The sequence below is a fragment of the Micromonospora sp. NPDC005161 genome (assembly GCF_053599855.1).
Genome location: NZ_JBSFYQ010000005.1, coordinates 229032 through 277564 on the forward strand (window position 1 = coordinate 229032; position 48533 = coordinate 277564).

Here is a 48533-nt window from a genome sequence, read left to right on the forward strand (position 1 = left end):
TGGTGTCGCTGGCGCACGCACTGGATTTGACGGTGACCGCCGAGGGCGTGGAGACCGCCGGGCAGGCCGAGCGGCTGCGGGCGATCGGCTGCGACGCCGCGCAGGGCTGGCACTTCGGCCGGCCGGCCCCCGCCGACCGGATCCTGGCCCGCATCCGCTGACCCACCCCGCCCGCCGGGCCGCTCCGTGCCGCTGCCTCTGCCTCCTGGCGTCGACGCGTCGCTGCGGTCGGGGGCCAGAGCAGGGGTAGACAGCGTCTACGCGCCCTGGTAGACAGTGTCTATGAGTGCGGAGGCGAGTGTCCGGGCCCGACTGGTGGCCGCCGGGGTGGACCTGGTGCTGCGCGAGGGCCAGTCGGCGGTGTCACTGCGGGAGATCGCCCGCCGGGCCGGGGTCTCGCACGGCGCACCGCGCCGCTACTTCGCCACCCACGTCGACCTGCTCTCCGCCATCGCCCGGGAGGGCTTCGCCGACCTCACCGCCCGCGTCGAGCAGACGATGCGCGCCGCCGGCCCCGACCCGCGCGCCCAACTGACCGCACTCGGCCGGATGTACCTGGACTTCGCGGCGGCGCACCGCGGGATGTTCGAGCTGATGTTCCGGCACGACCTGCTGGACAGCGGCCGGCTACAGCTGCGCGAGACGAGCCTGCCGCTGTTCGCCGTCCTGGCCGACCTGGTGGCTCAGGTACGCCGGCCGACCGACGCGCCGGCCCCGGTGCTGGCCGGCGCGCTCTGGGCCAACCTGCACGGCACAGCCCAGCTCTGGGCGTGGGGCAGCCTGGCGCTGGCCACGGACGCCACCGACGACGACGCCCTGCTGCGAGCCGTGCTGGACGCCCACCTCGGCCCGACCTTCGCCTGAACCCATCCACCCCCACCGCGGAGGACACGTGCCCCTGCTGTACGACCTCACCAAGCTGACCGTCGGCACCATGCTGCGGCTGGGCTGGCGGCCACGCGTGGAGGGGCTCGAACACCTGCCCCGGCACGGCGGCGCGATCCTCGCCGGCAACCACCTCTCCGTCGCTGACGAACTCTTCCTCGTCAGCGTGACGCCCCGGCACGTCACCTTCTGGGCCAAGTCCGAGTACTTCAGTGGTCGCGGCCCGGGCGGCTGGCTCAACCGGCGGATCGTCGCCGGCATGGGCGCGATCCGCGTCGAGCGGGCCGGCGGCCGAGCCGCCCTCAGCGCCCTCGACGCCGCCGTGCCGGTGCTCCGCGCCGGCGGCCTGGTCGCCGTCTACCCGGAGGGCACCCGCTCCCCGGACGGGCGGCTCTACCGAGGCCGCGTCGGCATGACCCGGCTGGCCCGCGACGCCGGGGTGCCGATCATCCCGGTCGGCGTGCTCGGCACCGCCGAGGTGCTGCCCGTCGACGCGCGGCTGCCGCGCCGGCACCCGGTCAGCCTGCGATTCGGCCCGCCGATCCCGGTCGCCGGCCGGATCAACGGGCCACGCGACATCCGGACGGTCACCGACGAGGTGATGGCGGCGATCCAGCGGCTCACCGGCCAGGAGTACGTGCCCCGCTACGCCCCGCCCCGATCGACCCCCACCTGAGGCGCGGGCGGCGGTCAGCCGGCGAGCAGGGCGGCCATCCGCTCCGCCTGCGCCTCCCAGCGCCACTCCCGCTCCACCCACGCCCGACCTGCCGCGCCCAGTTGGCGGGCCAGGTCCCGATCGACGAGCAGCCGGGCCACCCGGTCGGCGAGCTGGGCGACGTCCCGGCCGCGGACCACGTAGCCGGTCTCCCCCTCGCGCACCGCGTCCGGCGCGCCGCCGGAGTCACCGGCCACCACCGGCAGGCCCGTCGCCGACGCCTCCAGGTAGACGATGCCCAGCCCCTCCACGTCCAGACCGCGGTTGCGGGTGCGGCAGGGCATCGCGTAGACGTCGCCGGCCGCGTAGTGCGCCGGCAGCTCGGCCGTAGGCACCGAGCCGGTGAAGACCACGTCCCGTTCCACCCCCGCATGCCGGGCCAGCTTTTCCAGGGTCGCCCGGTACGGCCCGCCGCCGACGATCAGCAGCGCCGCGTCGGGCACCCGGCGGCGGATCTCCGGCAGTGCCCGGATCAGCATGTCCTGCCCCTTGCGCGGCACCAGGCGGGACACACAGACCACCACCGGGCGGTCGGTCAGCCCCAACCGGGCCCGGACGGGCTCGCCGTCCACGGTCGGGTGGTAGGTGTCCACATCGACCCCGGGCGCCAGCCGGCGCAGCTCGGTCAGCCCGTCCAGCACACGGGCCAGCCGGCTGCGCGTGTACTCGCCGAGGTAGGTGGTGACGTCGACGCCCCGACCGATCCGGCGCAGCGCCGGCCGGGCGGCGGGCAGCGCCGCCCAACCGACCTCGTGGCCGTGGGTCTGCGCCACCACCCGGCGCACCCCGGCCCGCCGCCGCAGGCCGGCGGCGAGCAGCCCGAGCGGGGCCGCCGCGCCGAACCACACCGTGTCGCAGTCGTACGCGCGGGCCAGCCGCGCCGCCCGGCGGGCGATCAGCGGGGTGGGCAGCAGCACCCTGGTGCGTTCCCGGATCACCTCGAACGGCTGGTCGGCGTCGAACTTCGCCGCCCCGCGCCAGCTCGACGCGTACACCACCACCGAGCCGGCCGGCTGACGCACCGCGAGGTTGTGCACGAAGGACTGGATCCCGCCCGGGCGGGGCGGGAAGTCGTTGGTGATCAGCAGCGTGCGGTTCATCGGCCGGCCTCCCGGGCGTACGCGCGGGCGGCGGCCATCCGCTCCACGGTGGACGGGTGTGAGGCCGAGTAGAGATATTCCCAGCGCGGCGGGTCAGGGTCGCCGAGGTTGACCGTGCCGAGTCGGCGCTGCATCGACTCGAAGGCGACCGGGTCACGGGTGAGCGCGAGCGCGTGCGCGTCGGCCCGTGCCTCCACTCGCCGGGACATCAGCGCCTGCACCGGCGCGGCGACCAGCCCGGCCACCGTGACCAGGGCGACCAGCAACGGAAACGCGCGTGGGTGGGCGACCGAATCGACACCGGCCATCCGCAGCAGCGGCCCCCACGAGCCAAGCAGGTAGAGCGCCACCACCGCGGCCGCGGCGCCGAGCGCCCCGGTCAGCGTGCCGGCCGCGACGTCCCGGTCCTTCGCGTGCCCCAGCTCGTGCGCCACCACGGCGGTCACCTCGGCCGGGGTGGCCTCGCGCAGCAGCGTGTCGTAGACCACCACCCGTCGGGTCGGCCCGAGACCGGAGACGTACGCGTTGACCGCCCTGGTGCGCCGGGAGGCGTCGGCGACCAGCACGTCGCGCACCGGCACGCCGTCGCGGGCGGCCATGCTCATCAGCTCGGTGCGCAGCGGGCCCTGCTCCATCGGCGTGAAGCGGTTGAACACCGGCTCCACCAGCACCGGCAACACGAACGACAGCAGCACCACCAGCACCGCCGCGCCGGCCGCGCCGAACGCCCACCACCAGCGCGGCGCGAGGCGGACGACCGCGTAGAACCCGAACAGCGCCACCGCGCCGATCACCGCGCTGACCGCGTACGACTTGAGCAGGTCGGCCGTCCAGCCGCTCCAGCCGTTGGTGCTCAGCCCGTAGCGGGTGAGCACGCTCTGCCGCCAGGCGGCGAACGGGAGGGTGAGCAGGTCGGCGACGAGCACCACGGCCAGCCCGCCGAGCACGGCCTGTGCGGCCCAGTGCCCACCGAACGGCCGGCCCACCAGCTCGATCAGGCGGCTGCCCAGCGGGGTCAGCCCCAGCGCGAGGGCGACCAGCAGCCCGACGGCGAGCGCGGCGTAACCGCCGGGGCGCAGTGCGGCGCGGAACTCCCGCCCCCGGGCCACCTGCTCGGCGGGCAGGTCACGCAGCGCGGCGAGCTGGTCGGCCCGGGGCGCCGGCGGCCGGTGCCACGGGATCAGCAGCGCGGCGATCACCAACAGCGCGACGGTCAACCCGGCCAGGGTCAGCAGCGCCCAGCCGCGCGGGGTCACCGGGACACCGCCGTGCTCGCCACGCGACGGGCCTTCCCGCCGCCGACGGCGGGCCCGCCGTCGTCGCGTCGTACCCCGCTCATCCCGCCGCTCCTCCCGCCGTGACCGCCCATCCTATGGCCCGCGAAAAGCCCGCTTCGGGCGCGGTGTCGCGCTCAGGCGACCCGGCGGGCGGCGTGGCGACGGGCGGCGCCGGGACGCGCGGGCGCGGCCAGCACCTCCACGTCGAAACCGGCCCGGGCGAACAACTCGATCGCCTGGACCTCGGCGCCGTCCAGGCCGGCCGCCGGGGACGCCTCGTCGAACAGGGCGGCCACCAGGCAGCCGGAACAGCCGTCACCCCGCTGCCTCGCGCACCCGTCGCAGTCGATGAGCATCACGCCTGCTTCCTAGTTATTGCTCATTGCTGAGCAGGTTGGATGATTCGCTCTCCGCCCGGCGGGCCGGGCTGGAGTCCAGGAGCGGCAGTCTGCTCCGGTGGCGATCGGCCCGCGCCTGCACGATCTGCCTCACCACACGATGCGGGGTATGCAGGGTGATGTCGGGGTCACCATGTCGTCGCAGCACGTTGATCGCGGCGTTCACGTCGGCCTGCCACACCACCCCGCACGACGTGCAGTGAAGCCGGTCCCCGGCGCGGCGGCCGAAGCAGCCGCAGCGGTGACAGACTTGTGAGGTGTAGGCGGCATTGACGTGCACGAGCGCAGAACCTCTGCGCTCCGACACATCCTTCAGCGCCTGCGCGGTGACCCCCTTGGTCCACGCAGCGAGACGCCGGTTGGTGTTCCTGCCCAGCGGTTTACGCCCGGCGAACGCCTTGGGTCAGGTCTTCAGCCACCACGACGGCGGCCTTGTCCACCACCCGATGCACGGCGGTGAAGATCTCCGTGCGCACCCGCGCCTGATTACGGGCGGCCTGCCGGTCACGCTTGAGCGTGCCGAGATTGTTCCTGGCGATCCGCTCGGCCTTCGCCCGGTCGCCGCGCCGGGCGGCATTGTTGGCGACCGAACGCACCTTCGCCCGGCGGCGGTTCCGCTCCTTGATCCGATCAGACTCGGCAGTCAACAGGTCACCCAGGTGACCGCCGTGGTGGTTGCCGTCAGAGTCGGTCAGCACCTCGGTGTAACCCTTGTCCACCCCCAGCGTCGCCGCGCCGCACGGACGCTGTGAGGTTTTCATGCTGGCGGCGTCGATCTGATAGTGGATCTCCACCCGGCCGCCGCGCAGGATCAGCCGCAGCGTGCCCGTCGGGACGACGATGGTGTTCAGCGGGATGCGGACCATCTGGCGCCGAACGAGACCGGGTACGGCCAGCCACAATCGCCCGCCCTTGTCAGCCCGGGTGTGGTGCTGGTCCGCGCGCACCACTATCTGGTTGTGGGTGCGGTTGTGCCCGCGCCGCCAGTGTGAGCGCATCTGCCGCGACAGGTACGGGTCGTCGGCCCACCGGTCAGCCTTCAGCAGCCCAAACAATCGTTTCTGCTCTGCCTGATCGCCGGTGCGGCGCCGGATGGCCCGGCGCACCTGCACCTTCGCCGACTCGCGGGTCGCGGCGATGTCGGCCATCGCGTCGCGGACGGTTTCCTTCCAGGCGTTGGCCAACACCCCGAACTGGTGGTGGGTGCCGTCGGCCAGCCACCGGTCGCGGACCTGGCGGTCGGTGAGTCCAACTCCGCTGACCGACCCGTAGCGCTGCCATACCTCGGAGCGCACCCGCCCCAGCCGCCGGGCCTGCTCCATGAGCGCACGGTGCTTACCGGCGTTGGGGCGGTTCGAGTAGGCGATCCGGGTCGTCGTCACGCCGACCCCTCAGTCAAGTCCGCCGCCTTGAGCTGCTTCTCGTAGCGGCGCAGCCCATACAGGCGGCCGGAGAAGGTGTCCACGACAGCCAGCAGGTCCTGCACCATCTCCTCTCGCGGCGGCAGGGACTCCTGACTGGCGACAATAATGGCGCAGCCAGCGACCCGCGCCTCGTGGGCGAGGTAGTCGAAGCCGAAACGAGCCAGCCGGTCCTGGTGGGCGATCACACATCGACGCTAGACACCGGGTACGACAGAAACCCAGACAACCGCCCCGACCGGCCGAGATCGACTCCAGGTCAGCGATATCGGGGTATCCCGACCGGCCGGACACAGCGACATCGCCGACCTCGTGTCGATCACACGAAGGAGAGCGCTGCTCACCTGGCTACCGGCCAGACCCGCGCTTTGGCGCGGCCGAGCCAGCGATCAACCGCGTCTCAGCGGGCCACACCCGCGCCGACCAGCCGAGCCGTTCAAGTGTCCGAGTCAGCTGATCTGGATCGGGGAACGTCTTCACGATCCAATGCGGCGGGCCCCACCCCTGATCGACACCGTTTCGGCGATGTCGCGGTGTCCCGGGGCCGAGGATGGCCCGGTGTCAGCGATCTGGAGTCGATCATGCTTTAGCGCCCGGCGCGGGACGGCCAGACACGGTCAGGAGCGGGCGAGTCGGCGCAGCAGCGAGTCGGCGCCCAGCGGGTAGGCGCCGTGCCGACGGACCCCGTCGGCGACCTCACGGTCGGAGGAGACCACCACCACCGGGCGGCCCGCCGGCTCGGCCCGGACCAGCCGCCGGATCAGCTCGTCCGCGGTCTCGCCCTTGCGGGAGAAGAGCACCCGTACGCCCCGCGGCGCCGGCGGCAGCCCGTGCATCCGCTCGGCGCCGTCGAAGACCACGGTGACCTCGTCGCCGGTCTGCGCGGCGATCCCGCCCAGGCCGGTGACCAGGCGCTTGCGCTGCTGCTCCAGCGACATCTCACCGAAGCCGCGCTTGGTGACGTTGTAGCCGTCCACCACGAGGTGCGCCCGGGGCAGCGCGAGCAGCTGGTCCAGCCGGGCCGGGTCGTCGGTGTCCCGGGCGCGCGCGGACGGGCCGGTCGGGGCGGTGCCCGTCTGGTCGGCGAACGCGTCGGCGACGAAGTCGGCGGGGAGCTTGTCCACCGGGTCGAGTGCCAGCTCCCGGCGCAGCCCGACGGCGGCCTGGCCGATGGTCTCCAACAGCAGCCAGAGCCGGGCGTCGTCGACCGAGCGGGCCTCCTTGGCGCTGGCCCGGGCCACACCGGCGGCCGCCTCCGCCTCGGCCAGCCGGGCGCGGGCCCGGCGCAGCTCGGCGTCCACGTCGGCGCTGGCGCGCGCGGCCCGGCCGCGTTCGGTGGCCAGCAGTTCGGTGGCCTTGCGCTCGCGGGCCTGGGTCTCCCGCAGGGTGCGGGCCAGTTGGCGGGACTCCTCGCGGAGCTGGCCCAGCTCCTCCCGGACCCGGGCCAGCTCGTCGCGGAGCTTCTCCGCCTCCACCCGGGCCACCGCGCGGTCGTGCTCGGCCCGGGTGGCCCGCTGCTCAGCCTCGCGGACCAGCTCGGCGACGACCGCGCTGTCCGCCTCGGCGCGGACCGCCGCGCCGCTGGCGTCGATCAGCTCCCGCCAACCGCGCGGCCGGGCCAGGTAGGCCAGCGCGGCCACCTCGACCGGGTCGGCGGCGGCCGGCGCGGTGCCCTCGACCACGGCCGCGCCGAGGTCACCGGCGTCGGCCAGCACCCGGGCGGTGACCCGCTGCCGGAACAGCGGGTCGCCGGTGAGCTGGGCGGCGATGGCTGGCGCGCCGAGCCGGGCCCGCCGGTTCGGGGCGAACTTGGCCACCCGGCGCAACGGCACCGGGACCTCGTCGGCCGGGAGGGTGGGCAGCACCGCGGCGGTCAGCGCCACGATCCGCTGCCGGACCGGCTCGGGCAGGACGGGCTCCGGCTCGATCGTCGGCTCGCCGCCCGGGCCCACCGGGCCGGATGACTCGTCGACGGCGGTCTCGTCGCCGCTGTCCGGGTCGCCCACGGCACCGTCGCGCGCGACCGGATCCTCCTGCTGGAGGTGGTCGTCGTGCGGCTCGGTGAGGGGCATGTGGCAAGTCTCCCACCGCGACCGGGCCCACCGCCCGGTGAGTGAGCCGATCTCTCATCCTAGCCCCATGCCGACCGGTGGGGCCGCTGTGACGGGAGTGTCGGACCGGCGCGCTAGCGTGCCGCCGATGGCACAGGCGGAGTACGTCCAGGAGTCGCTGGCCGGTCTCGACCCGGCGGTGGGCGGGGTGGACCCGGCGCTGCCGCTCTACGCGACCACCTTCGTGGTGGTCGACCTGGAGACCACCGGCGGCGCGCCGGACGGCGGCGGCATCACCGAGATCGGCGCCGTCAAGGTGCGCGGTGGTGAGCAGCTGGGCGTGCTGGCCACCCTGGTCAACCCGGGGCAGCCGATCCCGCCGTTCATCACCGTGCTGACCGGGATCACCCAGGCCATGCTGATGCCGGCGCCGCCGATCGAGCAGGTGCTGCCGAGCTTCCTGGAGTTCATCGCCGACGCGGTCCTGGTCGCCCACAACGCGCCCTACGACGTGGGCTTCCTCAAGGCCGCCTGCGCGAAGCACGGCTACCGCTGGCCCAACCCCCGAGTGTTGGACACGGCGGCGCTGGCCCGCCGGGTGCTGACCCGCGACGAGGTGCCCAACCGCAAGCTGGGCACCCTGGCGGCCTACTTCCGCACCGCCACCCAGCCCACCCACCGGGCGCTGGACGACGCGAAGGCCACCGTCGACGTGCTGCACGGGTTGATCGCCCGACTGGGCGGGCACCGGGTCGACACGGTCGGCGACGCCATCGAGTTCGCCCGGGCGGTCACCCCGACCCAGCGCCGCAAGCGACACCTGGCCGAGGGCCTGCCCAAGGTGCCGGGGGTCTACATCTTCCGGGCCGCTGACGACCGTCCGCTCTACGTCGGCACCTCCGGCGACATCGCCACCCGGGTGCGCAGCTACTTCACCGCTGGCGAGAAGCGGGCCCGGATCTCCGAGATGCTGGCCGCGGCCGAGCGGGTCGAGGCGGTGGAGTGCGCGCACTCGCTGGAGGCGGAGGTCCGCGAGCTGCGGTTGATCGCCGCGCACGCCCCGCCGTACAACCGGCGGTCGAAATACCCTGAGCGGATGGTCTGGCTCAAGCTGACCGACGGGCCGTATCCCCGGCTGTCGGTGGTCCGCGACCTCTCCCCCACCGACACCGCCTACCTCGGCCCGTTCACCTCCCGGCGGTCCGCGGAGCTGGCCGCCGCGGGCTTCCACGACGCCGTGCCGCTGCGCCAGTGCACGCACCGGCTCTCGCTGCGGACCATCACGCCGGCCTGCGCGCTGGCCGAGCTGGGTCGCTGCCCGGCTCCCTGCGAGCACAAGATCACCCCCGAGGAGTACGACCACCGCGCCGTGGCGCCGTTCCGCACCGCCACCGTGAGCGACCCACAGCCGGTGGTGGACGCGCTGCTGGCCCGGATCGACGTGCTCTCCCGCGACCAGCGCTACGAGGAGGCCGCGGTGGTGCGGTCCCGGCTGGCGGCGGTGCTGCGCGCCACCGTGCGGATGCAGCGGCTGGCCGCGCTGACCGGGATCGTCGAGCTGGCCGCGGCCCGGCCGGCCGCCCGGGGCGGCTGGGAGCTGGCCCTGGTCCGGCACGGGCGGCTGGCGGGCGCGGGGGTGTCCCCGCCCGGCGTCCACCCGCGACCCACGCTGAACGCCATCCGGGCCACCGCCGAGACGGTGTCGGGTGGGCACGGCCCGGTGCCGGCGGCCACGGCGGAGGAGTCCGAGCGCATCTTGTCCTGGTTGGAGCGACCGGAGACCCGGCTGGTGGAGATGTCCTCCGGTTGGTCCTCCCCGGTGGGTGGCGCGGGGCGTTTCCGGGACCTGCTGGCGAAGGCCGAGAGCGGGGCGTCCCACCAACTCTCGACCGAACGCTCATGACCAAGTGACCGATCGGACTACGTCGACTCGCTTAGGCTGTTAGAGAAGTGCAGTCCTGCCCGATTCGTGGGCCTGCTCCCGGTCGCCGGGTTTCGGCGGACGCGGGGCCGGGGTGAGGAGGTGTCCCTCGTGGACGTCGACGCCGGGCACGGCGCCGCCCTGGGGGGCGCCCTGCCGACCCAGTCGGGTGAGCTGCCGCTGGCCCGCCGGCTGCGGTCGTTGCTCACCTGGCCGACCGCCGACTCCGACCCGGTCACCCAGCTGGTCCGGACCCACCGGGGCATCCACGCCGGCACCGACCCGGCGGTGCTGCGCCGGGCCTACACCATCGCGGAGAACATGCACCGCGGGCAGTTCCGCAAGAGCGGGGAGCCGTACATCACCCACCCCCTCGCGGTGGCGCAGATCTGCGCCGAGCTCGGGATGGACACCACCACCCTGGTGGCGGCGCTGCTGCACGACACGGTGGAGGACACCCGATACACGCTCCAGGCGCTCTCGGAGGACTTCGGCGGCGAGGTGGCCCACCTGGTTGACGGGGTGACCAAGTTCGACAAGGCGTTCTACGGCAAGGCCGCCGAGGCGGAGACGATCCGCAAGATGATCGTCGCGGCCGCCAAGGACGTCCGGGTCCTGATCATCAAGCTGGCCGACCGGCTGCACAACATGCGCACCCTCGGTGTGCGCTCCGCCGCCTCGCGGGAGCGGATCGCCCGCAAGACCCAGGAGGTGCTGGTCCCGCTCTGCGACCGGCTCGGCATCCAGACCCTCAAGCGCGAGCTGGACGACGTGGTGCTGCTGCACCTGGAGCCCGACGAGCACGCCCGGCTGGCCCGGCACGTGCACGACCGGCCGGGCTGGGACGCGTACCTCGACGCGGTGGTCAGCCGGGCCCGGGTGGCGCTGCGCCGCAGCCGGGTGGACGCCGAGGTGAGCCCCCGCCCGCGGCATCTCTACTCGATCTGGAAGGACACCACCGCCGGCGACCACGCCGCGCCGTACGACCTGCCGCGTATCGCGGTGGTGGTCGATGGTCCGGCCACCGACTGCTACGCCGCACTGGGTGCGATCCACGGCACCTGGCGCCCAATTCCCGGCCGGTTCAAGGACTTCATCGCATCGCCGAAGAACAACCTCTACCGCTCGCTGCACACCAGCGTCTGCGGCCCGCAGGACCGCACCGTCGAGGTGCTGATCCGCACCGAGGAGATGCACCGCTCGGCCGAGTACGGCATCGCCGCCGACTTCCGCTTCCCGCGTTCGGGAGGCAGCAGCGCGGCGGCGCGCGCCGAGCAACTGGACTGGCTGCGCCGGGTCCTCGACTGGGAGCCGGACGCCGCCGACCCGGCGCAGTTCCTCGAGTCGCTGCGCTGCGACCTCGCCGAGGGGCAGATCCAGGTCTTCTCCGACGGACGGCAGGTCGTGCTACCGGCCGGCGCCACGCCGGTCGACCTCGCCTACGAGCTGGGCGGCGAGCGGGGCGACCACTGCCTCGCCGCCCGGATCAACGGCCGGCTGGCGCCGCTGAGCTCGGAGCTGGACGAGGGCGACGTGGTGGAGATCTTCACCGAAGACGACGGGGACAACGGCTTCGAGGCCGGTGAGGCGCCGCGCGGCCCGCGCCGGGAGTGGCTGGACTTCGTCAAGTCGCCGCACGCGCAGATGCAGATCAACCGGTGGTTCGCCGGGCACACCGAGCCGGGCATCACGATCAGCGACAAGGTCCGCCTCGGCCGGGCCACCATCGGGCTCGCCCTGCGCCAGCACAACCGCGGCCTCGCCAGTGACCTGCCACTGCTGCGTCTCTCCGAGGAGCTGGGCTATCCCGACCTGGAGACCCTGCTGGTCGCCGTTTTCGACCGGGTGATCGAACCGGACACGGTGGTACGCCAGCTGATCGACCTGGTCGACCATCGACAGTGACCGTCCAGGCCCCAGCACGTCCGAAGGACTTTCGTGACCACTAGCCTGGGGTCATGATCCCCCGCTCCCGCGCCACCGGTCGGGCCATTTTCTACCAGGCCTTCTACCGGTTGCCGCTGCCGGTGCGCCGTCGACTGGTCCGGTTGGCCGTGCCCAAGTACATCGTCGGCGCGGTAACCCTGGTCCGCGACGCCGAGGCGACGGGTGCGGGCCGGTTGCTGCTGCTGCGCCAGCCGCCCGGCAAGGGGTGGTCGCTCCCCGCCGGTCTGCTGGATCGGGGCGAGGCCCCGGTGGTGGGCGCGGCTCGCGAGCTGTTCGAGGAGTCCGGCATCCGGCTCCCCCCGTCCCGGCTGCGTCCCGCGGTGCCGAACGCGATCGTGCACGCCAAGGGTTGGGTGGACATGGTCTTCGAGGCGGAGGTGCCGGCCTCCGACACCGAACTGGCGGTCGACGGCGCGGAGGTCTTCGAGGCCGCCTGGCACCCCCTGGACGACCTGCCGAAGCTGACCTGGCCGACCGCCCGGCTGCTCGCCTACTACGGCATTGGGCCGCTGGCCGGGCAGTTTCCGCCACCGGTGCCCGACATCACGCCGTGACCGGGGCGGCGGGTGTGCCGGCGACCGGGGGGCGGGCGGGCGACCGGCGCGCGGAGGTCTGTGCGGTGGTGCTCGCCGCGGGCGAGGGCACCCGACTGCGTCCGCTCACCGAACGGGTGCCCAAAGCGCTCTGCCCGGTGGGCAACGTGCCGCTGCTCGACCGGGCGCTGGCCCGGCTGGCCGGGCTCGGCCTGACCGGTCCCGGACGGGTCGCGGTGAACGCCTGCTACCTCGCCGACCAGGTGGTCACGCACGTCGGTGACCGCGCCCACCTGTCGGTGGAGCCGGGCGACCCGCTCGGCACCGCGGGCGGCGTGGCCAACCTGCGGGACTGGATCGACGGCCGGCCGGTGCTGGTCGGCAACGCCGACGCGTACCTCGCCGACGCGGCGACTCCGCCGGGCCCGGACGTGGCCGCGCTGCTGGACGGCTGGGACGGGCACTCCGTACGCCTGCTCGGTCAGCCCGCCGCGGACCCGGCGGCGCCGGGCACCTTCGCCGGGCACTGCTTCACCGGCTTCTCACTGCTGCCCTGGCGGCTGGTCCGCGACCTGCCGTTGGTCTTCTCCGACCTGGTGCGCGCGGTCTGGCGACCGGCCGAGGCGGCCGGGGCCCTGGAGGTGATCGCCTACCCGGGCACCTTCTACGACACCGGCACCCCGGCCGACTACCTGGCAGCCAACCTGCACGCCGCCGCCGGCGGCACCCTGATCGACCCGTCCGCCACGGTGGCCGGTCGCTGCGTCGAGTCGGTGGTCGGCGCCGGCGCGCGGGTGTACGGCGACGTGCGGCGCACCGTGGTCTGGCCGGGCGCGACGGTCCGCGACGGCGAACGGCTGCGCGACACGATCCGCGCCGGGGACGGCTGCACCGTGCCGGCCAGCGCGCACGGTTGAGCCCTGACGCCTCCCGCCTCCGGGCCCGACGGAAACATCTAGCATGGGCGACGACGCCGACGAACGGAGAAATGTCCCGTGATCACCGCGATCGTGCTGATCGACTGCGCCACCGATGCGATCCCCGAGGTGGCGGAGAACCTGGCCAACCTTCCCGGCGTCAGCGAGGTCTACTCGGTGGCCGGGCACGTCGACCTCATCGCCATCGTCCGGGTCCGCGAGTTCGACCAGATCGCCCAGGTCATCGCGGGCGGCATCTCCAAGGTGCCGGGTGTGCTGAACACCGAGTCGCACATCGCGTTCCGGGCGTACTCGCAGCACGACCTGGAGGAGGCGTTCGCGATCGGCCTGGCGAGCGCGGACTGACACACCGGCGGCGCCGACGGGTGCCGGGACGCACGGCGGCCGGCCCACCGCGTGGGTGGGCCGGCCGTCTGCTGCCGCTACGTCAGCTCTCGCTGGGAGCCGGCGACTCGGTGGTGCCGCCGCCCGGAGCCGGCGACTCGGTGCCGCCGCCCGGAGCCGGGGACTCGGTGCCTGTGCCACCCGGAGCCGGCGACTCGGTGCCAGTGCCACCCGGGCTGGGCGTACCGCTGGCGCTGGTCTGCGGGACCGGAATGCCGAGCTGGTTGGCGAGCTGAACCAGCTCGTCGTAGTGCGTCTGCAGAATCGGCAGGGCGGTCTGGGCCAACTGGACCACCGACTGCTCGGAGCCCTGTGAGATCTCCGTCTGGGTGGCCTGGATGGCCTGGACGTGACCGGCCAGCTCGCTGGTCACCCACAGCCGGTCGAACTCCTTGCCGCTGGCGTTGTTCAGCTGGTCGATGACGGCCTGCTGATCGGCGCTGGGCTCGTTTGGCAGGTCCACCCCGAGCTGGGACGCGGTCTGCTGCACCGTCTGGTCCAGCTGGGTGTGATCGGTCTTCAACATCGCGCCCAGGTCCTTGACCCCCTGGTCCTGGCCCTTCTGCTGGGCCAGGTCACCGGCGGTGATTTCGAACAGGTTGACCTGGTGCACCGCCTGCAGATACTGGGTGTCCTGCGTTGACGGCTGTGCCGCGGCCTGCGCGGCCGCGGCCGGCGCGACGCCGACCAGTACCAGCGCGGCCAACAGGCCGAGGCGTTTGATACCCAACATGCTTCCCCCCCTTGAGACGTTGGACCGCACGGATACCCGGCTCACCGGGGTTATTCCTGCGATCGCCCGTCGCGCGGGGTCTACCGGTCGCGCCGTGACCGTCCCAATCCTGGCCGGATGGGCGGTGGACACGGATACGACGTGGCGCCCGCCGGAATTCCGGCGGGCGCCACGTGACGGTGCGGTCGGGGGGTCAGCGGCGGCTCTCGCCGCTGCTGATCTCCTCGCGCTCGGGCCGGGCCTCGACCGGCGGGTGACCCGGCGAGACCGGCGCCTCGGCCGGCTTCTCGATCGGGTAGAAGAAGCCCCGGATGGCCGGGCCGAGAGCCCCGAGCCGGTTCATCTTCTTGGGCACCACCCAGCCGACGTACTCCAGCTCGCCGTGGCCGTCCGCGTGCCCGTTCGCCGCGCTGAGCGGCTGGTGCACCTCGATGAACCGGCCGTCCGGCAGGCGCCGGATGATGCCCGTCTCCACGCCGTGCGCGAGCACCTCGCGGTCGTGCTGCTGCAGACCGAGGCAGAGCCGGTGGGTGATGTAGTACGCCACCGGCGGAATCACCAGCAGGCCGATTCGGCCGGCCCAGGTCATCGCGTTCAGGCTGATCTGGAACTTGTCGGCGATCACGTCGTTGGCGCCGGAGAGCGTCAGCACGATGTAGAAGGACACCGCCATGGCGCCAACCGCGGTCCGGGCCGGAACGTCCCGGGGCCGCTGGAGCAGGTTGTGGCTCTTGCGGTCCTTGAGGTGCCGGGCCTCCAGGAACGGGTACATCGTCGACAGGCCCACCAGGATGCCGGGCAGCACGACCGTCGGCCAGAACAGCGGCGGGATCACGTACCCGTCGCCAAGCGGGATGTTGATCTCCCAGGCCGGCATGAGTCGGGTCGACCCGTCGAGGAACATGACGTACCAGTCCGGCTGGCTGGCGGCCGAGACCACCCACGCCTCGTACGGGCCGAACAGCCAGATCGGGTTGATCTGGAACAGACCGCCCATCAGCGCGATGACGCCGAAGACGACCATGAAGAAGCCGCCCTGCTTGAGCGCGTACCGCGGGAACATCCGCTCGCCGACCACGTTGCCATTGGTCCGGCCGGGGCCGGGCCACTGCGTGTGCTTCTGCTTGAAGACCAGGCCCAGGTGGACGCTGATCAGCGCGACCAGCAGACCCGGGATGAGCAGCACGTGGGCGATGAAGAACCGGCTGATGATGATCGTGCCGGGGAACTCACCGCCGAAGATCGACGAGGTTACCCAGGAGCCGATCACCGGGATGGACAGCATGATCGCCGAGGCGATCCGCAGGCCGGTGCCGGACAGGCCGTCGTCCGGCAGCGAGTAGCCGGTGAAGCCGGCCAGGAAGCCTACCCAGAACAGCAGCGAGCCGATGATCCAGTTGGTCTCCCGCGGCTTGCGGAAGGCACCGGTGAAGAAGACCCGCAGCATGTGCACGACGATCGCGGCCATGAACAGCAGCGCCGACCAGTGGTGCATCTGCCGCATCACCAGACCGCCACGGACGTCGAACGAGATGTCCAGGCTGGAGGCGTACGCGGCGGACATGGGCGTGCCCTGCAACGGCGCGTAGCTGCCGTCGTAGACCACCTCGGTCATCGCCGGCTCGAAGAAGAAGGTGAGGAACACACCGGTCAGCAGCAGCACGATGAACGAGAACAGCGCGATCTCGCCGAGCAGGAAGGACCAGTGGTCCGGGAAGACCTTGTTCAGCAGCCTGCGCAGCGGGGTGGCCACCTGGAAGCGGTCGTCCACCCCCACCGCGGCCTTGCCCGGCGTCGCCGCAAGGTCAAGCTTTCGACGCTTCATGGCCGCTCCCAGAAATCAGGCCCGATGGTCTCGGTGTAGTCGGACTTCGCCACGAAGAAGCCCTCAGAGTCCACCTCGATCGGCAGCTGCGGCAGCCGGCGGCTGGCAGGGCCGAAGACGGGCGTCGCGTTGTTGGTGATGAGGAACTGGGACTGGTGGCACGGGCAGAGCAGACGGTTGGTCTGCTGCTCGAACAGGCTTGCCGGGCAACCGGCGTGCGTGCAGATCTTGGAGAACGCCGCGAAGTTGCCCCACATGTAGTCGCCGTGGCCGACCTCGGGCCGCGAGTTGGCTTCCCGCGACTTCTGGGCGTCCGCATCGCGCAGGTGGATCAGCAGCGTCGGCGAGTCGGCGTGCCGGTTGCTCACGCCGTGCTCGATGCCCGGAAAGACCGTCAGCTGACCACCGCTGCTGATGTCCGCCGGGCGCACCGGTCGGCCGTCCTCGCGGACGAGGCGGATCTTCTGCCCGCTCTCGGTCGGGGCAAAGCCGGTGGTGAACATCTGGTTGTTCTTGTGCGGTTGGGAGATCAGGCCGCCGACCAGCGGCGCCGCGACCACCGCCCCGACTGGCGCGAGACCGGCCAGCAGCGAGATGCCGAGCAGTGGGCGACGCTTCACACCCAGCTCGTCGGCCATGTAGAGCATGGTCTGACCGGTGATGGTGCGGCCGTCCGCGTCCACCGCCCCCTCGTGCCGGTCCTGGATCGAGACCTCCTTGGGCAGCAGCTTCTTGCCCCAGGTCAGGATGCCGAATCCGACGGCGAGCAGGGCTACGCCCAGGGTGGCGCCGAGCAGCGGGGTGTAGAACTTGTCGCCGCCCCGGCCCGGCTCGTACTGCCAGGGCCACCAGATGTAGATGGCCAGGAAGGCGGTCGCCGCCAGGCCGGTGATCAGGAAGAATCCGGCCACCACCCGGGTCAGGCGGCGCTCGGCCTTGGTGCCGGGCTGCACCTGCGGCTCGTAGTGGACGATCTCGATGTCGTCCCGGCGCGCGCCTTCACGAACGATGTCGAACCGGGTCAGCCCCGGGGTGTTCACGTCGAGCGGCTCCCGGCCCTGCGGGGCCTGGTGCTCGGTGTGCGTGCTCATGCCGTCACCTCGCTACGGGTGGCGCCGAGCGGCACCACGGCACTGAATCGGATGATCCGCTCGGTCACGACTTACCCGCAATCCACAGGCTAGCGAAGACGAGCGCCACGATGCCAACCAGGAAGATCGCCAGGCCCTCGGTGGACGGCCCGTACCGGCCGAGGTTGAACCCGCCCGGGTCCTGGTCGTGCTTCAGGGTCTCCTGGATGTACGCGATGATGTCGGCCTTCTGCTCCGGCCGGAGCTGGTTGTCACCGAACACCGGCATGTTCTGCGGGCCGCTCAACATCGCCGCGTAGATCTGCCGGTCGGTCGCCGGGTGCAGACTCGGGGCGAACTTGCCCGAGGAGAGCGCGCCGCCACCGCCACCGAAGGCGTGGCACTGCGAGCAGTTGATCCGGAACAGCTCACCGCCGGCAGCGACGTTGCCGTCCTCGCGGAGGTCGTCGCCCTCCGGCACGATCGGGCCGCCGCCGAGCTCCTGGATGTACTGGGCCAGCTGGCGGGTCTGCTCGTCGGTGAAGAGCGTGGGCTTGCGGTGCGCCTGGGCCTCCTGGCGGGCAAGCGGCATGCGGCCGCTGCTGACCTGGAACTCGACCGAGGCCGCTCCGACGCCGATCAGGCTCGGCCCGCGGCCCTCGACGCCCTGGGCGTTGCGTCCGTGGCAGGTCACACAGCTCACGTCGAACAGCGCCTTGCCCTCAGCGGCGGCGCCGGTCAGCGGCGGGTTGTCCTGCGCCTGCGCACCGGGGGCGAAGACGGTGTATGCGCCGCCGGCGAGCATCAGCGCGGCGAACAGCCGGACCGCGGCGCCCAGCCGGCGGCGGCCCCTGCTGCGCGCGGCGGGCCGCTCGCGCAGCCGCGCGAGCAGACCGCGTCGGCGGTCGTTGTCAGAAGTCATGAGCGGTGTCCTTAACCGGTTGGACCTGTCTCAGGGGACGGAGCAGCAGCGCGGAATGTGACGCGCAAGATCACTGAAGCCAGTAGATCATGGCGTACAGCGCGATCCACACAACGTCGACGAAGTGCCAGTAGTACGACACGACGATCGCCGAGGTCGCCTGCGCCGGGGTGAACCGGCCCATGGTGGTACGGATCATGAAGATGATGAAGGCGATCAGGCCGCCGGTCACGTGCAGGCCGTGGAAACCGGTGGTCAGGTAGAACATCGAGCCGTAGCCGTCTTCGTTAATTTTGACGCCCTCGTGCACCAGCGTGCGGTACTCGTTCACCTGGCCGAGCACGAAGATCAGGCCCATCACGAAGGTGATGGTGAACCAGCGCCGTAGCGCGTGGACGTCACCCTTCTCCGCCGCGAAGACGCCGAGCTGGCACGTCACGGAGGAGAGCACCAGGATCACCGTGAACGTGGTCGCGTACGGGATGTTCAGGTGCTCGGTGTGCTTCTCCCACTGCTCCGGCGCAGCCGCGCGGATGGAGAAGTACATCGCGAACAGCGCCGCGAAGAACATGAGTTCGCTGGAGAGCCACACGATCGTCCCGACGCTGACCATGTTCGGTCGGGTCAGAGAGTGGATCCGGCTCTTGTCAATGGCTGGGGCCGCAGTCACGCCGTCATTATTGCCCCTGACCGGGGCCGGCGATCAGCGGGGTGGCAAACCTGCGCCTTCCGTGGCCCGCGCGTCCGGGTCCGGTTCGCCTGGCCTACCCTGAAAAGCGTGCTGTACGTCGATCCGATCTTCGCCGCCACCTCGGCGGTCCCGGCCGCGTTGCTCGCGGCCCCACCAGCGCTGGCCGCCGGGGGCGAGGCGACCCCGCCCCCGTTCACCGTCGGCGCGGTGCTGACCGAGACCCGGCTGGACAGCTGGCTGGCCGTCGGCCTGGTGCTCGCCGCGGGCCTCTACCTCTACGGGGTGCACCGGCTGCGCATCCGCGGCGACCGCTGGCCCATCTCCCGTACCGTGTTCTTCCTCGGCCCGGGCCTGGGCGGCATCGCGCTGGTCACGGTCAGCGGGCTGCACGCGTACGACACCGCGCTGCTGTCGGTGCACATGGTCCAGCACATGGTGCTGTCGATGGTGGCGCCGATCTTCCTGGCGCTCGGCGCACCCATGACGCTGGCCCTGCGCACCCTGCCGGTCCGGGCGCGCAAGCGCCTGCTGGCGCTCGTGCACAGCCGCGTCGCCCGGGTCTACAGCTTCCCGCTGGTGGCGTTCGCCATCTTCGTGGTCAACCCGTTCGCGCTGTACTTCAGTGACCTGTACCGCTTCACCCTGGAACACGCTTGGGCGCACGAGCTGGTGCACGCGCACTTCATCATGACCGGCTGCGTGTTCTTCTGGCCGCTGCTCGGCCTCGACCCGCTGCCGGGCCGCTGGCCGTACCCGGCGCGGGCGCTGCTGATGCTGCTCTCCGTGCCGTTCCACACCGTGCTCGGGCTCACCATCATGCAGAGCAGCACGCTCTTCGGCGGCGACTGGTACCCGTCGCTCAACCTGAGCTGGTCCGACCCCTGGGACGACCAGATCGTCGCCGGCGGCATCCTGTGGGCCGGCGGCGAGTTCGTCAGCGTGACCATGCTCGCGGTGCTGGTGGTGCAGTGGATCAAGCAGTCCGAGCGGGAGGCCCGCCGGGTCGACCGCGAGCTGGACCGCCAGGAGGCCCGCGAACGCGCCGCCGGCCACCCGGCCTGAGCTGCGCCGACGGTACGCCGGACCGCCGACGACGGGCGGGATGTCGACTACGTCACGCGGACCGGTACGATCGGCGGGCAGCTACGAGGTGGGAGCCAGTCCAGCCATGAGCGATCGTCAGTGCACCGTTCTGCTCTACAGCGACGACCCGCAGGTCCGTGACCGGATGCGGCTGGCCGTCGGCACCCGGCCCGCGCCCGGGCTGCAGATCGAGTTCGTCGACGCGTCGACCTACGCCGAGACCATCCGGCTGGTCGACGACTACGAGATCGACCTGCTGCTGCTCGACGGCGAGGCCAGCCCGGGCGGCGGCATCGGCATCGCCCGGCAGATCAAGGACGACCGGGACGACGCTCCCCCGACCTGCCTGGTGATCGCTCGCGCCGCCGACCGATGGCTCGCCGCGTACGCCGAGGTCGACGCGACGCTGGTGCACCCGCTCGACCCGGTGACCACCGGCAGCACGGTGGCCGAGCTGCTGCGGACGCACGCACCCGCCTGACGTCCCCACTTCCCGGCACCGCCTCGGCGCCGGATGAGTCGGCGCCGGTTCCAGCCCACCCGCACTTCGCACGCTCGGGAGGCCCGCCATGGGCGATCGGACCTGGCCGCACCTGCTCAACGCGCTGCTGCGCGGCGACGAGCTGCCCACCGCCGACACCGCCTGGGCGATGGACGAGATCATGACCGGCTCGGCGAGCGCGGCGCAGATCGCCGCCTTCGCCGTGGCGCTGCGAGCCAAGGGTGAGACCCCGGCCGAGCTGGCCGGCCTGGTGGAGGCCATGCTGGGTCGCTCGGTCCCGGTGGTGCTCCCGGAGAATCTGCGCCGCACCGCGCTCGACGTGGTCGGCACCGGCGGTGACCTCGCCCACACGGTCAACATCTCCACGATGACGGCGCTGGTGGTGGCCGGCGCGGGCGTGCGCGTCGTCAAGCACGGCAACCGGGCGGCCTCCTCCCTGTGCGGCACCGCCGACCTGCTGGAGTTCCTCGGCATCCCGCTGGACCTCGGCCCTGAGCAGGTCGTCCGCTGTGTCGAGGAGGCCGGCATCGGGTTCTGCTTCGCGGCCCGGTTCCACCCCGGGATGCGACACGCCGGTCCGGTCCGCCGTGAGGTGGGCGTGCCCACCTTCTTCAACTTCCTCGGCCCGCTGACCAACCCGGCCCGTCCCCGGGCCGGCGCGGTCGGCTGTTTCGACTCCCGGATGGCCCCGGTGATGGCCAGCGTGTTCGCCGCCCGCGGCGACTCGGCGATCGTGATGCGCGGCGAGGACGGGCTGGACGAGTTCACCACCGCCGCGCCGACCCGGGTCTGGGTGGCGCAGGGCGGCACCGTACGCGAGGCCGTGCTGGACGCGACGGACCTGGGGGTACCCCGGTCCACCCTCGCGGACCTGCGCGGCGGTGACGCCGCCTACAACGCCGGCGTGGCCCGTCGCCTGCTGGCCGGCGAGACCGGCCCGGTCCGGGACGCGGTGCTGGTCAACGCGGCGGCGGCGCTGGCCACCCAGGGCCCGCTGGACGGCGACCTGACCGAGGCGCTGCGCGCCGGCCTGGACCGCGCTGCCGAGTCGATCGACTCCGGCGCGGCGGCCGGCACCCTCGACCGCTGGATCGAGACCGCCACCACCGCCTGACCGACGCCGGGCGCCCGTACCCGTGAGCGGCGGCGGTGCGCGGGAACTGTCGGACCCGCGTGGGAAACTACAGCCGAGTAGTTCTCCGCTTCCGTTGTGCGTCGGTATCGCTTCGGGGGCGGGCCGCCCGGAGTGAGAGGAGACGCTCGTGTCAGGCCGCGAGCTCTACTGCGACGTCTGCGAGGGCGTGACGCCGTTCGAGGTGCCGCCCTGCGTCGACGGCCACGGCACCGACTGTCCCGAGCTGATCTGCACCGGCTGTGGCGCCGCCGTGGTGATCGCCAACTTCGCCTTGCGCTCCACGCGGCTGGCCGACCGCCCACGCCGTCAACCCGCCCGCCACGCCGCCTGACCCGGCCACCCAGCCCGCCTGGCCTGTGCCGCCACCCCTCACCCGTCCGCGCCGCGCGGCCTGATCACCGGTCTGCGCGGCCCCCGTGGTCCCTGGCCCGTCTGCGCCGCGCGGCCTGATCACCCGGGCAGGTCGTGGCCGAACGGGTCCCGGCACGACGAAGGCCCGCTCCCCGGTGGGGAGCGGGCCTTCGTCGTGCCATGGGCCGGCCGCGACGGCGACCGGGTGGGTCAGTGCTCGGCGGTGCGCCGGGTGCCGCTGTAGTACTCGAACAGCAGCCCGCAGGCGGCGAAGATGACCGCCAGCAGACCAAGGCCGATCAGCCAGTACTGCCAGAACACCAGGCCCATGCCGGCCGTCGCGGCGGCCAGCGCCAGCCCGAACGGCCAGTAGCTGCCGGGGCTGAAGAAGCCGACCTCACCGGCGCCGTCGGAGATCTCGGCGTCCGACCGGTCCTCGGGGCGCAGGTCGATACGGCGCGAGACGAACCAGAAGAAGCCGCCGCACATCGTGCAGAGCAGGAAGGAGAGCAGCAGGGCGATCGTGCCCACCCACTCGACGCCGCCGGACTCACCGGCCGTCCAGGCGCCGTAGAGGATCGTGGCACCCAACAGGAACGTGGCGATGATCAGGAAGATGCGCCATTCGGTCTTCATCCCGCTGCCTCAGCTTCCCGTACCGGCCGGAGCGCTGTCCGGGTTGAAGTTGCTCTTCGTCCGCCTGGTATCGAACGGCTGCGTGGTCTCCGCGTACGGCTTCTCACCGATGGCGGTCAGCGCGTCCTGGGTGGACTTGCCGCTCTGCTTGGCAGCCAGGAACTGGTCGTACTTCTCCGGCGAGACCACCCGCAGCTCGAAGTTCATGAACGCGTGGTAGCTGCCGCACAGCTCGGCGCAGCGGCCGACGTAGGCGCCCTCGGCCACCAGGCTGGAGACCTCGAACACGTTGCGGATCTTGCCCGGCATGACGTCCCGCTTGAACAGCAGCTCCGGCACCCAGAAGGAGTGGATGACGTCGCGGCTGGTCTCCTCGAACCGGATGGACCGGTTGGTCGGCAGCACCAACACCGGGATGACCTCGCTGGTGCCGAGCGTCGACGCGGTGGTGCGGGCGTCGGGGCCCTGCCCGTCGCGGTAGTTGAACTGCCAGTTCCACTTGAAGGCGACGACCTCGACGGTGACGTCGGGGTTCTTCGACAACTTGTCCACGCCGGTCTGCACGATCGCCGTGTAGTAGAAGAGCACGGAGACGATCAGGATCGGCGCGATGGTGTAGAGGAACTCCATCGGCAGGTTGTAGCGAGTCTGCACCGGCAGCGCGTTGCCACGCTTGCGGTAGCGCACGACGCACCAGAAGATCAGACCCCACACGAAGACGCCGACCGCGAGGGCGGCGATGCAGGAGGCGATCCACAGGTCGTACATCCGCCGGGACTCGGCCGAGATGCCGCCCTGCGGCCAGCCGAAGCCGCCGAACGTCTGACCGACGTCACAGCCTGTGAGCAGGACCAGCAGCGCCACGCCACCGAGACCGAGCCCGGCCAGCCGACCAGCACCGCGCCCCCGGCGTCCACCGACCCCTCGGGAAGCGCTGTGCCGTACGGCCGACGGCCGTACCTCCGAACTCCTTGCGACCACCTGGTCCTGCCTCCCTAGCGCGCCGCGGTGCGTCTTTCCTCAGCACCGGCGGCAAAGGCGTCACCGACGGTCGCAGATTACTCGACCATGACGGACTCGGCCGTGGTGGGGTCACTGTCCGCCCCCATCGGGGGGATCCTGGGCATTACGCCGCGATAGCGTTGGGATCCGTGAGCGCATCCCCGGTCTACCTGGACGCGGCGACCGCCGCGCCGATGCATCCGGTCGCCCGGCAGGCGCTGCTGGCCGCCCTCGACGACGGCTGGGCTGACCCGGGCAAGCTCTACACCCAGGCCCGCCGGGCACGGCAACTGCTCGACGCCGCCCGCGAGGCCACCGCGCAGACGCTCGGCGTCCGCGCCGACGAGCTGTCCTTCACCTCCAGCGGTACGACGGCCGCGCACGGCGCGGTGCTCGGTGGCCTGGCCGGGCGGCGCCGGGTCGGGGCGACGCTGGTGCATTCGGCGATCGAGCACTCCGCGGTGCTGCACGCCGCGGAGCGGCACGTCGCGGCGGGCGGCGTCGCCGACCCCGTTCCGGTCGACCGGCTGGGCCGGCTGGACCTGGACGCCTGGTCGGACGCGGTCCGGGCTCCCGGGGTCGCGCTGGCCGCGCTGATCACCGCCAGCCATGAGGTGGGCACCGTGCAACCGGTCGCGGAGGCGGCCGCCGCCTGCGCCGACGCCGGGGTGCCGCTGTACGTCGACGCCGCGCAGTCGGTCGGCCGGGTGCCCCTGCCGGCGGGCTGGTCGGTGCTCACCGCCAGCGCGCACAAGTGGGGTGGCCCGCCCGGGGTGGGGCTGCTGGCGGTCCGCAAGGGCACCCGCTGGGAGTCACCCTGGCCGGCCGACGAGCGGGAGGGCGGGCGTACCCCCGGCTCGGTGAACCTGCCCGCGCTGGTGGCGGCGGCGGCGAGCCTGCGCGCGGCGGCGGCCGACGCCGCGGCCGAGGAAACCCGGCTGGCGCCGCTGGTGGACCGGATCCGGGCGCGGGTCCCGGCGGAGGTGCCGGACGTGGAGGTGGTCGGCGATCCGGTGCTCCGGCTCCCCCACCTGGTCACGTTCTCCTGCCTGTACGTGGACGGCGAGGCGCTGCTGCACGCGCTGGACCGGCGGGGCTTCGCGGTGTCGTCCGGCTCGTCCTGCACCTCGTCCACGCTGCGCCCGTCGCACGTGTTGGAGGCGATGGGGGTGCTCTCCCACGGCAACGTCCGCGTCAGCCTGCACCGGGAGACGACCGAGGCGGACGTCGAGCGGTTCCTCGCCGAGCTGCCCGGGATCGTCGCCGGGCTGCGCGCCGAGGCCGGGGTGGTGGGGCTGTGACGATGCCGGACGAGGTGCTCGACTGCCGTGGCCAGCGCTGCCCGCTGCCGGTGATCGCGGCGGCCCGACGGATGCCCCAGGTGCCGGTCGGCACGGTGGTGCGGGTGCTCGCCGACGACCCGGCCGCGGCCGTGGACCTCCCCGCCTGGTGCAGGATGCGCGGCCAGGAGTTCGTCGCCGCCATCACCGGCCCGGAAGGCCCGGCCTACGACATCCGCCGCACCCACTGAGGGTCCCCTCGATCGTTGGCTGCTGAGCGGCACAACACGCCGGCCCGACTGCTGCTCGGCAGCCAACGATCAGGGAACGGCGATTGGTTACGGCAGGAGGTGCGGGCGGATCTCGTCCGCGGCGGTGTCGCCGTAGGACTCGGCGAGGCGCTTGACGAACAGGTCGCGGCGGACGTCGTACTCCTGGGTGCCGACGGTCTCCAGGACCAGCGTGGCCAGCAGCGAGCCGACCTGGGCGGCCCGCTCCAGGCCGAGGCCCCAGGAGAGCGCGGTGAAGAACCCGGCCCGGAAGCCGTCGCCCACACCGGTCGGATCGACCGCCCGGATTTCCCGCGCGATCGGCACGTGGATCGGGTCCATGCCGCGCCCGGCGATCTCCACGCCGTGCTTGCCCAACGTGGTGACCCGCACCTTGACCAGCTCCAGCAGCTGGTCGTCGCTCAGCCCCGCCTTGCTCTGCAGCAGGGACTTCTCGTAGTCGTTGGTCATCAGGTACTCGGCGCCCTCGATCAGCGCCACCACGTCCTCACCCGGCATGCGGGCGAGCTGCTGCGAGGGGTCGGCGGCGAACGCGTACCCGCGGGTGCGGCACTCGGCGGAGTGGCGCAGCATGGCCTCCGGGTCGTTGGCGCTGACCAGCACCAGGTCCAGCCCGCCGAGCCGGTCGGCGACCGGGGCGAGCTCGATGTTGCGCGCCTCACTCATCGCGCCGGCGTAGAACGACGCGATCTGGCACATGTCGGTATCGGTGGTGCAGACGAAGCGGGCGGTGTGCGCCACCTCGCTGATGTGCACCGAGCCGCAGTCCACCCCGTGTCGCTCCAGCCACGAGCGGTAGTCGGCGAAGTCGGCGCCCACCGCGCCGAGCAGCACCGGGCGCAGCCCGAGCTGGCCCATGCCGAACGAAATGTTCGCCGCCACCCCGCCCCGGCGGAGCACCAGGTCGTCCACCAGGAAGGAGAGGGAAACCTTGTGCAGCTGATCGGCGATGAGCTGGTCGGCGAAGCGACCGGGGAAGCTCATCAGGTGATCAGTGGCGATCGAGCCGGTCACGGCGATCTTCATGTCAACCCTCGGGGTCGGGAGCAGGGCGCGGTCAGACTACCGGCCCGGCCACCCGGCGGTGTCCGGTCGGTCGCTCAACGGCAACCGGCCGGCGCGGGGACCACTCCCACCCGCACACGACGACGGGGCCGCCCCGTAGGACGGCCCCGTCGTGATGGTGTGCGTGTGGTGCTTTGTGGTGCGTACGACTCAGTTGAACGAGTCGCCGCAGGCGCAGGAGTTGCCCGCGTTGGGGTTGTCGATGGTGAAGCCCTGCGCGTCGATCCGGTCGGCGAAGTCGATCGTCGCGCCGGAAAGGTACGGGGCGCTCATCCGGTCGACGACGACCTCGACACCACCGAAATCGGTGACGACGTCACCGTCGAGCGAACGCTCGTCGAAGAAGAGCTGGTACCGCAGGCCGGAGCAGCCACCCGGCTGCACCGCGACACGGAGCCGCAGGTCGTCGCGGCCCTCCTGCTCGATCAGAGCCTTGACCTTCTGCGCCGCGACGTCGGTGAGGACGACGGAAGTAGGGGCCTTGGCCTCGGTCGACTCGGTCTGCGCTGGCGTGGTCACGTGGAAGTCTCCCTGCGCGGTATGGGTCCGGACGCACTGGCCAACGCCGCGCGCCGTCCAGTGATTCCCGGTGTGGTCCTTTTCCGATCGTACGCCGCCTCGGCCGGGCTCACCCGCGTGGCGTGACCCCCGCCGCAGGTCGGCCCGGTCGTGGCCGGGCACGCCGACCGGCCGGAGCGCTCAGCGGCTCCACTGCCGGGCCAGTCGGGCGCCCAGCTCGCGCAGCCCGTCCGCCGGCCGGCTCAGCGCGGCGGCGAGCCCGCCGCCCTCCTCCCCGCCGAAGTGCTCGACCAGGCTGTACGCGTCGGTCACCCCCGCCGCGGCGGCCTCCCGCCGGCCGGTGCTGACCTGGCCGGCCACCACCACGCACGGCACCCCCCGGTCCCGGGCGGCACCGGCCACCCCCGCGACGACCTTGCCGCGCAGCGACTGGTGGTCGAAGGACCCCTCACCAGTGATCACCAGGTCGGCGGTATCCAGCTCGGCGTCCAGCCCGCTGGCCCGGGTCACCAGGCCGATGCCCGACTCGCAGCCGCCACCCAGGGCGAGGATTGCCGCGCCGATGCCGCCGGCGGCCCCGCCACCGGGCAGCGTGCCGAGCCCCGCCGGGCAGCCGGGCAGGTCCCGCTCCAACACCGCCGCGAAGTGCTCCAGTGCGGCGTCGAGCAACAGCACGTCGGCCCGGTCGGCGCCCTTCTGCGGGCCGAACACGTTGCTCGCGCCGTGCAGGCCGAGCAGCGGGTTGTCCACGTCGGTGGCGGCGACCAGCCGAACCCCGCGCAGCCGGGGCGCGCCGTCCAGCGTGACGGTCCCGGCCAGCGCCGCCCCGCCGTACGGAAGCGCGGCGCCGGCGGCGTCGAGCGGGGTCACGCCCAGCGCGGCCAGCATCCCGGCGCCGGCGTCATTGGTGCCGGAGCCACCCAGCCCGATCACCACAGTTCGGGCCCCGCTCTCCACCGCGGCGGCGACCAGCAGGCCCAGCCCGTAGGAGGTGGTGGTCTTCGGGTCACGTTCGGCGGTGGCGAGCAGGTGCAGCCCGCACGCCTGGGCGCTCTCCAGGTAGGCGGTCGCGCCGTCGGCGGCAAGCAGGATCTCACCGGCCGCCGGCCGACCCAGCGGATCGACCGTCCGCACCGCCACCCGCCGGCCGCCGAGGGCCTCGGCGAGCACCTCCACGAAGCCCGGCCCACCGTCAGCCAGTGGCCGGATCAGCAGGTCGTCACCCTCGGCGACGGTGCGCCAACCGGCGGCCACCGCGGCGGCCACCTCCGGTGCGGGCAGGGTGCCGGCGAACTTGTCCGGACAGAGCAGCACACGCATGCCGAGCAGTGTGGCAGCCCACACCGACGGAAGCCGCGCCGCGCCCGCGCTGTGGGACCATGGGTCACGTGACTTCGACCTGGGTTGAACCCTCCAACACGGCGACGGCTCTGCTGCTGCTCGGCCGGGGCAGCGACCCCGACACCGAGCGCGGCGTCGAGTGTCCGGGCGACCTTCCGGCGCCCAGCGATCCGGATCTGGTGGCCCGCGCCGCGGCGGCGAAGGCGAAGCTGGGCAGCAAGGTCTTCGTGCTGGGGCACCACTACCAGCGCGACGAGGTGATCCAGTTCGCGGACGTGACCGGCGACTCGTTCAAGCTCGCCCGGGAGGCCGCGGCCCGCCCGGACGCGGAGTACATCCTCTTCTGCGGCGTGCACTTCATGGCCGAGAGCGCCGACATCCTCACCACCGACGCCCAGCGGGTGATCCTGCCCGACCTGGCGGCCGGGTGCTCAATGGCGGACATGGCCGTGCTGGGCCAGGTCGAGGCCGCCTGGGACACGCTGACCGAGCTGGGCATCGCCGGCGAGACCGTGCCGGTGACGTACATGAACTCCTCGGCCGACATCAAGGGCTTCGTCGGCCGCAACGGTGGCGTGGTCTGCACCTCCTCCAACGCCAAGCGCGCCCTGGACTGGGCGTTCGAGCAGGGGTCGAAGGTGCTCTTCCTGCCCGACCAGCACCTGGGCCGCAACACGGCGGTGCTGGAGATGGGCCTGTCCCTGGACGACTGCGTGCTCTACGACCCGCACAAGCCGGGCGGCGGGCTCACCCCCGAGCAGCTGCGCGACGCCAAGATGATTCTCTGGCGGGGGCACTGCTCGGTGCACGGCCGGTTCACCCTGGAGAGCGTCAACGACGTGCGGGAGCGGGTGCCCGGGGTCAACGTGCTGGTCCACCCGGAGTGCCGACACGAGGTGGTCACGGCCGCCGACCATGTCGGCTCCACCGAGTACATCATCAAGACCATCGAGGCGGCCCCGGCCGGGTCGGCGTGGGCGCTCGGCACCGAGCTGAACCTGGTCCGCCGGCTGGCGCTGGCGCATCCGGACAAGCAGATCATGTTCCTGGACAAGGCGGTCTGCTACTGCTCGACGATGAACCGGATCGACCTGCCGCACCTGGTGTGGGCACTGGAGGAGCTGGTTGCCGGCCGGGTGGTCAACCAGATCACGGTGGACGCCGACACCGCGTACCACGCCCGGGTGGCGCTGGATCAGATGCTCGCCCTGCCCGGCGCGGACACCCCGCCGCCGGCCACGTTCTGATCACGATCCGTAGCGCCCTTGGTACGCAAAAGTGCCGGATCACCGATTAATGCCACACACGCCGATGTGACCGAGTCCCTTTTTGTCACCGAGGGCTATGCTGCCGGAGCGACGACGCAAGCGGGCCGTTTCGATATGGCCGCATCCGGGGTAGCGAAAGAGCTGAGCTCCCCACCATCAACACGGCAGCACCGACGCGCTGGAGGTTGCGTTGACCGACGACGTCCTGGTCGTGCACGGAGGCACTCCGCTCGAAGGGCGGATCCGCGTGCGCGGCGCGAAGAACCTGGTTTCGAAGGCGATGGTCGCCGCGCTGCTCGGCGACAGCCCTAGCCGGCTGTTCGACGTGCCGAAGATCCGCGACGTCGAGGTGGTCCGGGGTCTGCTCGGTCTGCACGGCGTCAAGGTCACCGACGGCACCGAGGACGGCGAGCTCGTCTTCGACCCGGCCAACGTGGAGAGCGCCAGCACCGACCAGATCAACGTGCACGCCGGCTCCAGCCGGATCCCGATCCTCTTCTGCGGCCCGCTGCTGCACCGGCTCGGGCACGCGTTCATCCCGGACCTGGGCGGCTGTCACATCGGCCCGCGCCCGATCGACTTCCACCTTCAGGCGCTGCGGGAGTTCGGCGCCACGGTCGACAAGCGGCCCGAGGGTCTGCACCTGTCCGCGCCGAACGGCCTGCACGGCACCAAGTTCGCCCTGCCGTACCCGAGCGTCGGCGCCACCGAGCAGGTGCTGCTGACCGGTGTGATGGCCGAGGGCGTCACCGAGCTGCGCAACGCCGCGGTGGAGCCGGAGATCATCGACCTCATCTGCATCCTGCAGAAGATGGGCGCGATCATCAAGGTGCACACCGACCGGGTGATCGAGATCCAGGGCGTACCGAAGCTGCACGGCTACACCCACCGGCCGATCCCGGACCGGATCGAGGCGGCGAGCTGGGCCGCGGCTGCGCTGGCCACCCACGGTCACGTCGAGGTGCTCGGCGCGCAGCAGGCCGACATGATGACCTTCCTGAACATCTTCCGCTCGGTCGGCGGCGAGTACGAGGTCACCGACGCCCGTCCGCCGAAGCTGGGCGACCCGGGCCAGGAGGGCGGCATCCGGTTCTGGCACCCGGGCGGTGAGCTGAACGCCGTGGCGCTGGAGACCGACGTGCACCCCGGCTTCATGACCGACTGGCAGCAGCCGCTGGTCGTGGCGCTGACCCAGGCCCGCGGGCTGTCGATCGTCCACGAGACGGTCTACGAGCAGCGGCTGGGCTACACCGAGGCGCTCAACTCGATGGGCGCCAACATCCAGGTCTACCGGGACTGCCTCGGCGGCACCCCGTGCCGCTTCGGCCGGCGCAACTTCAAGCACTCCGCGGTGATCGCCGGGCCGAGCAAGCTGCACGCCGCCGACCTGGTCATCCCGGACCTGCGGGCCGGTTTCAGCCACCTGATCGCGGCGCTCGCGGCCGAGGGCACCTCCCGGGTGTACGGCGTCGACCTGATCAACCGCGGCTACGAGGACTTCGAGGCGAAGCTCGCCGACCTGGGCGCGCACGCCGAGCGTCCGTAACCTCCACCACTTGCCGTCGGCCCGGTGCACCGCGATGCGCACCGGGCGCGAGCCGTTGGCTACCCTTGCCGCGTGCCGTCGCTCTTTCGCCGCAAGTCCACCGACCTCGTCGACGAGGCCGTCTCCTCGGTGACTCCCGAGGAGACCGCCGATCGGCCCCGGGGTTACACCCCGGCCAAGGGTCGGGAGACGCCCAAGCGGCCGACCGCCGGCCGCCGCCCGGCTGGCCCCACCCGCCCCCTCACCAAGGAGGAGGAGCGGGAGCGCCGCCGCCAGCTACGCGCCGAGGCCGCCTCGGAGTTCCGCCGCGAGGGTGGCCCCCGCGACCGCGGCCCGGAGCGGCTGCTGGCACGCAACGTGGTCGACTCCCGGCGTACCGTCGGCACCTGGTTCTTCGGTGGCGCCCTGATCGTGCTGATCGGGTCGAACGCGGCGATGCCGCCGGTGGTCCGGCTGATCTCCAACGTGCTCTGGGGCGCGCTGGCACTGGGTGTGGTCGTCGACTCGGTGTTGATCTGCCGCAAGATCGGCAAGCTGGTCCGGCAGCGCTTCCCGAAGACCGGCCAGCGGATGGGCTCGCTCTACCTGTACGCGGTCATGCGGTCGATCACCTTCCGGCGGATGCGCGCCCCGGCTCCCCAGGTCAAGCTCGGCGACAAGGTCTGACCCGACTCGCGGCACGCCGAGCAGGCGCGGCACCCCGGTGGTGCCGACCGCACCGAGGGCGGTAAGTCGCTAAAGCATCCGGGCATCCGACGTTCGTTGTACCGTACGAATGGTTCACCCTGCTGAACGCAGCACCGGTGTTCGTCGTACCGAACGTTGATCCAATGGAGCGAACGCATGCCTCCGGAACCGGCCGCCCCGCTCGCCACCATCGCCGCCGCCCTGCGCCGCGAGCGGGACCGGGTCGGCATCTCGCTGACCGAGCTCGCCCGGCGGGCGGGCGTCGCCAAGTCCACCCTCTCCCAACTGGAGTCGGGGACCGGCAACCCGAGCGTGGAGACGCTGTGGGCGCTCGGCGTGGCGCTCGGTGTGCCGTTCAGCCGGCTGGTGGAGCCCGCCGACGACGGCGTACGGGTGATCCGCGCCGGTGACGGCCCCCAGGTCCGCTCCGAGCAGGCCGACTTCACCGGGACGCTGCTCAGCGCCGGGGCGGCGCACCTGCGTCGGGACATCTACCTGATCGAGTTGGAGCCGGGCGCGGTCCGGGCCGCGGACGGGCACACCCCTCGCAGCGTCGAGCACGTGGTGGTCGCCGCCGGCCGACTGCGGGTGGGCCCCGAGTCCGGCCCGGTCGACCTCGGCCCCGGCGACTACGCGACGTTCCCCGGTGACGCTCCGCACCGTTACGAGGCCCTGGTCGCCGGCACCTTCGCCGTGCTCGTCATGGAACACCCCTGACCGGTGCGGGATCCCGTCCGAGCCGAGCCGGCGGCAGGTGAGGTATCGTCGGAACCCAGATTCGGTTATCAACCCAAATGTCCGAAACCATAGGATAACGTTTGCGTCCGTGGGCGGCGCCACAGTGGCGGTGAGCGAGCCCACGCCGTTACCCTCCATCCGCAGCCACGCCCTGCCGAAACGGGCGACTTGACCGGCACGCGAGGCCCAGCGCGACAATCTGCAACGAGGTGACAAACGCCGTGAGCGAGCGGACGCGAGCCGGCCACCGGGGCGTGGCAGGCGGCGACCGGACGCCCGGCGGGCACCGGGGCGCGAACGCGGACCGCCCACCTCTCACGTTGATCGGCCACCTGGCCGGGTGTGGCGACGGGCTCGGCGGATGAACGGCCGGTACACCGACCGGTGGCGGGACCCGAACGAGCCGTCCTGGGTGGTCGAACCGACCACCGAGTGGCATCCCCAGTTCCCCGGCCAGCGCTATGCCGGCGACATTGGAATGTCGCACCAGCCGCCCCCGCCGCCGCGCGGCCGGGCGTCCGTCGTCGGCCGCACCGAGGTGCCGCCGCTCGCGCCAACCCGTCCGGACGGCACCTACCTCGGCCGGTCCTGGGCTGACGAGGAACCCGCCGAGGCGGACCCCTACGGCCGGTCCTGGTCCGATGAGGAGCCGGCCGGCACGCCGGCCCACGGCAGGTCGCGGGGCGACGAACACCCGGTCGAGACGTCCGCCCACGGCCGGCCGACCGGGGCCGACAACCGCCACTACGATCATGAGCCGTACCGCCGGCCGCTGCCCGAGCCGCCCCGGCGCGACGAGCGCCGCTCCCCCGAGTCGGACCGGCGGACCGCCTGGTCCGACCGGCGCCCGAGCGACGAGCGGGCACCAGCCCGCGAGGCAGCCTGGCGCCGGGACCAGCCCGCCGAGCGGTACGACAGCCGCCGACCGCGACACGACCCGGCCGATCGGGAGCGGGGGTACCCGAGCACGCCACCGGTGTCCCCCGCACCCCGGCCCGAGCCCGGCTGGGTGCAGGAGCCGGACGAGGCGCCGCGCCGGCGCGGCGCGCAGGAGCGCCCGGCCGCCGGATACGACCGGCACCCCGGCGACGGGTACGCCGCCCGGCCCACCCGGGGCCACGAGGACCGCCCGGCCGAGGGCTGGGCCGCCGGCGGGGCCGGCCAGTGGGCACCCGTGGAGGGCCGCTCCCGGTACCCCGATCGGGCCGCCGACGACACCCGCCGCCCCGACCGGGTGGCCGACACGCGGCGTCCGGAGCGGGTCGCCGACGACACCCGTCGCCCGGAGCGGGTGACCGACGCCCGCCGCCCGGAGCGGGTCGCCGACGATGCGCGGCCGGCGGCGCGGGCCCGTGCGGACGCTGGCGTCGATACGCCCAGCGAACGGCGGTACCGCCCGGACGAGGCGGTCGGCGCACCGCAGACACCGGACGGCGGACGACGGCACCGGCCCGAACCGGAGATGCCGGGACAGCCGCGCCGGGACGACGAGCGGCGCCGGCCAGCCGACCCGCACCGACAGCAGCCCCGCGAGGCGGCGGCCCGCGCCGAGGCGTACCCGGACCGGCGCCCCCGCGAGGACGCCCGGCCGGAGGCGTACCGCGACGAGACGTACCGCGAGGCACGGCCGCAGCCCGGCCACCGCCCGGACGGCAGCCTGCCCTGGCCACCGCCGGGTCCGGTGCGTCCGGACCGCACGCGGGAACCGGGCCACCAGGGCGCTGGGCAACGCACCGCCGAGCCAGGTGTCCCGTCGCGGCCGGCCACCCGGCCCGAAAGGCCGCCGGCCGCGCAGCCCCGATACGACGAGCGCCCGGTACGTCCCGCCGCGACGGCTCCACGGGCGCCGGCCACCTCCGGCCGGGCCACCCCGGTCCCGCCGGCACCCGTCTCCCCCGCCGCACCGGGCTGGGACCGGCCGATCTCGGCGGCCCCGGCCTCCCCCGCGCCGGCGGGCCACGAGCGCCGACCGGCCGACCACGTCCCACCCGGCCGCCCGGATCGAGACCGGCCGGTGTCGGCGGCCCCGGTCTCCCCGGCGGCGGACGTACCCGTCTCGGGTCCGCCGGCCGCCCGACTTCGGCTGGAGTTCCTGCCCGCACCGGTGGACCCGCCGCTGTCCGACGAGCACCCGGACCCGGCGATGTCCCCCGAGCCCCGGACGCCGGCCGAGCCGGAGCAGTCCGCCCCGGCGGCGGACGCGCGCCCGCCGGTCGTACCGCCGCCGGCCTGGCAGGCCTCGGATTCCCCGTCCGCGCGGCCGGTCGCGTCACCCACGGCTCAGACCCCCACGGCTCGAACACCCACGGCGGATGCCGAGCCGGCGCTTCCGGTGGCACCCGGCATGCCGCGCCGCTACGTACCCCCGGCGCCGTCGGAGCCGCCGGTGGCGCCCGCTCCGGATCCGGTCGAGGCTCCGGTCACCGGAGGGCCGGCCGCCTGGTTCAGCCCCGCTCAGGAGGTGGAGTCCGACCAGCCGGAGACGGACCGCCGGCCAGCCGAGGCGACCGACGACCTCTCGGCCACCGATGGCCCGGCCGGCTCCGCCGCGGCCACGAGAGCGGCGCCCGACCCGTCAACGCCCGCCGCCGACCCGGCCGTCGATGATCGGGCGCCCGACCCGCACCCGGACTCCACGGTCGAGCCGACCGTCGTGGCCCCGGCCCCCGCACCCCAGGCCCGGCCAGTGTCCGCACCGCCCGCGCCACCGATCTCCGCACCACCGGCCGAACCGGTCTCCGGCGCCCACGACCGCTGGGCCGACGACGTGGTCACCGATCGTGACCCCGCAGTCGGGTCGACACCGATTGACGCCCTCGGGTCGGTGTCGGCGCCACCGGCCTACCCGGTGTCGGCGCCACCGGCCTACCCGGTGTCGGCGCCACCGGCCTACCCGTTGTCGGCGCCACCGGCCTACCCGTTGTCGGCGCCACCGGCCTACCCGTTGTCGGCGCCACCGGCCTACCCGGTGTCCGGACCGCCGGGGCGCCCGGTGTCCGGTGCCCCCCGCAGCTGGGCGGATGATCTGCTCGACGAGGCACAGCCCACAGCCGAGGCGACACCGGCGGAGGGCAACCTGCCGGTCTCCGGCCCGCCGAGCACCGCCGGAACACCGCTTCAGCGCACCGATCCGGCGGCCGCCGAGACCCACCCCGACGTCTCCGGATCCCCGGGCGTTCCGTCCTACGACGGGTCCGACGGCTGGGCGGCCGAGCGCCTCGCCGAGCCGGAGCCGCTGGACCGGCCGACATCCGCACCGCCGGCATCGATCGACGCCCACCAGCCGATCCAGGAGTCTCTGGACCGGCCGGTCTCCGCGCCGCCCGCACGGGACAGTGGTCCCGCCGAGCGCGCCCCGGTGGACGAGGTGCGCTCGACGCCGGACGAGCCGGCCGATCGGAGCGTCCCCACACCGGTGGCCGGTTCGCAGACCGACGACCCGTCCGCCGTCGGAGAGCACCCGGCCCGGCCCGCGCCGTCCGACCACGACTCGGGCGAGCCCGTCTCCACCGAGCCCGCACGGCCGGACTCGACCGCGCCCGTCTCGGCCCCGCCCGTCTCAGGCCCGCCAGTCTCGGCCCCGCCCGTAGCGCCCATGTCCGCGGCACCCGTGTCCGCACCGCCCGTCTCCGCACCGCCCGTCTCCGCACCGCCTGTGTCCGCACCGCCGGCCACGGCCGTTCCCGGCCCGCGGAGCGGGTCAGCCGGGGAGAGCGTGCCGGTGTCCGGGCCACCCGGCACGACACCGCCGGTGACCCGCCGGCCGCTGGCCGAGCAGGGCGACCCGGAGCAGGTCCTTGCGGCGTACCGGTGGCGGCTCGACCCGGTCACCCTGCGCGAGGACCTGACGGAGCCGGACGACATGCGGGCGATCCGGCGGCGGCTGACCGAGAAGCTGGGCTCGGCCATCGACAACCGGGCCCGGGCCCGGCTGCTCAGCCTGCGGGCGGTGACCTCCCGGATCCTCGGCGAACTGGACGACGCGCTGGCCGACGGCCGCCTCGCCCTCACCTACGCCGAGGCCACCGGCGAGCTGCGACGGACGGCGCTGGCCCAGGCCCGGCTGGCCCATGTGCTGCGCTGGCGTGGCGACTTCACCGAGGCCGACCAGCTCTTCGCCAAGGCCAACTCGATCGAACTGCCCGACCGGCTGCGGGCCGCGCTGCACGAGCACGCCGGGCGCGCCTGCTACGACCAGGGCCGGCTCATGGAGGCCTGCCACCACTTCGAACAGGCCCTCGACCTGCGCGGCGCCGGCGACGCCGAACTGCTGGACCGGATCCGGGTGGCCCTCGACGCGGTCGCCACCCGGGCCACGGCGGACGGCTTCGGGCCGTACCCCCGGAGCCGGGACGAGGTGCTCGACCGCGACCGACCCCCGACGCCCGGCCAGGACGGACCGCTGTGGGGGTACACCGACCCGGACGGTGACCTGGTCATCCCCGCCCGCTACGCCGAGGCGCAGCCGTTCCACGACGGGTTGGCCTGGGTCCGCCGACCGGACACCGACCGGTGGTCGCTGATCAACCTGCTCGGTACGACGGTGATCCCGCCGTCCTACCGCGCGGCCCGCCCGTTCAGCGACGGCCTGGCCTGGGTGGTCGCGGACGGCGGCTGGACGGCGATCGACGCGACCGGCGAGGTGCAGGTCCCGCCCAACTTCGCCGAGGTACGCCCGTTCCGTCGGGGGGTGGCCGCGGTCCGGCGCGAGGGTTGGGGGGCGGTCGACCGGACCGGCCGGATCGTGGTGCCCACCCGCTACCACGGCTTCGCCACCGAGCTGGCCGACGGCCAGCAGGTCGACGGGTTCACCGACGAGGGCCTCGCCGTGGTCGACGTGGGCGGCCGGCGTGGCGTGGTGGACCGCGGCGGCACGCTGCTGGTGCCGCCGGCGCACCCGATTCTGGTCATCCACCCGGTGGCGTTCCTGGTCGGCAACGGCACCGGGCGCTGGGGCGCCCTGGACCGGCGCGGCGAGCCACTCATCGACGCGGTGCACCGTGACCGTGCCGCCGTGCTGGCGGAGATCGACCGGCTGCTCACCGACGCCAACCCGGTGCTCTGACCGGCGGTTCGGCGACCCTGAAGCGGCGGGGCTAGGGTCGGGTCATGGAATTCCGACACCTGGGCCGTTCCGGCCTGATGGTCAGCGAGATCTCGTACGGCAACTGGATCACCCACGGTTCGCAGGTCGAGGAGGACGCCGCGTTCGCCTGCGTCCGGGCCGCTCTCGACGCGGGGATCACCACCTTCGACACCGCCGACGTGTACGCCGGCACCCGGGCCGAGGACGTGCTCGGCCGGGCGCTGCAGAACGAGCGCCGCGAGGGCCTGGAGATCTTCACCAAGGTCTACTGGCCCACCGGTCCCGGTCGCAACGACCGAGGCCTGTCCCGCAAGCACATCATGGAGTCGATCAACGGCTCGCTGCGCCGGCTGCGTACCGACTACGTGGACCTCTACCAGGCCCACCGGTACGACCACAGCACGCCGCTGGAGGAGACGATGGAGGCGTTCGCCGACGTCGTGCACTCCGGCAAGGCGCACTACATCGGCGTCTCCGAGTGGTCGGCGGCGCAGCTGCGTGCCGCTCACCCGCTCGCCCGGGAGCTGCACATCCCGCTGGTCTCCAACCAACCTCAGTATTCGATGCTCTGGCGGGTCATCGAGACCGAGGTCGTCCCGGCCAGCGAGGAGCTGGGCATCGGCCAGATCGTCTGGTCGCCGATGGCTCAGGGCGTGCTCTCCGGCAAGTACCTGCCGGGGCAGCCGCCGCCGGCCGGTTCCCGCGCCACCGACGAGAAGTCCGGTGCGGGCTTCATCTCCCGGTTCATGACCGACGAGGTGCTGACCCGGGTTCAGCAGCTCAAGCCCCTCGCTGAGCAGGCCGGGCTGAGCATGGCCCAACTCGCCGTGGCCTGGGTGCTGCAGAACCCGAACGTGTCGTCGGCGATCATCGGCGCGTCCCGCCCCGAGCAGGTGCACGACAACGTCAAGGCGGCCGGCGTGAAGCTCGACGCCGAGCTGCTCAAGGCGATCGACGAGATCGTCGAGCCGGTGACCGAGCGCGACCCGGCGAAGACCGAGTCCCCCGCACAGCGGCCCTGACGCCAGCCCCGGTCCGGTCAGCGCGGGTTCGCGCCGACCGGACCGGGTCAGCCCGGACGCTCAGCCGGGGCCGGTCAGCCCTGCCAGAAGCGGATCAGGTCGAGGCCGGTGGCGTAGAGCCACGAGGGCAGGCCCAGCAGGTCCCCGATCGCGAAGACGACGTCGAAGAACCAGCCGCCGATACGCGGATTCCACAGCAACGCGAAGAGCAGCAGGAAGCCGTACGGGGCGAACAGGTCGTACATCCGGCGCCACTGCGGGTTGAGCCACGGCTGGATCATGTTGCCGCCGTCCAAGCCGGGAACCGGTAGCAGGTTTAGCACGCTCGCGGTGAGCTGGAGGAAGGCCAGCAGCGCCACCCCGGCCCAGAACTCGACCGGGCCGCCCGCCTGGATGCCGATCCGCAACGCCGCCACCAGCACCAGCGTGAACAGCACGTTGGTCGCCGGCCCGGCGAGGCTGACCAGGGTGTGCCGCAAACGGCCCGGAATGGCGTGCCGGTCCACCCACACCGCGCCGCCGGGCAGGCCGATGCCGCCGAGCAGCACCACCACCACCGGCAGCACGATCGACAGCAGCGGGTGGGTGTACTTCAGGGGGTTGAGCGTCAGGTAGCCCCGATGGGCGATGTCCCGGTCGCCGGCCCGGAAGGCCACCACCGCGTGCGCGTACTCGTGCAGGCAGAGCGAGACCAGCCACCCGGAGACCACGAAGAGGAACACGTCGAACCGGACGCTGCCGTACCCGTTCCAGGCCAGCGCCCCGCTGACCGCGAAGAGGGCGACCAGGCCGAGGAAGACCGGGCTGGGCCGGAACGCCGCCCTGGGCACACCGAGCACCAGCCGCTCCCCGCCCGGCCGGTCGTAGCCCATCACTCGGCCGTGGGCAGCAGGCTCATCCGGTACTCCAAGCGGTCGTCCTCAACGAGCGCGACCGAGGTGACGCCGGCCGCCGCGAGCTCCCGCCAGGTCTGACCGATCCAGGATTCGGCGTCGGCCTGGCTGCCGAACGACTCCGCCGGTCCCTCGACCGTCTGGCCGTCCGTGCCCTCGTACCGCCAGCTCCACGCCATGCCGCGTCTCCCCTCGCCGCTGAAGTCCCCGTGGGACGAACCCTCGCCAGCGTAGTCGGCCCGACCCGGAACGGCCGCTCGCTCGCCCCGGCCGCGACCCATGGGCTGATCAACGCATCGGCGGCGGCCGGTACGGTGGCCCGGTGCTGACACGGGGAGTGCTGCTCGATGACCGGTACCGGCTGGGCGAGCGGGTGGCGACGGGCGGGATGGGCGCGGTCTGGCGCGGCACCGACGTGCTGCTGGAACGCGAGGTGGCCGTGAAGGTTCTGCTGCCGTCGCTGGTCGCCGACCCAGAGTTCACCGCCCGGTTCCGCGCCGAGGCGCAGATGCTGGCGGCGCTGCGGCACCCCGGCGTGGTCGCGGTGCACGACGTCGGGCAGGCCACGCTCGCCGACGGCAGCCGGGTCGACTACCTGGTGATGGAGTACGTCGAGGGTGAGCCGTTGTCCGCCCGGGTGCGCCAGGCGGGTCGGCTGGACCCGGCCACCACCATGTCGGTGCTGGCGCAGGCCGCGGACGCGCTGCACACCGCCCACCTGGCCGGCATCGTGCACCGGGACGTGAAGCCGGGAAACCTGCTGGTCAAGGCGGACGGCAGGGTGGTGCTGGTCGACTTCGGCATCGCCCGGTCGCGCAGCATGGCCGGGCTCACCGCCGCGAACATGGTGCTCGGCACCGCCTCGTACATGTCCCCCGAGCAGGCCACCGGGCAGCCGGTCTCCCCCGCCACCGACGTGTACGCGCTGGGCGCGGTGGCGTACTTCTGCCTTGCCGGGCAGCCGCCGTTCGACGGTGACAACCCGCTCGCGGTGGCGTTGCGGCACGCTCAGGACGAGCCTGCGCCGCTGCCGTCGGACACCCCACCCGCGGTGGTGGCGGTCGTCGCGCGGGCGTTGGCCAAGCGGCCGGCGGACCGGTTCGCCAGCGCCGCCGAGTTGGCCCGCGCCGCCGCTGACGCCCGCGACGCGACCCTGGCCAGCATCCCGCCGGCCGCCCGCCCACCCTGGGCGCTGGCCGCCCCCGGCCCGTCCGGCCCGGGTCCGACCCCGCCGTCCGTCGCGGCGCCCGTCCCGAGCCCCACCCCGCCGTCCGTCACGCCGCCCGTCCCGAGCCCCACCCCGCCGGCACCCGCGCGGCCCGTCCCGAGCCCCACCCCGCCGGCCCACGCGACCACCGCGCCGACGCCACCGGCTCCGCCCACGGATCTGCGCCCCCCGGCGGTCTTCGGAACCGAACCGGCGGGGACCCGGGAGGACCCGTTCCGGACCGGATCGGGCCGGCGGCGCGGGCCACTGCTGGTCGGGGTCGGTGCGGTCGTCCTCGTCGCGCTGGTCGCCGGGACCGTGGCGGCGCTGCGGCCCGACCCGGAGCCGCGTGGAACGGACCTTCCGGCCGCACTGGCCGGCGAATCGGCGTCGGCCGCGAACGTCCCGCTGCCGAGCGGGGACGCGGCCACCCCGGGCCCCCGGCCCAGCGGCACGCCGGGTGCCAGCCGCACCGCGACCACCGCGTCGACCGGCGTCGCCGATCAGCCCAGCGCGCCGGCCAGCGGCGCCCCGGCCCCACGCACCACGGCACCGGGAAGCCCGCCGACCGGGGCCGTCACCGGCAAGCCGACGTCCAGCGGCAGCACGGCGGGCCGGCCCAACCCGTACACCGCGACCCAGGTGTGCGGCAGCGGCTACCAGGTGATCGACTCGGCGACGCTGACCGGCGGCGACGGGCGCCGGCGGGGCCGCGTCTACCTGCTGTACCACTCGGGCACCGGCAACAACTGCGTGGTTACCCTGAAGGACACCGCGGTCGGCACCAAATCGGCGGCGTCGGCGTACCTGGAGGTGCAGGAGCGTGCCCGCGGCACCGACAGCGGGTCGTTCGACTACTACGCCGGGCCGGTGCGGGCCAGCGCAGCCGGCACGTGCGTGAGGTGGGGTGGCGCCACCGGCGGGGTCAGCTACGGCAGCGGATTCGAGCACTGCGACTGACCGGACCGCGACCACCGGGCCGGCAGGCAACGGCACCCCGGGCGGCCTTAAGGTACGGGCATGTCCGTTGACGGGTGGAACACGGTCCTGGTTCTCGGCGGTATCCGGTCCGGCAAGTCCGAGTTCGCTGAGTCCCTGGTCGCCGACGCGCCGGTGGTCCGCTACATCGCCACCGCAGGGGAGGGCGACCCGGAGGACACCGAGTGGGCGACCCGCCTGGCGGCGCACCGCGCCCGGCGGCCGGGCAGCTGGAGCACCGAGGAGACCGCGGCCGACCCGCGGCGGCTGGCCGACGTGCTCGCGTCCGCCCAGCCGAACGAGACGCTGCTCGTGGACGACCTGGGCGGCTGGGTGACGGTGCTGCTCGACCCGAAGCACCAGCCCGCCGACGACGTGGCGACCATCGCTGAGCTGGCCGAGGCGATCCGCGCCTGCTCGGCGCGGGTGGTGCTGGTCAGCCCCGAGGTCGGGTTGTCCCTGGTGCCGACCACGCCGCTGGGCCGGGCGTTCACCGACGCGCTCGGCGCGGCCAACCGGGCCGTCGCCGACGCCTGCGACGCGGTGGTGCTGGTGGTCGCCGGCCAGCCGGCCTGGCTGAAGCCGACCGTGCCGCCCAGGACCGCCGCCGTGCCGCCCGCGACCGCCGCCGTGCCGCCCGCGACCGTCGCCGTGCCGCCGGCACCCGCCACCGGGACCGCGCCGGTCGGGCCCGGGCCGGTCGGAGCGGATTCGGCCGACGTCGAGACCGCCCCCGAGGTGCAGCTGCCGGACGTGCTGACCCACGCGCCGCCGGCGGCCCCGAACCAGGAGCCGGGCAACCCCTGGGCCGCGCCGACCATGGCGCTGCCCATGGTGGCCACCGGGCTGGTCATCCAGCCGGGAATGGAGCTGCCGATGCCCGACGAGTACACCGGCCCCCAGGCGGTGGACCGACTGGCCACGTTGGACGTACCCGGTGCCGGGCTGGGCGTGCTGGACCGCGTCGTCGGCTTCGCCGCCGCCACCCAGGGCACCTCGACCCCGGTCGCCTGGAATTCCGTGCGGGTGCTGCTGCTGCACGGTGACCACGCCGGTGGCGCGTCGGCCGGCACGGTCGCCGGCGAGTCGGCGCGCCGGGCCGGGCAGGCCCGCGCCGGCCAGGGCGCGTTGGCCCGGCTGGCCGCCGAGAGTGGGGCCAGCCTCCAGGTGGTGGACACTCCGGCCGCCGCGCCGATGGAGGACGAGCCGGCGCTCACGCCCGAGCAGGTGGACTCGGCGCTGCGCTACGGCTGGCGGTTGGCCGAGCAGGCCGCCGACGCCGGCGTACAGCTGCTGGTGCTGGCCGCGTGCGGCGCCGGCACCGAGGCCGCCGCCGCGGCGGTGCTGGCGGCCACCGCGGGCGCGGAGCCGCCGGCCGTGCTCGGCCGGGTGATCACAAACTCCGGCGAGATCGACGACGCGGCCTGGATGATCCGCTGCGCGGCGGTACGCGACGCGCTGCACCGCACCCGCCGCTCGCCTCGGGGTGCCAAGGACGTGCTGGCCGAGCTGGGCGGCGGCGACGTGGCGGTGGCCACCGGCGTGCTGCTCGGCGCCACCGCCCGCCGGATTCCGGTGCTGTTGGACGGGCCGGTCGGGCTGGCCGCCGGCATGGTCAGCCGCGACCTGGCCGGGCAGGCGCGGCACTGGTGCCTGCTCGCCGACCACGGCGGTCACCCGGCGGTGCGGCTGGCCGCCGACGTGCTCGGCCTCACCCCGCTGCTCGACCTGCGGCTGGACCTCGGCGAGGGGGCCAACGCGCTGGTCGCGCTCCCGCTGCTGCGCTCGGTGCTGTCCCTGGCCGCCGCGCTGCCGGTCCACCCGTCGCTGGCCGGCGAAGGGGAGCCGGACCAGGGCACCGAGGAGCCGGAGGACGCCGAACCGGAAGACGCCGAACCGGAGCCAGCCGGGCCGGGTCCGGCCACCACCACTGGGGCGGACGAGCAGGCGGCGTCGGGCTGGCGTGCCGGCTGAGTCGCGGCTCGCCGCGGGGGCCCGGCTGGCGGTCACCACGTTCAGCACGTTGCCGGTCCGGGCCGGCCGGATCGACCGCCCGGTGGCCGGCACCGCGATGGCGCTCGCCCCGGCGGTCGGCGCCCTGCTCGGCGCGCTGCTGGCCGGCGTGCTGCTGCTGGCCGGCGCGTTCGCTCCCCCGCTGGTGACCGCCGGCGTGACGGTGGGTGCCGCCGCCCTGCTCACCCGGGGGCTGCACCTGGACGGGCTGGCCGACACCGTGGACGCGCTCGGCTCGTACCGGCGGGGCGCCGCCGCTCTGGAGATCATGAAGAAGCCGGACGTCGGCCCGTTCGGGGTGGTCGCCCTGGTGGTCGTCCTGCTGGTGCAGGCGGCGGCGCTCGCCGAACTGGCCGGTCGGTCCTGGCCCGCGTGCCTCGCGGCGGTGGTCGCGGCGACCGCCGCCGGGCGGCTGGGTGTGACGGTGGCCTGCCGGCGGGGCGTGCCGGCGGCCCGCGCGGACGGGCTGGGCGCGTTGGTGGCCGGCACGGTGGGCCCGGTGGCACTGGCCGCCGGCGCGGTCGCCGTCGTGCTGCTGGCGGTGCCCGCGGTGCCGGGCCGCCCGTGGCAGGGGCCGCTGGCCGTCGCCGCCGCGTTCGCCGTCGCGGTGCCGCTGCTGGCCCACGTGGTACGCCGGCTCGGCGGGATCACCGGCGACGTGCTCGGCGCGACCGTCGAGGTGGTCACCACGCTGGTCTACCTGGGTCTGGTGCTGTCCGGCTGAAGCCGGCGAGGCGAGCCGGGTAGCGTTCGGCTCGACAGCACCGGACGGCCACCGGGGGAACGAGAATGCTCATCACGGACGACTTCCTGCCCGTACCGGTCCCGGAGTCGCTCAGCGCGACCTACCTGGTGCCGATGGCGGGGCTGCCGAAGGTCAGCGCGAAGACCGCGGTGGCGGCGCTGACCGGCCGGCTGGCCGAGCCGGTGCACGGGCTGGCCCGGCAGATGCTGGACAGCCCACTGATGAGCGTGGACACCCGGCCGATCGCCGAGTTCCCCGAGCTGCCACCGGATCTGCTCACCGCGTTCGGCGCCACCGAGGAGCAGTTGGCCCGGCTGGCGGCGTCGACCCACCTGGTGGTGGTGCAGGCCGAGTACCGGCCCGGCTGGCCGCCGGCGCACGAGTGGGCGGCCCGGGCGGTGGCGGCTGCGGTGGCGGAGTCCGTCGACAGCGACGTGGTGGACGTCTTCGGCCTGCAGTTCCTCGACCCGGCGACCGCGCTGCGCTCACTCCCGGACGAGCAGGGCCGGATCCGGCTGGTGGACTGGGTGCTGGTGCCGTACTCCTCGGACGTGGAGGGGTTGTGGTTCACCACCAAGGGGCTGCGCCGCTTCGGGCTGCTGGAGTTGCAGACCCAGGGGGTGCCCGACCACCTCACCCGGGCCTGGGGTGCGGTGATGACCGGGGCGGCACGACGGCTGCTGCGGGACTGGACCGACGGGCTCTCCGGCGAGGAGGTGCCGGCGTTCGTACAGTTGCCGGTGCTGGCCACGGTCACCGGACACGACATCGCGGTGGCGTACGGCAACCCGGAGCAGCACGGTGCGACGGCCCCGGTGCTGCTGCGCCTGGAGCTGGACCCCGCGACCGACCCGGAGGCCGACTCGTTCCTCAGCCTGCGCCCGCCGGCCGGGCATCCCGGTCCGGACGGGCGCTACTACGCCGCCGCCTGCGCGACGCTGTTCTCCGGGATCCAGCCGGACGTGCGCTACGCCCGCTCCGGTGACGCGATGAGCCGGGCGGTCGCCACCGCCCGGGCCGCGCTGGACGACGCCCGGACCCGGTTCGTCGCCGGCCAACTGCCGCCCGAGGCGCAGCTGGTGGTCAAGTACGGCCTGCCCGGTGACGACGGCCCGGAGTACGTCTGGGCCGGCGTCACCTCGTGGGAGGCCCCGGAGCGGATCGTCGGGGTGAGCGCCAGCGACGCCGCCACCGACTCCTCGGTGCGGATCGGCGCCCCGGTCGTGGTGGAGTCGACCGACGTGGTCGACTGGGCGGTGCTCGACGCCACCGGCGTGATCGAGGGCGGCTGGACCCAGGCAGTCCTGGACTCCGGCGAACCCCCCACCCCCAAAATCCCCTGACCCCGGTTGGGGGGTTACTTGACTGAGGGGTTGACGAAGGGGGGGCGGGTTATCTGCATGGGGGCTCGGCGGCCGCGGATCTCGACCTCGACGAGATCGCCGTCGGCGAGCTTGGCGTCGGTGTCCAGCAGGGCCAGCGCGATGCCCTGCTTGCGGGTCGGCGAGAAGGTGCCGCTGGTGACCGTGCCGACCTGCACGTCACCGACGTGCAGGGTCATCCCGGGCCGCGGAATGGCCCGGTCGACGGCCACCAGGCCGCGCAGCGTACGCCGGGGGCCGTCGGCCTTCTCGGTGCGCAGCGCGTCGCGGCCCCAGAAGGCCGGCTTGTCCCAGCCCACCGCCCAGCCGGACCGTGCCTGCACCGGGGTGATGTCCAGCGACAGGTCCTGCCCGTGCAGCGGGTAGCCCATCTCGGTGCGCAGCGTGTCCCGGGCGGCCAGGCCGCAGGCGCGCAGCCCGAAGCTCTCGCCGGCGGCGAAGAGCGCGTCCCAGACCGTGACCGCGTGCTCCGACGGCACGACCAGCTCGTAGCCCAGCTCGCCGGTGTAGCCGGTGCGGCAGACCGTCAGCTCGACCCCGGCCAGGCTGGCGGCGGAGAAGCTCATGTAGCCGTGGTCGGTGGGCAGGCCGAGGGCGCCCAGCAGCTCGGCCGAGCGCGGGCCCTGCACGGCCAGCACGGCGTACGCTTCGTGCTCGTCGGTGACGGTGACCTGCTCCGGCGCGGCGGTCCGCAACCGGCGGACCACCTCGGCGGTGTTCGCCGCGTTCGGGATGAGGAAGACGTGGTCGTCGGCGTACAGGTAGGCGATGATGTCGTCCACCACGCCGCCGGTGGCGTCGTCGCAGCAGAGCGTGTACTGCGCCCGGCCCGGCCCGATCCGGCCCAGGTCGTTGCTGAGGCAGGCGTTGACGAAATCGGCGGCGCCGGGGCCGCTCACCCGGGCCTTGCCCAGGTGCGACACGTCGAAGACCCCCACCGCGCTCCGCACCGCGGTGTGCTCCTTGAGCACCCCGCCGCCGGCGTACTCCAGCGGCATCTCCCAGCCCCCGAAGGGGGCGAACTTGGCGCCGGCGGCGGTGTGCCGCTCGTGCAGCGGGGAACGGCGCAGCCGGGTCGCGGCGGCATCGGAGGTCACTTCGGTCATGGGTGGCAACTTACCGGGGGCAGCGCCGCTGGTTAGCATCGGCGGGACCCGTCGGCATCATCGGCGGGACAGCCCTGACGTCCGGCGGGTACGTTCCGCCGGAGACCTTCATCGCCGGTACGCGACGACGCGGCCGGCCCGGCCCGCCCGGAGTAACTTCAGTGACATCGCCCCGCACCACAACCCTGAGCCTGGTCGACACCGACCCGGCGGAGCTCGCCGTCGACGCGATCGTGATCGGCGTGCACAGCCAGACCGGAGAGCAGGGCGCCACCAGCGGCCTCGCCGGCACCCTGCTGCTCGCCAGCGGCGCGGAGAGCATTGCCGCCGCGTTCGACGGCAAGCTGACCGAGACGCTGGCGCTGCTCGGCGCGACCGGTGGCCCGGGCGAGGTGATCAAGCTGGCCACGCTGGGCACCGTCACCGCGCCGCTGGTCACCGCGGTCGGGCTCGGCCCGGAGCCGTCGGGCGCCGCCCCGGCCCCGGAGACGCTGCGCCGGGCGGCCGGCGCCGCGATCCGGGCCCTGGCGGGCGCGCAGAAGGTGGCGCTGGCCATGCCGCTGCCGGACGACGCCGACGCGCCGGCCGCACTGCGCGCGGTCGCGGAGGGCGCGCTGCTCGGCGGGTACCGGTTCGCGGGCTACAAGACCCGGCCGCAGCCGACCCGGCGGGAGCCGGTGGCCGAGGTGCTGGTTTCGGTGCCGGATGCCGGCGACGCGGGCGCTCTGGCGGAGATCAGCCGGGCGCAGGTGGTGGCCGGCGCGGTCCGGCTGAGCCGGGACTGGGTGAACACGGCGCCGAACGAGCTGCGGCCGCCGGTGTTCGCCGACGCGGTGGCCGACGCCGCCCGGGCGGCGGGCCTCGGCGTCGAGGTCCTGGACGAGGCGGCGCTGGCCGCCGGTGGGTATGGCGGCATCATCGCGGTCGGGCAGGGCTCGGAGGCCCCGCCGCGCCTGGTGAAGCTCACCTACACGCCGGAGGGCGGCGGCAGCGGTAAGCGGGTCGCGCTGGTCGGCAAGGGAATCACCTTCGACACCGGCGGCATCTCGATCAAGCCGGCACAGGGCATGTGGGAGATGAAGTCCGACATGGCGGGTGCCGCCGCGGTGGGTGCGGCCATGCTGGCGATCGCCGCGCTCAAGCCGGCGGTGGCGGTAAGCGCCTACCTGCCGATGGCGGAGAACATGCCGTCGGGCACCAGCTACCGGCCGGGTGACGTCATCAGCATGTACAGCGGCAAGAAGGTGGAGGTGCTCAACACCGACGCCGAGGGCCGGATGATCCTGGCCGACGCGATCGCCCGCGCCTGCGCGGACGGCACCGACTACCTGTTCGAGACCTCCACCCTGACCGGCGGCCAGGTGATCGCGCTGGGCAAGCGGATGGCCGGCGTCATGGGCAGTCCGGAGCTGTGCGAGCGGGTCCGGACGGTCGGCGACGCGGTCGGCGAGCCGGCCTGGCCGATGCCGCTGCCGGACGACGTGCGCAAGGGCATGGACTCCGACGTGGCGGACATCTCGCAGGTCAACGCCGGGATGGACCGGGCCGGGCACATGTTGCAGGGCGGTGTGTTCCTGCGCGAGTTCGTGACCGACGACGTGGCCTGGGCGCACATCGACATCGCCGGGCCGGGCTACCACTCCGGCGAGCCGACCGGCTACCTGACCAAGGGCGGCACCGGTGTGCCGGTCCGCACCCTGGTGCAGCTGGTCGAGGACGTCGCCGTCAACGGCTGACCGATGCAAGGAGGGGCCCCTTATTAACGCCTGGCGGGTGTTATGGGGGGCCGCGGGGGGGGGAGGGAAGCTTGGGGTGGGGGGTGGGGGGGGCGTGTTTTTTTTTCTTTG

Annotated in this window: 45 protein-coding genes (1 of these 45 only partly in view); 25 read left to right on the forward strand and 20 right to left on the reverse strand. The window is 73.4% G+C overall.

The genetic code is table 11. The features are described from left to right. From ACWD5O_RS07675 to ACWD5O_RS07685, 3 genes are all read left to right on the forward strand, one after another. A protein-coding gene (locus ACWD5O_RS07675) for a putative bifunctional diguanylate cyclase/phosphodiesterase (protein ID WP_354965129.1) crosses the window boundary here: on the forward strand, nt 1–161 show its 3' portion. It extends 1498 nt beyond the left edge of the window; the window shows 161 of its 1659 coding nt (coding positions 1499–1659); its start codon lies off the left edge, out of view; its stop codon occupies nt 159–161. Between the two features lie 121 nt (nt 162–282). Continuing rightward, nucleotides 283–864 carry a TetR/AcrR family transcriptional regulator gene (locus tag ACWD5O_RS07680; protein WP_450084866.1) on the forward strand — a complete coding sequence of 194 codons (582 nt, stop codon included), beginning with the start codon at nt 283–285 and terminating at the stop codon, nt 862–864. A 28-nt stretch (nt 865–892) separates the two neighbouring features. Further along, nucleotides 893–1561, forward strand: coding sequence for a lysophospholipid acyltransferase family protein (locus ACWD5O_RS07685; RefSeq protein WP_354965059.1), 669 nt, complete (start codon nt 893–895; stop codon nt 1559–1561). Between the two features lie 14 nt (nt 1562–1575). On the opposite strand, the gene ACWD5O_RS07690 is transcribed toward ACWD5O_RS07685, so the two are convergent. The 7 genes from ACWD5O_RS07690 to ACWD5O_RS07720 all read right to left on the reverse strand — a co-directional run bounded on the left by ACWD5O_RS07690 (nt 1576) and on the right by ACWD5O_RS07720 (nt 7868). Continuing rightward, entirely contained in the window at nt 1576–2700 is a 1125-nt protein-coding gene (locus tag ACWD5O_RS07690; protein ID WP_450084867.1) for a glycosyltransferase family 4 protein, read from the reverse strand. Beyond that, nucleotides 2697–3956 (reverse strand): M48 family metalloprotease, encoded by a 1260-nt coding sequence (locus tag ACWD5O_RS07695; protein ID WP_450084868.1) that lies wholly within the window; start codon nt 3954–3956, stop codon nt 2697–2699. Before ACWD5O_RS07695 ends, ACWD5O_RS07690 begins: the two co-directional genes overlap by 4 nt. A 155-nt stretch (nt 3957–4111) precedes the next feature. Continuing rightward, complete coding sequence (locus ACWD5O_RS07700) at nt 4112–4333, reverse strand: hypothetical protein (RefSeq protein ID WP_450084869.1); 222 nt, start codon at nt 4331–4333, stop codon at nt 4112–4114. Between the two features lie 16 nt (nt 4334–4349). Continuing rightward, nucleotides 4350–4751, reverse strand: coding sequence for a zinc ribbon domain-containing protein (locus ACWD5O_RS07705; protein ID WP_450084895.1), 402 nt, complete (start codon nt 4749–4751; stop codon nt 4350–4352). Between the two features lie 4 nt (nt 4752–4755). Next, the gene (locus ACWD5O_RS07710; protein ID WP_450084870.1) at nt 4756–5562 is read right to left on the reverse strand and encodes a hypothetical protein; all 807 of its coding nucleotides are present in this window, start codon (nt 5560–5562) and stop codon (nt 4756–4758) included. 191 nt (nt 5563–5753) lie between these two features. Beyond that, complete coding sequence (locus tag ACWD5O_RS07715) at nt 5754–5984, reverse strand: IS607 family transposase (protein WP_450084871.1); 231 nt, start codon at nt 5982–5984, stop codon at nt 5754–5756. A gap of 429 nt (nt 5985–6413) precedes the next feature. Continuing rightward, nucleotides 6414–7868 (reverse strand): NYN domain-containing protein, encoded by a 1455-nt coding sequence (locus tag ACWD5O_RS07720; protein WP_450084872.1) that lies wholly within the window; start codon nt 7866–7868, stop codon nt 6414–6416. Between the two features lie 127 nt (nt 7869–7995). On the opposite strand from ACWD5O_RS07720, the gene ACWD5O_RS07725 reads away from it, so the two are divergent. The 5 genes from ACWD5O_RS07725 to ACWD5O_RS07745 all read left to right on the forward strand — a co-directional run bounded on the left by ACWD5O_RS07725 (nt 7996) and on the right by ACWD5O_RS07745 (nt 13531). Then, nucleotides 7996–9750 (forward strand): DEDD exonuclease domain-containing protein, encoded by a 1755-nt coding sequence (locus tag ACWD5O_RS07725; protein ID WP_450084873.1) that lies wholly within the window; start codon nt 7996–7998, stop codon nt 9748–9750. A 129-nt stretch (nt 9751–9879) separates the two neighbouring features. Further along, the gene (locus ACWD5O_RS07730; protein WP_354965131.1) at nt 9880–11673 is read left to right on the forward strand and encodes a RelA/SpoT family protein; all 1794 of its coding nucleotides are present in this window, start codon (nt 9880–9882) and stop codon (nt 11671–11673) included. A 53-nt stretch (nt 11674–11726) separates the two neighbouring features. Beyond that, nucleotides 11727–12269: an NUDIX hydrolase gene (locus tag ACWD5O_RS07735; protein WP_354965064.1), complete on the forward strand. Its 543-nt coding sequence runs from the start codon at nt 11727–11729 to the stop codon at nt 12267–12269. Continuing rightward, nucleotides 12266–13165, forward strand: a complete 900-nt coding sequence (locus ACWD5O_RS07740) for a nucleotidyltransferase family protein (protein WP_387323845.1) — start codon at nt 12266–12268, stop codon at nt 13163–13165. Before ACWD5O_RS07735 ends, ACWD5O_RS07740 begins: the two co-directional genes overlap by 4 nt. 78 nt (nt 13166–13243) lie before the next feature. Beyond that, complete coding sequence (locus tag ACWD5O_RS07745) at nt 13244–13531, forward strand: Lrp/AsnC family transcriptional regulator (RefSeq protein WP_354965065.1); 288 nt, start codon at nt 13244–13246, stop codon at nt 13529–13531. Nucleotides 13532–13613: 82 nt separating this feature from the next. Here the strand turns inward: ACWD5O_RS07745 and ACWD5O_RS07750 are convergent, their stop codons facing one another. The 5 genes from ACWD5O_RS07750 to ctaE form a co-directional block, all read right to left on the reverse strand. After that, entirely contained in the window at nt 13614–14303 is a 690-nt protein-coding gene (locus ACWD5O_RS07750) for a DUF4142 domain-containing protein (protein WP_354965066.1), read from the reverse strand. 193 nt (nt 14304–14496) lie between these two features. Continuing rightward, nucleotides 14497–16128 carry a cytochrome bc1 complex cytochrome b subunit gene (qcrB, locus tag ACWD5O_RS07755; RefSeq protein WP_450084874.1) on the reverse strand — a complete coding sequence of 544 codons (1632 nt, stop codon included), beginning with the start codon at nt 16126–16128 and terminating at the stop codon, nt 14497–14499. After that, nucleotides 16125–17219, reverse strand: a complete 1095-nt coding sequence (gene qcrA / locus ACWD5O_RS07760) for a cytochrome bc1 complex Rieske iron-sulfur subunit (RefSeq protein WP_450084875.1) — start codon at nt 17217–17219, stop codon at nt 16125–16127. Before qcrA ends, qcrB begins: the two co-directional genes overlap by 4 nt. Before the next feature lie 64 nt (nt 17220–17283). After that, nucleotides 17284–18120 carry a cytochrome bc1 complex diheme cytochrome c subunit gene (gene qcrC, locus ACWD5O_RS07765; RefSeq protein ID WP_354965069.1) on the reverse strand — a complete coding sequence of 279 codons (837 nt, stop codon included), beginning with the start codon at nt 18118–18120 and terminating at the stop codon, nt 17284–17286. A 70-nt stretch (nt 18121–18190) separates the two neighbouring features. Next, nucleotides 18191–18790: an aa3-type cytochrome oxidase subunit III gene (ctaE, locus tag ACWD5O_RS07770; RefSeq protein WP_354965070.1), complete on the reverse strand. Its 600-nt coding sequence runs from the start codon at nt 18788–18790 to the stop codon at nt 18191–18193. A 108-nt stretch (nt 18791–18898) separates the two neighbouring features. Between ctaE and ACWD5O_RS07775 the strand changes: the two genes are divergently transcribed. The 4 genes from ACWD5O_RS07775 (at nt 18899) to ACWD5O_RS07790 (ending at nt 21862) form a co-directional block, all read left to right on the forward strand. Continuing rightward, nucleotides 18899–19873, forward strand: a complete 975-nt coding sequence (locus ACWD5O_RS07775; protein ID WP_450084876.1) for a cytochrome c oxidase assembly protein — start codon at nt 18899–18901, stop codon at nt 19871–19873. Between the two features lie 106 nt (nt 19874–19979). After that, complete coding sequence (locus tag ACWD5O_RS07780) at nt 19980–20375, forward strand: response regulator (RefSeq protein ID WP_210911527.1); 396 nt, start codon at nt 19980–19982, stop codon at nt 20373–20375. Nucleotides 20376–20463: 88 nt separating this feature from the next. After that, nucleotides 20464–21510, forward strand: a complete 1047-nt coding sequence (gene trpD, locus ACWD5O_RS07785) for an anthranilate phosphoribosyltransferase (RefSeq protein WP_450084877.1) — start codon at nt 20464–20466, stop codon at nt 21508–21510. A 148-nt stretch (nt 21511–21658) separates the two neighbouring features. Next, the gene (locus tag ACWD5O_RS07790; protein WP_354965073.1) at nt 21659–21862 is read left to right on the forward strand and encodes a hypothetical protein; all 204 of its coding nucleotides are present in this window, start codon (nt 21659–21661) and stop codon (nt 21860–21862) included. Nucleotides 21863–22092: 230 nt separating this feature from the next. Here the strand turns inward: ACWD5O_RS07790 and ACWD5O_RS07795 are convergent, their stop codons facing one another. After that, nucleotides 22093–22518, reverse strand: a complete 426-nt coding sequence (locus tag ACWD5O_RS07795) for a cytochrome c oxidase subunit 4 (RefSeq protein ID WP_450084878.1) — start codon at nt 22516–22518, stop codon at nt 22093–22095. A gap of 9 nt (nt 22519–22527) precedes the next feature. Next, nucleotides 22528–23499, reverse strand: coding sequence for an aa3-type cytochrome oxidase subunit II (gene ctaC / locus ACWD5O_RS07800; RefSeq protein ID WP_354965075.1), 972 nt, complete (start codon nt 23497–23499; stop codon nt 22528–22530). A 170-nt stretch (nt 23500–23669) separates the two neighbouring features. Between ctaC and ACWD5O_RS07805 the strand changes: the two genes are divergently transcribed. Further along, the gene (locus tag ACWD5O_RS07805; RefSeq protein WP_450084879.1) at nt 23670–24821 is read left to right on the forward strand and encodes a cysteine desulfurase family protein; all 1152 of its coding nucleotides are present in this window, start codon (nt 23670–23672) and stop codon (nt 24819–24821) included. Then, on the forward strand, nt 24818–25051 hold the full coding sequence (locus ACWD5O_RS07810) for a sulfurtransferase TusA family protein (RefSeq protein ID WP_450084880.1): 234 nt from the start codon (nt 24818–24820) through the stop codon (nt 25049–25051). Before ACWD5O_RS07805 ends, ACWD5O_RS07810 begins: the two co-directional genes overlap by 4 nt. An 87-nt stretch (nt 25052–25138) precedes the next feature. Here the strand turns inward: ACWD5O_RS07810 and ACWD5O_RS07815 are convergent, their stop codons facing one another. The 3 genes from ACWD5O_RS07815 to ACWD5O_RS07825 form a co-directional block, all read right to left on the reverse strand. Next, the gene (locus ACWD5O_RS07815) at nt 25139–26116 is read right to left on the reverse strand and encodes a carbohydrate kinase family protein (protein ID WP_354965078.1); all 978 of its coding nucleotides are present in this window, start codon (nt 26114–26116) and stop codon (nt 25139–25141) included. A gap of 189 nt (nt 26117–26305) precedes the next feature. Then, nucleotides 26306–26674, reverse strand: a complete 369-nt coding sequence (gene erpA / locus ACWD5O_RS07820; protein WP_074313193.1) for an iron-sulfur cluster insertion protein ErpA — start codon at nt 26672–26674, stop codon at nt 26306–26308. 180 nt (nt 26675–26854) lie between these two features. Further along, on the reverse strand, nt 26855–27994 hold the full coding sequence (locus ACWD5O_RS07825) for a glycerate kinase family protein (RefSeq protein WP_450084881.1): 1140 nt from the start codon (nt 27992–27994) through the stop codon (nt 26855–26857). Nucleotides 27995–28062: 68 nt separating this feature from the next. Here ACWD5O_RS07825 and nadA point away from each other — a divergent pair, with 68 nt between their 5' ends. The 6 genes from nadA (at nt 28063) to ACWD5O_RS07855 (ending at nt 38362) form a co-directional block, all read left to right on the forward strand. Further along, nucleotides 28063–29262: a quinolinate synthase NadA gene (gene nadA, locus ACWD5O_RS07830; protein WP_450084882.1), complete on the forward strand. Its 1200-nt coding sequence runs from the start codon at nt 28063–28065 to the stop codon at nt 29260–29262. A 211-nt stretch (nt 29263–29473) separates the two neighbouring features. After that, nucleotides 29474–30829: a UDP-N-acetylglucosamine 1-carboxyvinyltransferase gene (murA, locus tag ACWD5O_RS07835; protein ID WP_354965081.1), complete on the forward strand. Its 1356-nt coding sequence runs from the start codon at nt 29474–29476 to the stop codon at nt 30827–30829. 72 nt (nt 30830–30901) lie between these two features. After that, a complete protein-coding gene (locus ACWD5O_RS07840) occupies nt 30902–31495 on the forward strand; it encodes a DUF3043 domain-containing protein (RefSeq protein WP_354965082.1) in 594 nt (197 codons plus the stop codon). Nucleotides 31496–31672: 177 nt separating this feature from the next. Then, nucleotides 31673–32233, forward strand: coding sequence for a helix-turn-helix domain-containing protein (locus ACWD5O_RS07845; RefSeq protein WP_354965083.1), 561 nt, complete (start codon nt 31673–31675; stop codon nt 32231–32233). Nucleotides 32234–32615: 382 nt separating this feature from the next. Next, complete coding sequence (locus ACWD5O_RS07850) at nt 32616–37319, forward strand: WG repeat-containing protein (RefSeq protein WP_450084883.1); 4704 nt, start codon at nt 32616–32618, stop codon at nt 37317–37319. 44 nt (nt 37320–37363) lie between these two features. After that, a complete protein-coding gene (locus ACWD5O_RS07855; RefSeq protein ID WP_450084884.1) occupies nt 37364–38362 on the forward strand; it encodes an aldo/keto reductase family protein in 999 nt (332 codons plus the stop codon). A 74-nt stretch (nt 38363–38436) separates the two neighbouring features. On the opposite strand, the gene ACWD5O_RS07860 is transcribed toward ACWD5O_RS07855, so the two are convergent. Both ACWD5O_RS07860 and ACWD5O_RS07865 read right to left on the reverse strand, forming a co-directional pair. Then, nucleotides 38437–39234: a site-2 protease family protein gene (locus ACWD5O_RS07860; protein ID WP_354965086.1), complete on the reverse strand. Its 798-nt coding sequence runs from the start codon at nt 39232–39234 to the stop codon at nt 38437–38439. Next, nucleotides 39234–39434 carry a hypothetical protein gene (locus ACWD5O_RS07865; RefSeq protein WP_354965087.1) on the reverse strand — a complete coding sequence of 67 codons (201 nt, stop codon included), beginning with the start codon at nt 39432–39434 and terminating at the stop codon, nt 39234–39236. Before ACWD5O_RS07865 ends, ACWD5O_RS07860 begins: the two co-directional genes overlap by 1 nt. Nucleotides 39435–39577: 143 nt before the next feature. Here ACWD5O_RS07865 and ACWD5O_RS07870 point away from each other — a divergent pair, with 143 nt between their 5' ends. The 4 genes from ACWD5O_RS07870 to ACWD5O_RS07885 all read left to right on the forward strand — a co-directional run bounded on the left by ACWD5O_RS07870 (nt 39578) and on the right by ACWD5O_RS07885 (nt 45541). After that, nucleotides 39578–41422, forward strand: a complete 1845-nt coding sequence (locus tag ACWD5O_RS07870) for a protein kinase domain-containing protein (protein ID WP_450084885.1) — start codon at nt 39578–39580, stop codon at nt 41420–41422. A gap of 60 nt (nt 41423–41482) precedes the next feature. Beyond that, the gene (locus ACWD5O_RS07875) at nt 41483–43414 is read left to right on the forward strand and encodes a bifunctional adenosylcobinamide kinase/adenosylcobinamide-phosphate guanylyltransferase (protein WP_450084886.1); all 1932 of its coding nucleotides are present in this window, start codon (nt 41483–41485) and stop codon (nt 43412–43414) included. Next, complete coding sequence (locus tag ACWD5O_RS07880) at nt 43404–44177, forward strand: adenosylcobinamide-GDP ribazoletransferase (RefSeq protein ID WP_354965090.1); 774 nt, start codon at nt 43404–43406, stop codon at nt 44175–44177. The genes ACWD5O_RS07875 and ACWD5O_RS07880 overlap by 11 nt, the downstream gene beginning before the upstream one ends. Before the next feature lie 65 nt (nt 44178–44242). Next, nucleotides 44243–45541, forward strand: coding sequence for a DUF2314 domain-containing protein (locus ACWD5O_RS07885; protein WP_354965091.1), 1299 nt, complete (start codon nt 44243–44245; stop codon nt 45539–45541). Nucleotides 45542–45555: 14 nt separating this feature from the next. On the opposite strand, the gene gcvT is transcribed toward ACWD5O_RS07885, so the two are convergent. Then, nucleotides 45556–46686, reverse strand: a complete 1131-nt coding sequence (gene gcvT / locus ACWD5O_RS07890) for a glycine cleavage system aminomethyltransferase GcvT (RefSeq protein ID WP_354965092.1) — start codon at nt 46684–46686, stop codon at nt 45556–45558. Between the two features lie 161 nt (nt 46687–46847). Here gcvT and ACWD5O_RS07895 point away from each other — a divergent pair, with 161 nt between their 5' ends. Beyond that, nucleotides 46848–48422 (forward strand): leucyl aminopeptidase, encoded by a 1575-nt coding sequence (locus ACWD5O_RS07895; RefSeq protein ID WP_354965093.1) that lies wholly within the window; start codon nt 46848–46850, stop codon nt 48420–48422. Nucleotides 48423–48533 lie beyond the last annotated feature (111 nt).

What these genes read in the sequence shown, in the direction of transcription:
- ACWD5O_RS07680 (WP_450084866.1), top strand. Translation starts at nt 283, where the DNA reads ATGAGTGCGGAGGCGAGTGTCCGGGCCCGACTGGTGGCCGCCGGGGTG.
- ACWD5O_RS07690 (WP_450084867.1), bottom strand. Translation starts at nt 2,700, where the DNA reads ATGAACCGCACGCTGCTGATCACCAACGACTTCCCGCCCCGCCCGGGC.
- ACWD5O_RS07700 (WP_450084869.1), bottom strand. Translation starts at nt 4,333, where the DNA reads ATGCTCATCGACTGCGACGGGTGCGCGAGGCAGCGGGGTGACGGCTGT.
- ACWD5O_RS07720 (WP_450084872.1), bottom strand. Translation starts at nt 7,868, where the DNA reads ATGCCCCTCACCGAGCCGCACGACGACCACCTCCAGCAGGAGGATCCG.
- ACWD5O_RS07725 (WP_450084873.1), top strand. Translation starts at nt 7,996, where the DNA reads ATGGCACAGGCGGAGTACGTCCAGGAGTCGCTGGCCGGTCTCGACCCG.
- ACWD5O_RS07735 (WP_354965064.1), top strand. Translation starts at nt 11,727, where the DNA reads ATGATCCCCCGCTCCCGCGCCACCGGTCGGGCCATTTTCTACCAGGCC.
- ACWD5O_RS07750 (WP_354965066.1), bottom strand. Translation starts at nt 14,303, where the DNA reads ATGTTGGGTATCAAACGCCTCGGCCTGTTGGCCGCGCTGGTACTGGTC.
- qcrB (WP_450084874.1), bottom strand. Translation starts at nt 16,128, where the DNA reads ATGAAGCGTCGAAAGCTTGACCTTGCGGCGACGCCGGGCAAGGCCGCG.
- qcrA (WP_450084875.1), bottom strand. Translation starts at nt 17,219, where the DNA reads ATGAGCACGCACACCGAGCACCAGGCCCCGCAGGGCCGGGAGCCGCTC.
- qcrC (WP_354965069.1), bottom strand. Translation starts at nt 18,120, where the DNA reads ATGACTTCTGACAACGACCGCCGACGCGGTCTGCTCGCGCGGCTGCGC.
- ACWD5O_RS07780 (WP_210911527.1), top strand. Translation starts at nt 19,980, where the DNA reads ATGAGCGATCGTCAGTGCACCGTTCTGCTCTACAGCGACGACCCGCAG.
- trpD (WP_450084877.1), top strand. Translation starts at nt 20,464, where the DNA reads ATGGGCGATCGGACCTGGCCGCACCTGCTCAACGCGCTGCTGCGCGGC.
- ACWD5O_RS07795 (WP_450084878.1), bottom strand. Translation starts at nt 22,518, where the DNA reads ATGAAGACCGAATGGCGCATCTTCCTGATCATCGCCACGTTCCTGTTG.
- ACWD5O_RS07815 (WP_354965078.1), bottom strand. Translation starts at nt 26,116, where the DNA reads ATGAAGATCGCCGTGACCGGCTCGATCGCCACTGATCACCTGATGAGC.
- ACWD5O_RS07825 (WP_450084881.1), bottom strand. Translation starts at nt 27,994, where the DNA reads ATGCGTGTGCTGCTCTGTCCGGACAAGTTCGCCGGCACCCTGCCCGCA.
- ACWD5O_RS07845 (WP_354965083.1), top strand. Translation starts at nt 31,673, where the DNA reads ATGCCTCCGGAACCGGCCGCCCCGCTCGCCACCATCGCCGCCGCCCTG.
- ACWD5O_RS07850 (WP_450084883.1), top strand. Translation starts at nt 32,616, where the DNA reads ATGAACGGCCGGTACACCGACCGGTGGCGGGACCCGAACGAGCCGTCC.
- ACWD5O_RS07855 (WP_450084884.1), top strand. Translation starts at nt 37,364, where the DNA reads ATGGAATTCCGACACCTGGGCCGTTCCGGCCTGATGGTCAGCGAGATC.
- ACWD5O_RS07860 (WP_354965086.1), bottom strand. Translation starts at nt 39,234, where the DNA reads ATGGGCTACGACCGGCCGGGCGGGGAGCGGCTGGTGCTCGGTGTGCCC.
- ACWD5O_RS07865 (WP_354965087.1), bottom strand. Translation starts at nt 39,434, where the DNA reads ATGGCGTGGAGCTGGCGGTACGAGGGCACGGACGGCCAGACGGTCGAG.
- ACWD5O_RS07875 (WP_450084886.1), top strand. Translation starts at nt 41,483, where the DNA reads ATGTCCGTTGACGGGTGGAACACGGTCCTGGTTCTCGGCGGTATCCGG.
- ACWD5O_RS07885 (WP_354965091.1), top strand. Translation starts at nt 44,243, where the DNA reads ATGCTCATCACGGACGACTTCCTGCCCGTACCGGTCCCGGAGTCGCTC.
- gcvT (WP_354965092.1), bottom strand. Translation starts at nt 46,686, where the DNA reads ATGACCGAAGTGACCTCCGATGCCGCCGCGACCCGGCTGCGCCGTTCC.